General features: G+C 58.3%; 44 protein-coding genes and 6 pseudogenes. 17 read left to right on the top strand and 33 right to left on the bottom strand.

Annotated elements, in window-relative coordinates:
- Positions 1-476 precede the first annotated feature (476 nt).
- Positions 477-1154: pseudogene (locus ACFSNN_RS03880) on the bottom strand (IS6 family transposase).
- Between the two features lie 77 nt (positions 1155-1231).
- Positions 1232-2048 (bottom strand): annotated as a pseudogene (locus ACFSNN_RS03875) (IS5 family transposase).
- An 88-nt stretch (positions 2049-2136) separates the two neighbouring features.
- Here ACFSNN_RS03875 and ACFSNN_RS03870 point away from each other — a divergent pair.
- Both ACFSNN_RS03870 and ACFSNN_RS03865 read left to right on the top strand, forming a co-directional pair.
- Positions 2137-2432 (top strand): annotated as a pseudogene (locus tag ACFSNN_RS03870) (IS6 family transposase); the annotation flags it as partial.
- 280 nt (positions 2433-2712) lie between these two features.
- Positions 2713-3195: an Lrp/AsnC family transcriptional regulator gene (locus ACFSNN_RS03865; protein WP_134466054.1), complete on the top strand. Its 483-nt coding sequence runs from the start codon at positions 2713-2715 to the stop codon at positions 3193-3195.
- Between the two features lie 357 nt (positions 3196-3552).
- Here ACFSNN_RS03865 and ACFSNN_RS03860 read toward each other — a convergent pair whose 3' ends face one another.
- The 6 genes from ACFSNN_RS03860 to ACFSNN_RS03835 form a co-directional block, all read right to left on the bottom strand.
- Positions 3553-4254 carry an ABC transporter permease gene (locus ACFSNN_RS03860; RefSeq protein WP_208949648.1) on the bottom strand — a complete coding sequence of 234 codons (702 nt, stop codon included), beginning with the start codon at positions 4252-4254 and terminating at the stop codon, positions 3553-3555.
- Between the two features lie 3 nt (positions 4255-4257).
- The gene (locus ACFSNN_RS03855; protein ID WP_134466056.1) at positions 4258-4968 is read right to left on the bottom strand and encodes an ABC transporter permease subunit; all 711 of its coding nucleotides are present in this window, start codon (positions 4966-4968) and stop codon (positions 4258-4260) included.
- Positions 4969-5060: 92 nt separating this feature from the next.
- The gene (locus tag ACFSNN_RS03850) at positions 5061-5867 is read right to left on the bottom strand and encodes a transporter substrate-binding domain-containing protein (protein WP_134466057.1); all 807 of its coding nucleotides are present in this window, start codon (positions 5865-5867) and stop codon (positions 5061-5063) included.
- A 66-nt stretch (positions 5868-5933) separates the two neighbouring features.
- A complete protein-coding gene (locus ACFSNN_RS03845) occupies positions 5934-6701 on the bottom strand; it encodes an amino acid ABC transporter ATP-binding protein (RefSeq protein WP_134466058.1) in 768 nt (255 codons plus the stop codon).
- A gap of 67 nt (positions 6702-6768) precedes the next feature.
- Entirely contained in the window at positions 6769-8163 is a 1395-nt protein-coding gene (locus ACFSNN_RS03840) for an aminotransferase (RefSeq protein WP_134466059.1), read from the bottom strand.
- Between the two features lie 64 nt (positions 8164-8227).
- Entirely contained in the window at positions 8228-9736 is a 1509-nt protein-coding gene (locus ACFSNN_RS03835) for an NAD-dependent succinate-semialdehyde dehydrogenase (RefSeq protein WP_377688924.1), read from the bottom strand.
- 285 nt (positions 9737-10021) lie between these two features.
- On the opposite strand from ACFSNN_RS03835, the gene ACFSNN_RS03830 reads away from it, so the two are divergent.
- Together ACFSNN_RS03830 and ACFSNN_RS03825 are read left to right on the top strand one after the other, a co-directional pair.
- Positions 10022-11582 (top strand): IS3 family transposase gene (locus tag ACFSNN_RS03830; protein WP_134466060.1). Its coding sequence is split into 2 segments (ribosomal slippage): positions 10022-10725 and positions 10724-11582, totalling 1563 coding nucleotides; the frame shifts between segments, so codons are not numbered across the junction.
- Between the two features lie 316 nt (positions 11583-11898).
- The gene (locus tag ACFSNN_RS03825; RefSeq protein ID WP_134466061.1) at positions 11899-12252 is read left to right on the top strand and encodes a cupin domain-containing protein; all 354 of its coding nucleotides are present in this window, start codon (positions 11899-11901) and stop codon (positions 12250-12252) included.
- Between the two features lie 139 nt (positions 12253-12391).
- Here the strand turns inward: ACFSNN_RS03825 and ACFSNN_RS03820 are convergent, their stop codons facing one another.
- Positions 12392-12769, bottom strand: coding sequence for a hypothetical protein (locus ACFSNN_RS03820; RefSeq protein ID WP_134466062.1), 378 nt, complete (start codon positions 12767-12769; stop codon positions 12392-12394).
- Positions 12770-13149: 380 nt separating this feature from the next.
- On the opposite strand from ACFSNN_RS03820, the gene ACFSNN_RS03815 reads away from it, so the two are divergent.
- From ACFSNN_RS03815 to ACFSNN_RS03795, 5 genes and pseudogenes are all read left to right on the top strand, one after another.
- The gene (locus ACFSNN_RS03815) at positions 13150-14586 is read left to right on the top strand and encodes an NAD(P)/FAD-dependent oxidoreductase (protein ID WP_134466063.1); all 1437 of its coding nucleotides are present in this window, start codon (positions 13150-13152) and stop codon (positions 14584-14586) included.
- Between the two features lie 1235 nt (positions 14587-15821).
- A complete protein-coding gene (eutB, locus tag ACFSNN_RS03810) occupies positions 15822-16814 on the top strand; it encodes a hydroxyectoine utilization dehydratase EutB (RefSeq protein ID WP_377688923.1) in 993 nt (330 codons plus the stop codon).
- Complete coding sequence (gene eutC, locus ACFSNN_RS03805; RefSeq protein WP_134466064.1) at positions 16811-17803, top strand: ectoine utilization protein EutC; 993 nt, start codon at positions 16811-16813, stop codon at positions 17801-17803. Before eutB ends, eutC begins: the two co-directional genes overlap by 4 nt.
- 378 nt (positions 17804-18181) lie before the next feature.
- Positions 18182-18620 (top strand): annotated as a pseudogene (locus ACFSNN_RS03800) (IS701 family transposase); the annotation flags it as partial.
- A gap of 205 nt (positions 18621-18825) precedes the next feature.
- Positions 18826-18974, top strand: a pseudogene (locus ACFSNN_RS03795) (ATP-binding protein); the annotation flags it as partial.
- Positions 18975-19554: 580 nt separating this feature from the next.
- Here the strand turns inward: ACFSNN_RS03795 and ACFSNN_RS03790 are convergent.
- The 9 genes from ACFSNN_RS03790 to ACFSNN_RS03750 all read right to left on the bottom strand — a co-directional run bounded on the left by ACFSNN_RS03790 (position 19555) and on the right by ACFSNN_RS03750 (position 28983).
- The gene (locus tag ACFSNN_RS03790; RefSeq protein WP_166799450.1) at positions 19555-20247 is read right to left on the bottom strand and encodes a sensor histidine kinase; all 693 of its coding nucleotides are present in this window, start codon (positions 20245-20247) and stop codon (positions 19555-19557) included.
- A 408-nt stretch (positions 20248-20655) separates the two neighbouring features.
- A complete protein-coding gene (locus ACFSNN_RS03785; RefSeq protein ID WP_134466066.1) occupies positions 20656-22449 on the bottom strand; it encodes a methyl-accepting chemotaxis protein in 1794 nt (597 codons plus the stop codon).
- 138 nt (positions 22450-22587) lie between these two features.
- On the bottom strand, positions 22588-23340 hold the full coding sequence (locus tag ACFSNN_RS03780) for a cupin domain-containing protein (RefSeq protein WP_134466067.1): 753 nt from the start codon (positions 23338-23340) through the stop codon (positions 22588-22590).
- Positions 23341-23665: 325 nt separating this feature from the next.
- Positions 23666-24847: an NAD(P)/FAD-dependent oxidoreductase gene (locus tag ACFSNN_RS03775; protein ID WP_134466068.1), complete on the bottom strand. Its 1182-nt coding sequence runs from the start codon at positions 24845-24847 to the stop codon at positions 23666-23668.
- A complete protein-coding gene (locus ACFSNN_RS03770) occupies positions 24844-26220 on the bottom strand; it encodes an FAD/NAD(P)-dependent oxidoreductase (protein WP_134466069.1) in 1377 nt (458 codons plus the stop codon). Before ACFSNN_RS03770 ends, ACFSNN_RS03775 begins: the two co-directional genes overlap by 4 nt.
- Positions 26199-26510, bottom strand: a complete 312-nt coding sequence (locus ACFSNN_RS03765) for a (2Fe-2S)-binding protein (protein ID WP_134466070.1) — start codon at positions 26508-26510, stop codon at positions 26199-26201. Before ACFSNN_RS03765 ends, ACFSNN_RS03770 begins: the two co-directional genes overlap by 22 nt.
- Positions 26507-27283, bottom strand: coding sequence for an amino acid ABC transporter ATP-binding protein (locus ACFSNN_RS03760; protein ID WP_134466071.1), 777 nt, complete (start codon positions 27281-27283; stop codon positions 26507-26509). Before ACFSNN_RS03760 ends, ACFSNN_RS03765 begins: the two co-directional genes overlap by 4 nt.
- Positions 27284-27291: 8 nt before the next feature.
- Entirely contained in the window at positions 27292-27948 is a 657-nt protein-coding gene (locus ACFSNN_RS03755) for an amino acid ABC transporter permease (RefSeq protein WP_134466072.1), read from the bottom strand.
- 228 nt (positions 27949-28176) lie between these two features.
- A complete protein-coding gene (locus ACFSNN_RS03750) occupies positions 28177-28983 on the bottom strand; it encodes an ABC transporter substrate-binding protein (RefSeq protein ID WP_134466073.1) in 807 nt (268 codons plus the stop codon).
- Between the two features lie 805 nt (positions 28984-29788).
- On the opposite strand from ACFSNN_RS03750, the gene ACFSNN_RS03745 reads away from it, so the two are divergent.
- The 6 genes from ACFSNN_RS03745 (at position 29789) to ACFSNN_RS03720 (ending at position 37428) form a co-directional block, all read left to right on the top strand.
- Positions 29789-30919 (top strand): DSD1 family PLP-dependent enzyme, encoded by a 1131-nt coding sequence (locus tag ACFSNN_RS03745; RefSeq protein WP_134466074.1) that lies wholly within the window; start codon positions 29789-29791, stop codon positions 30917-30919.
- A 108-nt stretch (positions 30920-31027) separates the two neighbouring features.
- Entirely contained in the window at positions 31028-31954 is a 927-nt protein-coding gene (locus ACFSNN_RS03740; protein WP_134466075.1) for a 2-hydroxyacid dehydrogenase, read from the top strand.
- A gap of 47 nt (positions 31955-32001) precedes the next feature.
- Positions 32002-33330, top strand: coding sequence for an NAD(P)/FAD-dependent oxidoreductase (locus ACFSNN_RS03735; RefSeq protein WP_134466076.1), 1329 nt, complete (start codon positions 32002-32004; stop codon positions 33328-33330).
- A 137-nt stretch (positions 33331-33467) separates the two neighbouring features.
- Positions 33468-34880: a threonine synthase gene (gene thrC, locus ACFSNN_RS03730; protein ID WP_134466077.1), complete on the top strand. Its 1413-nt coding sequence runs from the start codon at positions 33468-33470 to the stop codon at positions 34878-34880.
- A 19-nt stretch (positions 34881-34899) separates the two neighbouring features.
- The gene (locus ACFSNN_RS03725; protein WP_134466078.1) at positions 34900-35877 is read left to right on the top strand and encodes a homoserine kinase; all 978 of its coding nucleotides are present in this window, start codon (positions 34900-34902) and stop codon (positions 35875-35877) included.
- A gap of 78 nt (positions 35878-35955) precedes the next feature.
- Complete coding sequence (locus ACFSNN_RS03720) at positions 35956-37428, top strand: NAD-dependent succinate-semialdehyde dehydrogenase (protein ID WP_134466079.1); 1473 nt, start codon at positions 35956-35958, stop codon at positions 37426-37428.
- An 857-nt stretch (positions 37429-38285) separates the two neighbouring features.
- Here the strand turns inward: ACFSNN_RS03720 and ACFSNN_RS03715 are convergent.
- The 6 genes and pseudogenes from ACFSNN_RS03715 to ACFSNN_RS03690 all read right to left on the bottom strand — a co-directional run bounded on the left by ACFSNN_RS03715 (position 38286) and on the right by ACFSNN_RS03690 (position 45035).
- Positions 38286-38954, bottom strand: coding sequence for a haloacid dehalogenase type II (locus ACFSNN_RS03715; protein ID WP_134466080.1), 669 nt, complete (start codon positions 38952-38954; stop codon positions 38286-38288).
- A gap of 133 nt (positions 38955-39087) precedes the next feature.
- Entirely contained in the window at positions 39088-40272 is a 1185-nt protein-coding gene (locus ACFSNN_RS03710) for a M20 aminoacylase family protein (protein ID WP_377688922.1), read from the bottom strand.
- A gap of 68 nt (positions 40273-40340) precedes the next feature.
- Positions 40341-41798 (bottom strand): aldehyde dehydrogenase family protein, encoded by a 1458-nt coding sequence (locus ACFSNN_RS03705; protein ID WP_134466081.1) that lies wholly within the window; start codon positions 41796-41798, stop codon positions 40341-40343.
- Positions 41795-43073: pseudogene (locus ACFSNN_RS03700) on the bottom strand (NAD(P)/FAD-dependent oxidoreductase). Before ACFSNN_RS03700 ends, ACFSNN_RS03705 begins: the two are co-directional and overlap by 4 nt.
- Before the next feature lie 412 nt (positions 43074-43485).
- Positions 43486-44388 carry a GNAT family N-acetyltransferase gene (locus ACFSNN_RS03695; RefSeq protein ID WP_134466082.1) on the bottom strand — a complete coding sequence of 301 codons (903 nt, stop codon included), beginning with the start codon at positions 44386-44388 and terminating at the stop codon, positions 43486-43488.
- A gap of 242 nt (positions 44389-44630) precedes the next feature.
- On the bottom strand, positions 44631-45035 hold the full coding sequence (locus tag ACFSNN_RS03690) for a RidA family protein (RefSeq protein WP_134466083.1): 405 nt from the start codon (positions 45033-45035) through the stop codon (positions 44631-44633).
- A gap of 198 nt (positions 45036-45233) precedes the next feature.
- On the opposite strand from ACFSNN_RS03690, the gene ACFSNN_RS03685 reads away from it, so the two are divergent.
- Positions 45234-46154, top strand: coding sequence for a LysR substrate-binding domain-containing protein (locus tag ACFSNN_RS03685; RefSeq protein WP_134466084.1), 921 nt, complete (start codon positions 45234-45236; stop codon positions 46152-46154).
- A 925-nt stretch (positions 46155-47079) separates the two neighbouring features.
- On the opposite strand, the gene ACFSNN_RS03680 is transcribed toward ACFSNN_RS03685, so the two are convergent.
- The gene (locus ACFSNN_RS03680; RefSeq protein ID WP_166799451.1) at positions 47080-47955 is read right to left on the bottom strand and encodes an alpha/beta fold hydrolase; all 876 of its coding nucleotides are present in this window, start codon (positions 47953-47955) and stop codon (positions 47080-47082) included.
- A gap of 26 nt (positions 47956-47981) precedes the next feature.
- Positions 47982-48434 (bottom strand): amino acid synthesis family protein, encoded by a 453-nt coding sequence (locus tag ACFSNN_RS03675; RefSeq protein ID WP_134466086.1) that lies wholly within the window; start codon positions 48432-48434, stop codon positions 47982-47984.
- 26 nt (positions 48435-48460) lie between these two features.
- Between ACFSNN_RS03675 and ACFSNN_RS03670 the strand changes: the two genes are divergently transcribed.
- Complete coding sequence (locus ACFSNN_RS03670; protein WP_134466087.1) at positions 48461-48694, top strand: hypothetical protein; 234 nt, start codon at positions 48461-48463, stop codon at positions 48692-48694.
- A 359-nt stretch (positions 48695-49053) separates the two neighbouring features.
- Here ACFSNN_RS03670 and ACFSNN_RS03665 read toward each other — a convergent pair whose 3' ends face one another.
- The 7 genes from ACFSNN_RS03665 to ACFSNN_RS03635 all read right to left on the bottom strand — a co-directional run.
- Positions 49054-50379: an NAD(P)/FAD-dependent oxidoreductase gene (locus ACFSNN_RS03665; protein ID WP_134466088.1), complete on the bottom strand. Its 1326-nt coding sequence runs from the start codon at positions 50377-50379 to the stop codon at positions 49054-49056.
- Positions 50380-50381: 2 nt separating this feature from the next.
- Positions 50382-51116, bottom strand: a complete 735-nt coding sequence (locus ACFSNN_RS03660) for a cupin domain-containing protein (RefSeq protein ID WP_134466089.1) — start codon at positions 51114-51116, stop codon at positions 50382-50384.
- Between the two features lie 800 nt (positions 51117-51916).
- Positions 51917-52600: a sensor histidine kinase gene (locus ACFSNN_RS03655; RefSeq protein WP_134466090.1), complete on the bottom strand. Its 684-nt coding sequence runs from the start codon at positions 52598-52600 to the stop codon at positions 51917-51919.
- Between the two features lie 97 nt (positions 52601-52697).
- Positions 52698-54491 carry a methyl-accepting chemotaxis protein gene (locus tag ACFSNN_RS03650; RefSeq protein ID WP_134466091.1) on the bottom strand — a complete coding sequence of 598 codons (1794 nt, stop codon included), beginning with the start codon at positions 54489-54491 and terminating at the stop codon, positions 52698-52700.
- Between the two features lie 121 nt (positions 54492-54612).
- Entirely contained in the window at positions 54613-55398 is a 786-nt protein-coding gene (locus ACFSNN_RS03645) for a cupin domain-containing protein (protein ID WP_134466092.1), read from the bottom strand.
- Positions 55388-56386: a M14 family metallopeptidase gene (locus ACFSNN_RS03640; RefSeq protein WP_208949651.1), complete on the bottom strand. Its 999-nt coding sequence runs from the start codon at positions 56384-56386 to the stop codon at positions 55388-55390. The genes ACFSNN_RS03645 and ACFSNN_RS03640 overlap by 11 nt, the downstream gene beginning before the upstream one ends.
- A gap of 2 nt (positions 56387-56388) precedes the next feature.
- Positions 56389-57671 (bottom strand): NAD-dependent succinate-semialdehyde dehydrogenase (locus ACFSNN_RS03635; protein WP_377779163.1); only part of this gene is annotated, 1283 nt, incomplete at its 5' end.

Here is a 57671-nt window from a genome sequence, read left to right as displayed (position 1 = left end):
GGACTCCCTCACCATCCCTTGCCATGTCCTGCGCTACACTTCTCCAAATGGAAAGCTATCGAGCCGCTCATGCCCCGTCTCAGGAATTAACAACTGCGTTTAAAGCTTGATCGACCCGCTTCGCTCCTCGGTGACGAGGCTCTCGACGCGAACGACCACGCTGGGTTCGAACCCACCCGACACGACCGCCTCACCCCAATCCCCGTGCAGTAGAATGACCGGCCATTCGTCAGCCGTACCTACACCGTGAATCGCGTTTGACTACCGGTAGGGAATGTGGCGGTCAAGGATTCGCTAGCTTCGTTCGTTAAACTTGACGAAACTGAGGCCCGGCGTGAGCAGAGATACGTTATAACTGCAGAGCCGCCTTGGGTAAGCGCGAACTGCGGCGCTAACTCTGACTGAGCAATCTAGTCCTCAGGGCCAGCTTATCAAGGTCAGCGGGTCGGCCAAGGCCATTGGGCGTGTTCGATGAATTAACGCCAGGCAACGAGCCGGGCAGCGAGCTGTTTGCGATGGAGCGCGGCGCGCAACAAATGCCGCTTGAGCGCGAAATGTTGCAGAAACCGACCGAAGCACGATAGAAATTTCTACGCGCGTTTCGGGTCGCGAAGCCGCGCATCCGGCGCTCCCGTTCGCGCGTCGTTTAATGGCTGTTCTCGGCCCGGTTGTTCAGTCGGGCTGCCGCTTTGACGAACACGTGCTTCACGCTCGCAAGTTCCGGGATCTCGGCTTTGGCCGCCGGGTGTCTGCGCAACTCATCAGTGACGATCTTGCGTGGAACCGGACTCGAACGCGGCACGCCCTTGAAAACGCGTTTGGTTGCGGTTTTGTCGCGCCGCTTTTCCAGTAGGACGTCAAGCTCGGTGCCTTGCTCGTAAACCGCCCTCCAGTGCAGATACGGTTCTGCACGAGAACGTGACGAACATTTCGTCGAGATGCCATGTATTACCCGGCTTACGTCGCGCCGCTTTGACGCGATGAGCAAAGCCCTTACCAAACTTGTCATACCAACATCGGATGGTCTCGTATGTGACGATCACGCCGCGCTCGAGCAGCAGCACTTCGATGTCGTGCAGGCTCAACTGGAAGCGGAAATACCATCGAACCGCACAGCTGATGACCCCAGCCGGAAAGCGGTGACGGTGATAGATGCCATGGGAGGGCTGCGGAAGTACGCCCGGCGGAGTAAAAACAGGATTCGCAGACCCGTTTTCTATAAAAGGTCAGTTCAAAAAGGCCGCTCAGCTCGACTGAAGATGTTCCACCAGACGAGTGAGCAGGCTAGTTTGAGGAATGCTTCGTGAATGTCAGATCGGCGTTCGAAGCGAATGCGAAGACGACGGAAACCATGGAGCCACGAATGAGTCCGTTCGACGACCCAGCGGAATTTGCCGAGGCCGCTGCCGTGTTCGGTGTGGCGCCTGGCGATGACCGGTCTGATGCCACACTCGCGAAGTGGCGGCGATGCGAGTCGGAATCGTAGCCACGGTCGGCGTAGATGACTTTGGGCTTGCGAAGCGGTCGGCCGCGAGTGCCGCGAATCGATGTGATAGCGTCGACCAGCGGCAGCAGTTGCGTGACATCGTTGCGGTTCGCGCCGGTCAGAATCGCGCTGACAGGAACGCCTTTCGCGTCTACAAGGATGTGGTGTTAGGACCCTAGTCGTGAGCGATCGGTGGGGTTTGGCCCAGTTTTTGGCCTGCTCCAACGGCTCGCACGGACGATGAGTCGACAGCCGCATATGAGAAATCGAGTTGGCCAGATACGTGCAGCTTGTCGAGCAGCAGCCCGTGCAGCTTGTCCCAAACCCCGGCCTGCTGCCAGTCGTGCAACCGACGCCAGCAAGTCGCTCCAGAGCCGAAGCCCAACCGGGTCGGCAGATGGGTCCATCGCATCCCTGTCTTCAGCACGAGCAGGATGCCATTGAGTGCTGCGCGGTGCGCGACCGGCGGACGCCCAGGGTATCGATTGCGTCGCGGCTTGGGCGGTGGAAGTAGCGGTTCGATCAGTGCCCACGGTTCGTCATCGATGATAGGTGCTGCCATTCCTTGATCCGTTGTTCAGGCCTCCAAGGATAACCGTTTAGTGGGAAAGTAAGCAGCCGTCACGGGCTCTTTTTGAACTGGCCTTTAAAGGAGCACCGTTACCGACCAGCTGCGCAGTTATTTCGCGGCGAAGTCTGATATTCCCGAGCTGGCTCAGGTTAAGCATGTCTTCGTCAAGGCGGCCGCGGGCGTGAACGCCACATGTGCGGCTTCCGCGATCCAAATCGCACGCCGGCGTTTCCCTCATGCTTCGGCGCGATCCGGCAGTACTTCGTGCTACCCCGACATCAGATGAGCGCGGCATGTCATAGCGCCGCAGTCAAAGAACGCTTCGCCACATGGCATGGTTGGGCTGTCACCGCCACACTCGCGAAAGTTGCCTGATCAGGATAACTACCTTGTAGTCAAACAGGCAGTCCACGCCGGTTTTGAATTGCGCTTCATCTCAACCCCGACAGCTTCCTTGGCGCAGATCCTTCGCCACGTAATTTTATCGGTCCCGTGTGCTAGATTGAGCGCTTACCATTAACCGAGCAGCCTATAATGTTGATTGAACCTCGCAAGCCAAGACGCTTTATAGGTTCAATCCCTTTTGAAACCCCGATTCAAGACGCGCGACATCCGGCGATCCTAACCAATCCGCAGTTTCCAATTGATACAAGACATGTCCATTGACCGTATAGACGCCAATATCCTTACTCTGCTTCAGCGGAATAACCGCCTGACGTCCGAAGAAATAGGAGAGACCGCCGGGCTGTCGTCGACCGCTGTGCAGCGTCGTTTGAAGAAACTACGCGCAGACGGGGTGATCGAAGCCGATGTGTCGATCGTGGAGCCTAAGGCCGTTGGGCGTCCGATATCAATGATCGTGATGGTAACCCTCGAGCGCGAGCGAGCGGATATCGTCGATCGTTTTAAGCATTCTATCCGGCAGACGCCAGAAGTCATGAATGGCTTCTACGTGACCGGCGATTCCGATTTTCTACTAATCGTCACTGCCAAGAACATGGAGGACTACGAGAAATTTACGCGTAAATTCTTCTACGAAAATCCCGACATCAAAGGATTCAAAACGATGGTGATTATGGATCGGGTAAAAGTAGGGTTCTCCGTGCCTATCGACATTTCCGACTTGAGCGGCGAATAAGCGCTAAGGGCTTCAAAATTACATCCCGTGCACTATCCAATCCGCGCTTAACCGGCGCGTTGACCTGGTATTTCCCACTCCGCCATTTTTTTAACGAAGTGTTGAACTCAAGAGGAAATGAGGATTCCGTCTGCCAAATTGCTTTATTCTGATCGAAAGATCTTTCGAGATTGCAGCGGAAAGCGGAGCTTTAGTGAGTAGTCGCATGACTTGCCGCGACTATCCCAACAACGACGATGTGCCACAATCATGATGCGATTGATGCTTCTTGGTTGGAGCCGCTCTCCATAAGTATTGCGCCAATCAACGTCCGCTTGGTGTTTGTCTGGCACGAGCATGAATGATGGTCACCTGCCTTTATATCGCCGGGCTGTGCGATGCCGATTTTCCATCCAAAAGCCACCGTTCGATGTACCGAACCACGAATAGCGCGAAGAAATTTATCACCAGATAAAACGCCGAAGCGATTGCGAATATCTCGATAATCGCGAAAGTCTCGCTCATCAATCGCTTTGCCTGCCCCGTGATTTCCAGCACCGTGATAGTAGACGCTAAACTTGACTCCTTGATTACGATGGCAACCTCATTGCCGTATGCAGGTAGCGCCTGACGCACAGCAAGCGGAAACCTGACGCGCCGTAGAGTGGTAGCGGGAGACATGCCACATGCGAGTGCAGCCTCGAGAGTTCCCTGTGGCACCGCGAGGAATGCGCCTCGAAAAATCTCCGACGTATACGCGATGGTATTCAGGAGTACGGTCATCATTGCGCAATGCAGGCTATCACCAAACAGCCACCACAAGGACGGCGTGTCCTGAATAAACGACAACTGCCCGAAACCGTAATAGATAATGAAAATCTGAACGAGCATGGGAGTTCCGCGAAAGAACCCGCTGTACGCGTCGCCGAGCGCAGTGAAAGCGCGCTGCGACCCGGTCCGCAAGAGTCCCAGCGCGACCCCAAGTGGAAACCCTGCAACAATTCCCACGACGCCAATCAGCAACGTAACTTTCGCTCCCTGCAATAGCAGGGACAAGGACATATCAATCAGTTGACCCATCACCTACCTCCTAAATCCGCGATTCAAGCTCCGCTCAAGCACGTTGAACACTCGTTGACTAGACCATGTAATGAAAAGAAAAACGAAACCGGCGATCATGTAAAAAAGAAGTGGACTGTGCGTAATGCCCGCTGCGATCGCGGACACCCGCATGAGTTCTTGCAGACCCACGACGGATACCAGAGAAGTGTCCTTGATTGTCATCTGCCAGACGTTATTGAGACCACCTAAGGCGTAGCGGAACATGAGAGGAGCGATAACGCGTCGATAGGTCGTCAGACGCGTAAAACCAAGCGCTCGGGCAGCTTCGATAACTCCGGGCACAATTGCCTGCAGTGCACCACGTAGCACCTCAATCGAATAAGCAGCCGAAATCGCTCCAATTGAGATCGTTCCCATTATGAAGCTATACGCTGAACGTAATCCATCGCGAAACCCAAAGAATTCACCAACGCGATCAACCATCTCGACCGAGCCGAAGAACAGCAGATAAATGACCAGTAGGCCGGGAACGCTACGAATCACACCGGTGAAAGCGTCGACGCCTTGAGACAGGAACGGGATCCTGCGCCACCGCGTGATTGCAAGAGGTACCGCCACGAGGATACCGAGCAGCATGCCCAGTAGCCCCAGAAGGATAGTGACAACACTTCCCTTGAAAATCGATGTTAGCCAGCCCTGCTGATACAGTAACTGTAGTGTTTCGATAAGCATCGCGGTGGCCTGCTCTAAACTTGTAATGATTGCGTGCGGGCAGGGACGACACGCCATCTCCCATCGCCCGCAAGTCTAGTTAGCTTCGAACGTCAGGGCGTACAGGGAATGGTATAGTCTTCCTGGAACCACTTCTCGCTGATCTTCCTCATAGTCCCGTTTTTGATCAGCCTGCACAGAGCGGTATCCACATTGTTCCTCAGTTCCGCATTTCCCTTTCGGATTCCGACACCCATGCCGATACCTAGAATCTCAGGATCCTCTTTTTGGCGCACCGCAACGGGTACTTGAGTAATTGAGTTACCGCCTGGAGCCTTCATCACATCGGCCCACGTGGGCGAATCACTAAACGCAGTATAGAGTCGACCACTTTGCAGGTCGCTGACCATCTGATTGACCGAGTCATACGATTTGATGTCAGCGTTCCCGAAGTGCCTCTGAACATATTTCGCATAGGTCGTGCCGTTTACAACACCAACCAATTTTCCGTCGAGCGCTTTGCTGATCGCGTCGAGGGACGTCGCCCGGAGCAGAGGAGAGCCTTTCTTGACCGCAAAATACTTGGTTACGCCAGCGTAAGGAATCGAATAGTCAATCTGCTTCCTGCGAGTCTCTGTGATACCGAGACCCGAGATGATCACATCGAATTGGCCGGCCGAAAGGGAGGGTATTAGCGTGTTGAAAGACTGCACGACGAATTTGCACTGCACTTTAAGTTCGGCACAGATGGCGTTAGCTACATCGGCGTCATAACCCGTGACTTTGCCACTGGCATCCGCCATACTAAAAGGTGGCGCGTCGCCTTCGGTCCCAACGGACAAGGTGGCCGCTTGAGCAGGAGCGTAAGTCGAGAACAATACTGCGGCGCTCATCGCGAGCGAGAGAAAAGACCGTTTCATACAGTTTTCTCCAAACAAGTGAAAGACGGTTCAAAAGCAGGCCACCGGACTGATCTGATTCAGCCGCTAGTGTTGAGACAAAAACGATCGCACCCGATCGGATCGAGCCGAAGTGAAGATAACTTCCGGCGTGTCGTCCTCTTCAATTTTCCCTCGGTGCAAGAAAACGGTGCGGGATGATACCTCGCGGGCAAAGCGCATTTCATGAGTGACGAGGAGAATCGTGTTGCCTTCGTCTGCAAGATTCCGGATAACTTTGAGAACCTCGCCTACCAGCTCAGGATCCAGCGCAGAGGTCGGCTCGTCAAAAAGGACCACACCGGGCTTCATCGCTAATGCTCGGGCGATGGCAACGCGCTGCTGTTGTACACCGGAAAGTTGGGAAGGGTAAGCGTTGCGTTTCTCCGCCATTCCCACTTTCGCCAGCATCTCCATGGCAGCTTCTTCAGCCTCGAAGCGCTTCATACCTTTTACGAACCTCAGCGCTTCGGTCACGTTCTGAACGACCGTTCGATGCGGCCAAAGGTTGAAGTTCTGGAACACCATACCGACCTGTTTTCGAAACTCCGGTATTGCCGCCGAATTGACACAGTTAAACACGCCTCGCCCGTCCGGATCCACCTTCACAGTTTGTCCGTACAGACTGATCAATCCTGAGGTCGGCTTCTCGAGAAAGTTGATGCAACGAAGCAGCGTACTCTTGCCCGATCCGGACGATCCGATCAAAGAAATGACTTCGCCTTGGCTCACTTGCAGATTGATACCGTCCAACACCAGATCCGCGGCAAAGCGCTTCTTCAGATCTTGAATCTCGAGGATAGGAGAGGCTGTCATGTATAAATTCAGGTTGAGGACTTGAGGTATAGGGCCGGGCAAACCGCGAAGATGTTCAGCCGACTGTTCAAAGCTCGCCAGATTCGCCCAATTCGCGGGTGACCTGATCGACAGCTTTGCCCGCGATATCCACCATCTCATCGATCTCCGATCTGGTCATCGTAAGCGGGGGCGCAAAGCCGAGAATGTCGCCATGAGGCATAGCTCTCGCGATCAGTCCGCGATCTCGCGCAGCTTGTGAAATGCGTGCTCCGACCTTCAGCGTAGGATCAAAGCGCAGCTTCTTTTCGGGATCCGCGACGAACTCAACAGCGGCCATCATGCCGACGCCACGCACTTCGCCCACGAAAGGAAGATTCCCAAAACGCTCCTTGATGCGAGCTTGCATGTAGCCGCCGTCAGATTCCGCTTTCGCGGGGAGGGCTTCGGCTTCGACAATGTCGAGAACCGCATTGGCAGCAGCAACGCCGATCGGATGCCCCGAATAGGTATAGCCGTGCGAGAAGCTACCAACGCTCGGCGTGGCATCTTCCATAACCGCATACACCTTCTCGCTGACGAGGCTCGCCGACAGCGGAGCATAGGCTGCGGTCAGTCCCTTCGCTACCGTGACGAGATCCGGTTCAATACCATAGAGCGTCGAGCCAAACATCTTTCCGGTGCGTCCGAAACCGGTGATGACTTCATCAACAATCAGCAGAACGTCGTATTTGTTAAGGACGACCTGGATGGCAGGCCAATAACCTTGGGGTGCCGGGATAATGCCTCCCGTACCAAGAACGGGCTCGCCGATGAAGGCGCCTACCGTTTCCGGTCCCTCACGTACAATCATTGCTTCGAGTTCAACGGCCCGACGCGCCACAAAGGCCGACTCGCTTTCTCCCTGTTCTGCGCCCCAGTAATAATGCGGAACGCCTGTGTGCAGGATCCGTGACATCGGCAAATCCATGTAGTCATGGTAGAAGCTTAGCCCGGTCATCGATCCCGAAACAACGGAGCAACCGTGATAGCCACGTTCGCGGGAGATAATCTTTTTCTTTTGTGGCAGACCGCGGAGATTGTTGTAATACCAGACCAGCTTTGCCTGGGTCTCGTTGGCGTCCGATCCGGACAGGCCGTAGAACACCTTCGACATTTTTCCCGGAGCCATCTTCACCAGACGGTCCGAAAGCTTCGCGAGCTGGTCGGTGGTGTGCGAAGCGTAGCTATGGTAGTAGGCGAGCTTATATGCCTGGCGCGCAATGGCCTCGGCTACTTCAGTCCGTCCATACCCGACATTCACGCAGTAGAGCCCCGCAAAGCCGTCGACGTACTCGCGGCCTGTTGCGTCCTTGATCCGCACACCCTTGCCCGTCTCTACGATAACCGGATCGCTTGCGCCCTTGGCGTAGTCCTTGAGGTAGGTAAACGGATGCAGCACTGAGCGTCGATCCATTTCAGCGATCTGATCGATGTTTTCCATGATATTCCTTTAGTCACAAATCTATGAGAACTCTATCGAGTGGCTTCGTAGGGGTGAGATCCCCTCATGCCGAGTGCAAGGCCCCGACGCAGACGTACTTCAACTCGAGAAATTCGTCTATCCCGTAGGTCGAGCCTTCACGACCGAGCCCAGACTCCTTCCAGCCACCAAACGGGACTGGCGGTCCGGTGAATGAGGGCGTGTTTACCGCGACCATCCCGTACTCCAGAGCCGAAGAACAACGAATTGCACGGTTCAGGTCGGCAGTAAAAACGTATGCCGCCAAACCCATATCTGATGCATTGGCGCGACGCATGACCTCTTCTTCTTCGTCAAACGGCAGAATGGCGGCAACCGGGCCAAACGTCTCTTGCGTCGCGATCAGCATGTCGTCGGAAACGTCGCACAAAACGGTAGGGGTCACGAACTTGCCCCGGATTTCCGCACTGCCCCCGGCTAGAACACGGGCACCTCGCTGAACCGCGTCGTCAATGTGTGACCGGCACTTGTCCGCGACAGCCTGCTTGGTCATCGGTCCGATATTGGTTTCAGGAGACAGTCCGTGCCCAACCTTTAGCGCGCTGACCCGCTTGGCGAAGCGATCACAGAATGCGTCGTAGACAGTGCGTTGTATATAGATGCGATTCGCCGCCAAGCAATCCTGCCCCGAAGTAGCGAACTTCGCCGACATACAACCATCGATAGCAGCGTCAAGATCGACATCATCAAATACGATAAGCGGGGCGTGTCCGCCTAACTCCATCGAAAGCTTCTTGACCGTTGCACTCGACTGCGCATAAAGTATTTTTCCTATCGCGGTCGACCCGGTAAAGCTCACTGCACGGACCCGACTGTCGGCTGCGATGATCCTAGCGAATTTTTCCCCATCGCCATGAAGAACCTGAAAGACGCCATCGGGAATGCCCGCTGCTTTTGCTAATGCGTATAGCGCGTACGCAGATAACGGCGTCTCGGGTGCCGGCTTGACGATCACCGGGCATCCAGCCGCCAATGCCGCCGCGGCCTTGCGGGCGATCATCGCCATTGGAAAGTTCCAGGGCGTAATGGCGACAGTAATGCCGACCGGCTGCTTCGAAACCCAGCCGACACTCATCGGCTTATGAGGCGTCGGCGATTGGCCGCATATCCGAATGGCTTCGTCGGCAAACCAATCGATAAACGACACACCGTACTGAATTTCAGCTTCTGCTTCGCTCAACGGCTTGCCCTGCTCTGCGCTTACGATCCGTGCCAATGAAAAGCTCTCACGCCGGATGGCTGCCCCCCACGCACGGAGTACAGTTCGACGCTCCTCGGCCAACGTGTCACGCCATGTTTTGAACGCCCGATCAGCTTCATCGATGGCAGCGCGCATCACCTCTTGCCCACGAACCTTCACGCGTGCAAGACACTTGTTCGTGGCAGGGTCACGAACGAGTTCGGGCTCGCCTGCAATCATGTTCAACGGCGGATCGGGCTCTGCCGGCAGCAACTCAATTCCTAGTGCTGCGTTCGCAAATAATCGGTGCACCTCAGGGGAATCAAGCGCTGCGCGCGCCAAGTTTTCGACCATGGTTCACCTCGCTTTCGTTTTCATTGAAAAAATTCTATCTATGCAAAATGTACGAAAACAAACAACGATTGCCACTTTGGAGCAGTGTTACTGCGAATCTAGCCATACTTGAGCCGTTTTTCACAGATTCCCACTGACGCAGAAGGGGAAGGCCGGTATGCTCCCTGCCAACTAGATCAGGAGGAAGTCTTTCGAAAGACGGTATGTCCTGCTTACGTCCTCCCGCGTCACAATGGTTGTCGCCTCGATAGAATTGGAATCTGGGGGCGATAAAGAGAGAACGAGTTGGCGCGTTACGGACAGACATTCAAGGACAGAGCGGTGGCGCGGTTGCTGCCGCCGGAAAGCGCATCAGTGGACGAGGTTGCGCGAGAGATCGGTGTGGGCGCACAGACGCTGGAGCGCTGGCGCAGTGATGCGCTGTCCATGCCCGCTCGCGAGCGGGCATGGACAGCGTCCGCCCGCTTCGAGGCGGTGTTGAACACGGCAGCGATGGACGAAACTGCGCGCAATGCGTGGTGCCGTGGGCATGGCGTATATCCGCAGGAGCTAGCCCAGTGGCGGCAAGCGGCCACGCAGGCGCTGGCCGAGCCCGAAGAGGCCCGTGCGAGTCCTCAGCAAACGAAGCAGGATCAGCGCCGCATCAAGGAACTAGAACGCGAATTACGGCGCAAGGAGAAGGCGCTGGCCGAGGCAGCCAGCGTTGCTGGAACTTTCAAAAAAAGTCTAGGCGATCTTCAACAAGGGCGAGGACGAATGATCGGCCTCGAGGATCGCCAGCAACTGGCCCGCGAAATCGATTCGGCGAGACTGGCTGGCGCACGGTTGCGCCTGGCCTGCGAGGTCGCGGGAATTGATGTGCGCACCTTGCAGCGTTGGAGGGCCCGCCAGGCGCTCGTCAAGAGCGACGCCAGGCCCGGCGCGATACGCCCGCTGTCTGCGCATGCCCTGAGCCCAGAGGAGCCGGCAAACGTACTGCGCGTAGCCCGAGGCGCGCTTTGCTGACATGCCACCGGCGCGGATCGTGCCGATGCTGGCCGACGAAGGCGTGTACATCGCCAGCGAATCGACCTTTGCACGCGTGCTGCGCGAGCATGGGCAGATGACGCGCCGTGGCCGCGCCAGAACTCCTTCGAGCGCCCGGCCGCCGACCACGCACGTCGCAACAGCGCCGCGCCAGGTGTGGTGCTGGGACATGACGTTTCTGCCGGCAACGGTAACAGGTCGATGGTTTCATCTGTACCTTATCCTGGACATTTACAGCCGCAAGATTGTCGGCTGGGAGGTGCACGACAGCGACGCTGCCGAACACGCCGCTCATCTCGTGCGTCGTACGGCGCTCTCTGAAGGCATTGCCGCTCTTGAGACCCGGCCGGTGCTGCACGGCGATAACGGTGCGACGCTCAAGGCCACCACCGTGCTGGCAATGCTCCCCTGGCTGGGTGTCAAGCCGTCGTACTCCCGCCCCCGTGTCAGCGACGACAGCGCCTACGCCGAGGCGCTCTTCCGAACCGCGAAGTACCGGCCGGAGTTTCCGGCCACAGGCTTCGAGGACCTGAACGCTGCTCGCACGTGGGCTACCGGTTTCGTCCAGTGGTACAACTTCGAGCATCGTCATAGCGGCATCCGCTACATGACGCCTGCGCAGCGTCATGCCGCCGACGATCGTGCGCTTCTCGCGGCACGTCACGCACTGTACGCGAAGGCGCGCGCATGCAATCCGGCTCGCTGGTCGCGTCACACGAGCGACTGGACACCGGTTGATGCCGTGACGCTTAACCCCGAACGTGACTCCGTCGTCGAGATGGCGTCGACTGGCGCGAATAAACAGCCTTTGGCTGCATGAGTGAGGCGACGACTACCTTGACGCGCGCCGACGTGTCGCGATCAATGTCTCGCGTGGCTATCACGAGTTGCTGCTCCCTTCGGGCGCGATGCGATGTTTTGCGGCATTTGTAGTTCCGTCGCCCACCTCGGCCAACAGAGGCACTTGGCAGGAACTACGCGATAAATCTAATCGCAAGCAGCATTGGTGCAAGAGTAACCTTCACAATGCAGTATTTGGACGCTAAATGACTATTTTTCGCAGTCGACTCGAAATTTGACCCCCGTAAACTGCTGAGGTTGTTACCCGCCATCTTCAACCTACTACGGAAGCTTTCATGTCATCACTTGTTCACTTCAATTTCGGTAATCTCGGTACTCCACGTGTCGGAGCGCCCCTAGCTGAGCGTGTCATCGAGGGCTCGCAAGTATTCACGACATGGGACATTGATCAGACTGCAACGGGCGATGTGCGCACTGGGGTTTGGGAAGTGACTCCGGGTGCCTATCGCGCTATCAAAGGGACGACGTGGGAACTCTGCGTCATCCTCTCCGGCGTATCTGAAATCACCGAAGATGGGCAGCCACCTGTTTTGGTTAAGGCGGGTGACACGTTCGTCATGAAGCCCGGCTTTGAAGGGACGTGGCGAGTCATAGACCCTACCCGAAAGATCTGGGTAACCAAAGACTGAGCGCTACCGCTCAACGCTTCTGGCGCCACGATAACGACCGTCCTTCGACATTCCATCTCTCGATGATGCGAGATCAAAAGCGAAGAGTTCCATCGCCGGCGAAGGATAGCTATGTGCGCTGCGCGCGACAGAACCTTTGTCACGCAAAGACGAGGCCACGATGGCTGTTGTCTGCAATGCAGATCCTGCTCGCGGTTATCAATGGGCCAAACTCTTCACCGAACGCCTCCCGGAGTTCCGTTCCGGCTGTGGCCAAATGGAGCGGCGTGCCAGCATCCGGTACCTCGTCACTGGGCATCCCGACGATCTCGGCTACGTCGCAACACCTCGAAGTGGTGTGCTCCATTGGCGCCGACGCGGACCGGTCCGATCGGAAGCGAATCCCGCCGATCGCCTCGTTCGGATGTTCGAGCTTGACATCGTTCAAGGTCTGGTTGAGTACGTGACCGAAGCTACTCTGCTCGTCAGTCGCAATCTGTTCGACTATGCCGAGCAGCAGAAGGCACGAGTGTGGCATGCGCTACGCCTATCCCCGGCTCTAAGCGACGTGTTGGCGTTCTTTGCTTTGGAGTGCTCTGGATCACCATTTGGATCGTCTGCGATTTTTCGATGTCGATTGCGCCGCGAGAAGCCACACGGGGCGCCGCTCCCACGCCTTCGAATAACGCCTCACATTGTCGGCATCACCATCCGGTCACCGCTCTAGAGACCGTCATCGATAACATATCGACATACTAGGAAGTAGCCTATGCAATGAATTATCGACCGCGCTCGCGCGTATTGATCACCGCAACTGCCCGCCAGATGACATCCACTGCGTGGTCGCCGGTTCTAGGAATCCACGCAAGCTAATCATTTTTTTGCGACCGCGGTTTGCACGGACACTGCTTCATCGCGATGCGGATAGTTGCGAAACTCCCCGAGCTGTTCGAGCTTCAAATCGACTGGCATTTTTCTGAAATCGGAAACCTAGGCTCTATGACGCCCAAACCATCACTAGCAATAAGGCAGCCGCTCGAAAGAATTCACGCGAATGACCCACTCCCGGATGAAGCCGACGTAGTGATCATCGGAGCAGGCATCGTGGGCGCCAGCGCTGCGTGGGAACTCGCGTCACGTGGTGTCCGGGTTGTCTTGCTGGAAAAGGGCATTGTCGGCGCAGAACAATCCAGCCGAAATTGGGGTTGGTGTCGACAGCAAGGTCGTGATCCTCGCGAACTGGAACTGGCGCATTTCAGCCTCGAAATATGGCCGGATCTCTCCGACCAGCTAAAAAGAGATATTGGATTCAGGCAATGTGGAGTAACGTTTTTGACGGACAGCGAGACCGAGGCTGCGACATGGATTGAATGGACAAACGAAGCCCGCCATAGGGGCATCGTTAGCAGGATTCTCAGCGCCGAAGAGGCGCAACGTGTTTCACCCGGCGCGTCGTCAGTCAAATGGATAGCAGGCCTCACCACGGACTCCGATGGCCGCGCGGAGCCGTCTCGGGTTGCACCGTACATGGCTCAGGCCGCGCGCGAACTGGGCGCGACCGTGGTGGAATCGTGCGCGGTAAGAGAGCTCGAGAAAGCCGGCGGGCGCGTTAGCGGCGTTCATACGGAAAAAGGGTTCGTTGCTTGTTCATCCGTGGTCGTAGCAGCTGGAGCATGGACCGCTCTATTTCTACAAAAGCTAGGTGTTCCATTTCCCCAGGCCTATGTGAACGCATCTGTCGCAAAGACGCACGCAATAGATATATTCGTCGATAACTGCGTTTCGACTCCGGGCGTCTCGCTATGTAGCAGAGCGGATTCTGGGCTTACGGTGGCAAAGAGTGGCCAAGGCACGGTTGACATTACGCCTTCGATGCTTCGCAACGCTGTACGGTTCTTTCCAATGTATCTCCTGCGGAGGAAGGGAGTGAAGTTGCGCCTCACATCGGAGTTCTGGATGCAATGGAAACTCGAACGCGCATACATGTCCAAAGGCGTATCCCCATTTGAATCCCAGCGCATCCTAAATCCGGAACCGGATCTTGTTTTGCTCAGCAGCGCACTCAACGAAGTTAAGAACGCCTTCCCGGTGATGGCGGATTCGACTCTCGAAGATGCATGGGGCGGCGTAATTGATTCGATGCCAGATGCAATTCCTGTAATTTCTAACGTTGACTCCGTGCCCGGCCTTGTCGTCGCCTCTGGATTTAGTGGTCACGGCTTTGGTGTTGGTCCGGGGGCAGGTCGAGCTGTTGCGGCGTTGGTACTCGGCTCTGCCGCTCCGATAGATCTGAGTCCGTTCCGATACAGCCGAATAACCGATGGCTCGCGATTGAAGCCGCATCCAATATTCTAGAATCGTCCCTGTTGCGGACGAGAGTTGTTTGCGCAAGTCCAAAAAAATCAGCGTCGAGATGGATCTCGCTGCAGACGGGTCATTTTCACATCGGCGCTAACAAGTTGCAGCATCTCGCTGGCTACGCGATACAGTATTTGGCGATATCGCGCTCGACATTTTCGGCCCCGCCGAGGGACCGGGCCGCGCTCAGACATCTCAGTGATCGCCCGACTGCGCCGTGTGCGGCAAGGGCCACACGGTGCCGGGGGAACGGCCAACATGGCGGAGAACTGTGCGGATGCCGGTCAGTGCACATGCGGCGGATCCGGTGGCGCTCGCGGCAGGATGCCAGCACAGCGCCTTCAATTCGGTGGCGTCCACCGCGATTCAAACTGGTGCTACCGATCCGCTGGCGCACCACACTACCACACACCTTCACATTCCCTGTTGTCCATCGACACCCGCACTTCAGCTGTCTTTGCGGAGGGGGCCGCCCACATCGTCAGGTTCCGGCGTGCGCCACACTTGTGCCGGTCATCGCAAACCAACCCGACGATCATTCAATGCCAATGGTCGTCAGCGCCTGCCGAATGGTTTTTGGCACAACCATTTTTTGGTCACCGATTGCGGACTGGCCGCCTCCGGCCTGTTCAGGCGCGTATAGCCGCGATCGTACATAGCGACCCACAAGGGGCGCTCAGTCTTCCATTGGGAGGGGAGGTTCGAGCTGAATGGGTGTATCGTCGAATACGGGCATCGAGACAATCATGGTGCCTGCACTGAACCATCACCATCACAGCCCCCTTTGGCGTTCGACGAAAAGCAACGTACGCTCTTCGGCACGCTGAGCGCGTCAGTGCTCACGGCGGCACCGTGGATATCAAATCGGTAGTTGCCTCATATTGAGTTGAACGTCGGTCGTTGAAGGATTCGACGTGTATGCGCCGACCACCGACGCTTCTCGTCCAATCGCCTATACATGCTCTGTTGGCATTTTGTCTTCCCCGGCCCCTAGTATAGAAAAACATCGAGAAAGTTCAGTTATACGCCGGAAATACGCGGTTCGCGCGGAAACGTTGCGTAAATCAGTACCAGCGCAAAGATACAATCATCTTCTGTCGCGAACTGAGACGTGGTTCGCACCGTTTTGGCCCAACACGAAGAGAGAAGCGCTGGCCGCACGAGCACCAAAACTAGCCCATCCGCCCGATACACGCAGGGGACTATTGCAAGATGCAGCAAAAGAATCCACGGTGAATATGATCGATCTCAAAGACATACAAAAGGCTCGCAACCGCCTCGTCGGACACATTGAGACGACCGTTCTGCGTTCCTCAATCCGACTTTCAGAGTTTTGCGGTGTTTCCGTTGGATTAAAGCTCGAGCATCATCAGAAGACGGGTAGCTTCAAGCTGCGCGGCGCCACTAACGCAATGATGGTGCTGTCGGTCGACGAACGAAGGCGTGGAATAGTCACCGCCTCAACAGGGAATCATGGCCGCGCACTTGCTTTCGCAGCCCGAAGGCTGGGTGCCCGTGCAATCGTCTGTGTGTCCCAACTGGTTCCAGAAAATAAGGTGCTAGAAATTCGCAGTCTCGGCGCGGATGTCCGCATCGTCGGTAGCTCCCAGGACGACGCGCAGCGAGAGGCCGAGCGGTTAGTGGACGAAAATGGGCTTGTCATGCTACCGCCATTTGATCACCCGGACATCGTCGCCGGCCAAGGCACGATTGGCATTGAAATTGTAGAGTCAATGCCAGATGTCGCGACCGTTCTTGTACCTTTGTCGGGTGGTGGATTGGCTGCAGGGGTGGCGGCAGCGGTCAAGGGGCTGCAGCCAGCGACGCGAGTGATAGGTGTCAGCATGGACCGGGGCGCGGCAATGAAAGTCAGTCTGGATCGCGCGCGCCCTGTACAGGTCGAAGAATTCAGCAGCCTCGCCGATTCGCTCGGGGGCGGCATCGGACTTGATAACAAAATCACTTTCCGGATGTGCGAAGCCCTTCTGGACGACGTAATACTGGTGACCGAGCAGGAAATCGCCGCGGGCATTCGTCACGCCTACGCGTACGAGCGTGAAATTGTAGAAGGCGCCGGCGCTGTCGGTATAGCCGCGCTTCTGGCACGTAAAGTGACCTCGAAGGGCCCGATTACAATCATCCTCTCAGGACGAAACATCGATTTGGGTTTGCATAAAAACGTGCTGAATGGCTGGAACAGTCTGCAGGGAGAAGGGAATCCATGACCGCTATGAGGGTATTGACCGAGCAAGATCTGAGACAAGTCGTTGGTCTGGATCTATGTGTGATCCAATGTGTCGAAGATGCTTTTCTTGCGCTTGCCACGAAGGCGGTCGTTATGCCGCCCATCCTTCGACTGGATGTTGTCGAAAGCCGGGGAGAAGTCGACGTCAAGACCGCGTATGTGCCCGGTCTGGACAGTTTCGCCATAAAGATTAGTCCCGGCTTCTTCGATAATCCAAAGATCGGACTACGCAGCACCAATGGGATGATGGTGCTCCTTTCAAGTAAAACAGGCTTGGTCGAAGCACTGCTTCTCGACAATGGCTACCTCACCGATATCCGTACAGCTGCGGCGGGCGCCGTCGCGGCTAAGCATCTTGCTCGCGAGGACGCGTCCGTTGCCGCGGTTCTGGGATCAGGCATGCAGTCGAAGCTGCAGATGAAGGCTTTGATGCTCGTAAGGCCAATAACGGAAGCGAGGATCTGGGCGCGTGACATCAGGCGGGCACAAGTCGTCGCGGCCGAGCTGTCCGATGAGCTGGGGATTCCCGTAAGAGCGTATCCACACGCTCAAGCGGCGGTCCGAGGTGCCGATGTGATCATTACGACCACTCCTGCAAGCCAACCGATCTTCCTTGCCGAGTGGCTCGAATCAGGGCAGCACATAACGGCGATGGGATCGGACGCGGAACACAAGAACGAACTGGAGGCGCTGGCTGTCGCGTGTGCCGATGTCTACGTTGCGGATAGCCTGGCACAAACGCGTCGCCTCGGAGAATTGCACCATGCGATCAAAGCGGGGCATTTCTCGCCCTCCAGCGAGTTTCCAGAGATCGGCGAGATAATTGCCGGCGCAAAACCCGGGCGACAACAAGACTCGCAGATAACCATCGTCGACCTCACAGGAACCGGTGTGCAGGACACCGCAATCGCGACACTCGCGATCTCTGCTGCCAAGGCCGCGCGAATCGGGGCGACGTTCGAAAGTTGAGGCAAGCGCCAAACCTGCGCACGTGGTCGGCAATCACGTAAGTGTGAATCGCTGACCGCGAACGCGCGTTGGCAAAAGTCAGCAGGCGGTGCGCCTTCACCGCGACATTTTAAATTACTTGTAGGTAGCACGAAAGGTGCGCATCTAAATTCAGGCACATGCTTATCTCCGGGAGGCCGGTGATCGTAGGTCTCGCTAACGGCAGTTCCGGCACGTTCGTCGCTGTAACCGCGGAGCCTGCCGCGGGGAGAAAGCACGCGGGAATAGATCCTGCCTTCGTGATGGAACACTCGAGGCGAACGAGATCGTGGAGTTACCGCTGATGTCGGCAGCGGCGAGGATGTTGAAGAGGGAGCCACGCTGATACTGTTTGATGTCCTTTGCTCCCGTTTTGCCGCCGTGCGGGTTTGTCCCGCACGGCGCAACGATAAGCGAAGTACCGTTCGTGACGAAAAATGGCTGCTCATTGGATGGGCAGATGGCGATACGACGCCGCTCAAATACTTTCTCACGACTGCCCCCGAGGAGGCGACTCTTGAACAGCTTGTGTTCGCGACCACGATGCGCTGACGCATCGTGCGCGACTACCAGGATCTGAAGCAGGAGTTCGGACTGGGTCATTACGAAGGGCATGGCTGGCGAGGCTTTCACCACCACGCCACACTGAGTATCGCTGCGTATGGGTTTCTGATGGCTCGGCGACTCGGAATGCAATCAGATGGATGCGATAAAAAACTTCGTTGCACGCGCGCTGCCTTCCCTTCCCCCGGATTACATCCCTCGGGGCAGTCCAGCGCGCTCGACGTCACGTTCCTGATTCCATAACTACGCTGCGCAGCCTGCTTGGCCTAAGGCTCATGCAACGATCACTCTCTTCTTGTACGGCAATAAAGAGCGTACCTAAATATATGACACAGTGAGAGTTCGATGAGGAATCAGTAGTCAACCCCTCTTCGATGTGCTTTCCATAAGGCAGAGGGGTTCATACGGACGAACTCCGCATAAAGTTGTTCAGCGCATTACAGCTGCCGCTCGAACACCGGCATGCATGGCTACAAGATCCGAGGCGCGCTGACGCCATTCTCGATCGCCTTGTGCATCAGGCTCACGAGCTTCCGCTAAGGGCGACTCGATGCGCAGAAAGAATAAGCCCGATGACGGCGTAGCCTGATCCGGACACCCACGCTACAATCCATGCACCTCGCAGCCCTGCCCTCCAGCTTGTTCGATTTTACCGAAACAAGCGTTTTCCTTCCCCGAAATCCGCAGCCTGCGCTCACCGTACACTGGCTCGGGGCGCGAACTCCATCTCCCAGCGCAAGCCTTCAGCTGCTATCGCCTGACTCGAAGGCGACAGCAGCGAGCCGACCACCTTTGAAGCCTGCCCACTACGGGCCACGTCCGGTGCGTTCATTTGCGTGCTCCTACGAAGAAACCGGATGACGAACTGTTTTACTCCTCCTGCTCTACCTTTGCTGCCCTCATAGTATCTACTTGCTTGCGGAAGACGAAGCACGCCACCGGGATACTTTCGGGCGGTACAGGACGAAGCGGACGCGCAGCCAGACACGAGGCGTCCAGCGAGTCGTGATATATACGAATACTCTAGAAACAGCGGGCTCTGAGCCTTGCTTTGATACGCCAGGAAACGGCCCCGTGGCTACCGAGGGTCAAGGCCTGACGGCGCAGTCATGGGACCTGTGAGCCTAGATACAGGACCGCCATGGTCGTAGTCGCACCGTCGGATTGCTCTAACCATCTGCAGTGCGACCATCCTCCTGAACGCGCAACCGGACCACAGAACCATTTCCCGGCTGGCTCTCGATTTTGAGGTGCGCGTCCATCATTCTCGCCCGCTCGGCCATTCCTAACAAACCGTACGAGCCGAGGCGACGCACCAACATATCGAACCCTTTCCCGTTGTCCCGCACAACCAGTTCTATTTTAGAACCTGATGTGGTCAGCCTGATTTCTACGTGCGACGCACACGCGTGGCGCGAGATATTAGTCAAGGATTCCTGTACGATACGAAAAATACCTGCTGTATGCATTTCAGATAGACACGGTTCGGGACCAACCGCACTAAGACGACATGAAATCTCTGTGCGAAGGCGGAAGTCGTCCGCCAGCCACTCAAGTGCAGGCACGATCCCAAAGTCCAACGCGGCGGGCCGTATCTGATTTACTACACTGCGCACAACGCCTATGATCGTCTCGACGAGCCGTCTCATCTCATCTGCCTTTTGCACTGCAATCGAATCAGGCGACAGTTTTTGCCTCAAAAGCGATACTTCAATTCTCAGAGCGGTGAGCAGTTGGCCCAGCTCGTCGTGCATTTCCATTGCGATGCGCTTTCGTTCACTTTCTCGAACGGCTTCGAGGTGAACGAACAATGCATCAGGTTCAGATAACGCTGGTGATCCTCGGTTGATGTGTTCGCTCATTCGACCGACCTCCATTGTGAGCAGCTTGCCGATGATGGCGCGGACCAGTTCTTGTCGCGCTGCGCTCTTTAAATCACCTGCCCAGACGGCCTCCGGCTCTCTACACGCACTCCCAATTGTCGTCCAAACCGCACCTGTCCAATACAAGCTTCTCGCCTACAAACGATTGACCTGTTGCGGCTTCGCCCGCCCTGGGCGGCCCGATAGCAACCCGTTCTACGTCGATGGAAATGACGCCGCCGTCATGCGTTTCCACGCCAACGTTGCGAAACCTGCGCAGTGGTTTCGCGTCCGTCGCTATCGACAAGGTCGCAAGATTTCAGACCCGTGCCATACCGGTTCCGCAATGTATTGCAAGCGTGACAGAATGCGTGAAAATTCTGTAATTGGCCGTCGGGCGCGGTGCTATTACTCAACCTTGAAGCGCCCAATGGTAAATGCCAACGAGCTTGCCTGTGCTTGCAAGGACGTCGCCGCCGCTGCTGACTGCTCAACGAGCGCCGCGTTCTGCTGCACCATTCCATCGAGTTGCATGATCGCAAGATTGACCTCCTGAATTCCGTGTGTCTGCTCGAGCGCTGCACGAGCAATGCCCGAGATGACCGATTGCACATCTGCAGCATTGGCGACAATCTCGCTCATCGTCTCGCCCGCTTGACGCACCTGGAATGATCCCGCAGCAACGCGTGAGACCGTCGCCTCCACAAGTTGCTTCACTTCGCGCGCAGCCTGCGCGCAGCGCTGCGCTAGGCTACGGACCTCATGTGCGACGACGGCGAAGCCGCGACCCTGCTCCCCCGCACGCGCGGCTTCGACAGCAGCATTGAGCGCGAGAATGTTAGTCTGGAACGCTATGCCGTCGATCACGCTAATGATTGCGCCGATCCTGCCCGACGCTTCCTCGATCTCTGCCATTGTGCCGACCGCATCCGAGACGACCTCACCACCGCGCGAAGCGATTTGCGTCGCGATGCCCGATCGCTCGTCGGCCTCGCGGGCCGCCGCGGCTGACTGCTCGACTGTCCCCGAAATCTGGCCCATCGATGCGGCCGTCTGCTGCAGGCTCGCCGCCGCAGACTCAGTGCGGGATGAGAGGTCTTGACTCGCCGCGGCAATTTCATTCGCGGCGGCACGCACCAATTCGCTTGCACCACGGATATCGAGCATCACGCTTTGAAGTTTGGCGACGAACTGATTGAACGAACGCGCGATGCTGGCCACTTCGTCCCTGCCCCCGTCCGGCAGGCGTTGTGTCAGGTCGCCCGTGCCTGAGCCGATAGCTGTCATGGCTTGACAGACGTGTCCGAGCCGGCGGAACGCAGTCGTGGTAATGGCGGCTCCGATAATGGATGCAATACCGACGATAACAACGAGTGAGACCAGTGACGCACCCAATAGTGAGCGCATACCAGCAGTCGCCTCAGACTCGTCGAGGGCGACCACAATTTTCCAATCGGTACCCGGCACGTCCTGTGCCCTTACCAACTTCGTTTTTCCGTCGACCGCTAGTTTCATCGGTGTGTTCCCCATCCCAGCCGATGTGGTGGTGACCCCAGCGAAATCGGCCGCAATGTCAGTAACCGGTTTGAACCGCAGCTTTGGATCCGGATGCGCAATAACGCGGCCGCTGTGGTCAATCAGCATGCCAAAACTTGCCGGAGTCGGATGGATCGCTTCTACGTTCTGAACCACGCTGTCCAATGCGACATCGCCCACCAGCACAGCCTTCAACACGCCGTCACGTATCACGGGAATTGCCAACGCCACCAACAACGCCCCGCTCGTGCTGACGTAGGGGAGAGCAACCGGCTTGCCCGCTTGCACGGCGCTTTTGTACCAAGGGCGACTAGTCGGATCGTAGCTGGAGGGAATGTTCGGCCAGTCGGTGAACTTTGCCGTTCTGTCCGGGTAGCCGACTCCGACGTCAAAAAATCCACCCGCGACGGCAATCTGTTTAAGGATGGGCCCCGGGTCAGCCGACAGCACAACATCCTCCAGCGATGAAACCATTCGAGTTTTTCCAGCGATCCACTCCGCGATTGCGACGGAATGGTCATTGGCGGACGACGTCAGGTCGTGGTTAGTTGCAGCCTCCATGCTCGCCTTCGCAACCGAATAGTCGGTCGCGGTGCTGGAGACGACGGAAAAAACTACTAGCGCTACACATGCAAGAACAACGCGTGCGCGAATGGACGATAGCATTGGATGGCCTGTGGCTCTTGTGGTTGAACTTGCATCCGCTCAAGTGCACCCACGACTGGCGCGCCAAAAAGAGCGCAGATGTGAGACGCCCTGCGGGCGAAGCTACATACGGGCGTGATTCGCGGACAGTTGGCGGCGTTATGACGGACGATAAATCGCGTATACCTTCGCGACGTGCTCACGACTTTCCCAGCTGCACTGCGCGCCTTGCTCAACGACGAAAATGTCACCGCGTCCGAAGGTTACCCTTCTGCCGGACTCGTCCACGAATGTGACGCTGCCTTCCAGGAGATGCATCAGCTCGCAATGGCGATAAAACATTGCACTACGCTGATACGGTGTTGAATCCCAGGTGCCGCAGACAAATGCCCCATCTCCAGCGCTGTAGTCCGTGAAGTTGCGGCAGACAGGAGCGGGCGTGAGTAGCAAGTCCGCGGGCGGCGTGCCCGACGGCTCCAATTGCGGCGCATGCTGGATCAGGACAATCTTCGCTTCAGCATACTGACTGCCGTGATAACGCATGAATATGATCGATACCGGCCCTCGCGTCGACCAGGAAAACTCCGCCCCATGACGCAGCAACGCGCTGTCGCCTGGCCCCAGCGTCAGCGGACGCTCTGCTTGCGTCAACGTGATCTCGCCTTCCGCAACGATGATGAACTCATCTACCGGATAGGGCAGCACTACACCGCATCCCGCGTCGAGCGCTATCACGCCCACGCTCACGGGCCCCGGCGGCCAATCTAAAACGCGGCGGCTAGAAAGGAAGCGACTCTCGTCGGCCGAGCCGATCGTCGCAATCCCTTGGCTTTTATCCGAGGCGAATTTCCGCAGATCGACAAACGATCGGGACTTGCGATGCTCCGCTAATGCTTGCTGCAATTTGGACATGTTGTGTTCCAGTCGTCCAGACTTTTGCCAGATGCTGGTCGTGTCGGTTCGCACCTGGACCTTCGGTGGCAGAAATCGAATGTGGCATGATTCGGTTTTCACTTCTAACGTTCTGTTGGCGCACGCTTGTGAGCGCAGCTGCCAGACCCTGGTCGCTACTCGCCAGCTTGTATAACTGTTTATCGCGGCCCGAACAGACGAAAGTGCTGCTTTTAACTCGCACTCGATTCAGCCGTTGGGGCGGGGCATTTTTTATTCCATATGCGCGAATGAAACGATCCTCTCAAACTTTTTGAGTCCACTGTGCGAAAGGCTCCTCGAACGGCTATGTCGTGGCCGACCGTCCTATCTCTGTGTCCCGCGTAGGGGCTGCTCCGCTCGCAAACCGGCGAATGTCGAATGGCTGATTCGGTGTGCTGGTGGTTCCCGTATCGATAAGCTCGGCCATTGTGTCGCCTACGCCAGGACCGAGCGCGAACCCGTGGCCGCAGAAGCCGAACGCATAGTAGAGGCCGCCTGTCGTGCCACTCGCTCCCATTATGGGCAGGTCGTCGGGCGTATAGCCTTCGACACCGCTCCATACGCGAATGATGTTTAGCTTGCGAAGCATTGGCGCCACGCGCTGCGCCTGGCGGAATTGCAGCAACGTGTTTTGCGGTGGTACCTTCGTGCGGCGTTCGTCAAGAAAAGCCGGCTCACGCGCGCAACCGCCGATCACGATATTGCCGCGTGTGACCTGTCGGAAGTATATGATTTCCTCGCCTTTCAGCGACGTTGTGCCGAGGACGGGCTCCAGCGAGTACGGCGCGGGCTCGGTGACGCACATCTGCGGTCCACATACGGCGATCGGCACGCCTTCTTCAAACTGCTGCGAAAGCAGATTTCCCCAGGCGCCAGCTGTGATCAACAATACCGGTGCATGAAACGTCCGCCCGTCCGCGCTCGTCGCACGGAACTCGCTGCCTTCCTTCTCGACCATCACGACGTCACAGTTCTCAACGATTTGTGCGCCGAGCCGTGCAGCAGCGCGGCCGAACGCCGGCGCAGCAAGCCGCGGATTCGCGTGGCCATCCAACTGCCAGTACGAACCGGCGATTACTTCCGCTCCCAGGAAAGGGAAGCGCTTGTGCAGAGCGTCGCGCCAAGTGAGGTCGAGTTTCAGCCCGTATCGGGCGGCTTCCTTCGCATAGGCTTCGAACCGGTCCGCCTGTTCCTCGCTATAGCAAACGCGTAGGTGGCCCGACATCAGGAACTCGGCATCGTGCTGTATAAGCTCGGACAGACGCCCCCAGATTTCGCGTGAGCGATTTGCGAGCGGCAGCTGCGTCACAAAGCGTCCCTGGCGGCGCACGTTACCGAAGTTGACACCGCTCGCCTGTTGCCCGACGAGCTGGCGTTCGAGCAGGATCACCGAACGGCCGCGCTGCCTGAGAAAAAATGCGGTGGCGGTGCCCATGAAGCCGTCCCCCACGATCAAAACATCGGCCTGCACGCGATTGCCGTTCATTCGGCATCCTCCACGGTCGCAATCGACATTGGCTTGACGGGCGCCTGCCCGCGCAAGCGGCCGACCTGTTCGAGCGGTTCATACGCCGCGGCCGCAATGATCTCTGCGCCGGCGTGCCCGCAGTAGCGGCCCTGGCACCGTCCCATCCCAACCCTGCTGAACGCCTTCGCGCGGTTTGCTTCCCGAGCGCCTTCATCATGCACGACCCGGCGTAACTCACCCGCCATAATGCCCTCGCAGCGGCATACGATCGTGTCGTCGGATAGCCGCGCTGCCTGCTCTGCCGGCCACGTGAACGCCTCGACGAGACCACGCCGGAATCGATCCATTTTGCGCTGTTCGCGCCTAAGTGGCTCGAGCGTAGCGGCTGGGATCTCCTGCCCAAGGTCAATCAGCGTTGCAAATGCAGCGAGTCGCCCCGCAATCTCCGCACCATCCGCGCCGAGGACGCGCGCGCCATCGCCCGCAATGTAGACCCCCTTCTCGCTGCTGCGGCCAAGCTCGTCGATCTTCGGCAGCCATTGGCGAGTCGTGGCGTCGAAAAAGAACGTACAGCGCGCGAGGTCTGCAAGCTGCGTTTCCGAGCGCAGGTGATAGCCGGTCCCAACCGCGTCGCAATCGATTTTCTCGACCTTGCCGTTCGGCATGCGATAGCGCACGCCTTGAACGCCGTCGCTCGCGTTTCCGACGATTTCGATCGGTTCGATACCGCTCGCCATCGTCACGCCCGCCCACTTGAGCGACGCGATGAACGCACCGCCCTTACGCAGCACGTCGAAACGCGTGAGCAGCTTCGGGAGTGCCCGCAACCGCGCGCCCGCGTCCGAAGTATCGAGTACTGCCTGCACCTGAGCACCGGCGCGGACATACTGGTTCGCGACGAGATAGAGCAACGGCCCCGCACCCATGAACACAACGCGGCGCCCGATCGCGCAGGCCTGTGATTTCAGTGCGATCTGTGCTGCACCCAAGCTATAGGTGCCGGCCAACTGCCAGCCTTTCACCGGCATCAGCCGGTCGGTTGCGCCCGGGCACAGGATCAGCGAATCGTACGGCAGTACGCTTGCATGACCCTCACGGACGATGTGTAGCTTGCCCTGCGCGACGTTCCATGCGAGCGTCTGAGAGCGGTAGTCGAGCCGCCCGCGCAGCCGCTCGAAGCTCTGGTGCAGGCTCTCAGCGCGCGACGCTTCCGTCCCGTATAGTTTCGCGTAGGGCCGTGTGAACCCTTCGGGCTGACGTCGGTAAATCTGGCCGCCGTCCCCCCGCCCCTCGTCGATGACAATTGGTCTGATACCCGCGGCCAGCAGCGCTTCCGCGCAGCGCACGCCGACCGGGCCAGCGCCGACAATTACGATGCGATGTTCGGGCATTGCTCCCCCGATTGACTGGTGACGATCCTCATGCCCGACTCGACGACGGTCGTACAAGCGCGCAACCGTTCCCCGTCGTGGATCCACACCCAGCAGTCCTGGCATGCCCCCATAAGGCAGAAGCCCGCGCGGTTCTCCCCACCGAACTCCGACTGGCGTACATGCCGCAGGGAGCAGAGGATCGCGGTCAGCACCGTATCGCCGACCAACGCTTCGATCGGCTGCCCGTCCATGGTCGGCCTCACTCTCTCGCGGCCGGTTTCTCCGAGCCGATCGAAGCGTCCATTCATGCCACGGCTCCTGTCCCGCCGTTGTGCGCGTGCGGATCCTCGGCGCGGTGTGTCAGAACGTGGCGCAAAAACTCGCGGGTACGCGCTTCGCGAGGTGCGCCGAGGACCTCCTTGGCGCTGCCTTCCTCGATGATCAGGCCTGCATGAAGGAAGCACACGCGGTCGGCTACTTCGCGGGCGAAGCCCATTTCGTGCGTGACAACCAGCATCGTCATACCTTCACGCGCTAGCGTGCGCATTACGCTCAGAACCTCACCGACGAGTTCAGGGTCGAGCGCCGAAGTCGGCTCGTCGAACAGGATCGCTTTTGGCTTCATTGCGAGCGACCGCGCGATCGCGACGCGCTGCTGCTGACCGCCAGACAGTTGATGCGGATACGCGTCTATTTTCTGTCCGAGCCCAACCTTGTGCAGCAGTTCGATCGCTTCGTGCCTCGCTTGCGCGACCGGCTCGCGCTTGACATGCACCGGCCCCTCCATCACGTTTTCTACCGCAGTACGATGCGGGAACAGGTTGAAGCGCTGGAAAACCATGCCTACCTGGGTGCGGAGTTGATTGATATGACGGGCGCGCTGCTCAACGGTTTGATCCAGTAGTTTGATCTCGCCCGATTCGTACGACTCAAGCGCATTGATGCATCGAAGAAGCGTCGACTTGCCGGAGCCTGACGCCCCGATCAGACACACGACCTCGCCCTCGTTCACCTTCAACGTAATGCCCTTGAGCACCGGCACGTCGCCGAAGCTCTTGTGGACGTTCGTGATTTCGATCATTGCAAACCTCACTTCACCGTGTGTTTTCCGAAGCGCCGTTCCAGCGCCCTCGTCACACTCATCATCGGAAGACTCATAGCGAGATAGCCGATCGCCACGAGCGTGTAGACAGTCAGGTTCTGAAAGGTCGCGGCCGCAATCAGCGTCCCTTGGCGCGTCATCTCAGAGACGGTAATTGTGGAGGCAAGAGAAGAATCCTTGAGCATGGACACAAGGGTGTTGCTGTAAGGCGGCAATGCGACCTTGACCGCCTGGGGAAGAATCACCCGGGTCATGGTCTTGATGCGGCCCATACCGATCGACTGCGCAGCCTCGTACTGGCCCTGATCCACCGACTCGATACCTGATCGGATAATTTCCGCGACGTAAGTGGAATAGCCGAATGCCAGACCAACTATGCTCGCTTGCAAGGCGCTCAGTTGAATATGAATCGAAGGCAATACAAAGTAGATGTAGAACAGCAGCACGAGCATCGGCAGTCCACGAACCACGTTGATCAACGTGGTGGCCGCACGCCTGAGCGGCGCATGCCGTGACATCTTGAGCAGCGCCCAAACGAGACCCAGCGCGGTGCTGAGAATCAGGCAGCTAACGGTGATGAAGATGCTCATCCCGGCTCCTTGAAGCAGTATCGGGACAAACTCGACTATGTCGCTCCAACGCATGATTCGCCTTTCTAATAATCGTTACACTGCATGACCGGCGCCAATCTTCATCGTAGCTATCGATACCAGATGATCTTGCAAGCTACGCTCAGATATTCCAGCAAACCGGCCGTCTCCTTACCCTTCGGCCATACTCATGCACATCTCAGGCTGTGTCGCCGGTGCTGAAGGCCCAGCGGAAGACGCACGTTACGGTGCGTCCCTGCAAATAGACCCGCAGCCGATGTATCAATCCACGAACTTCCATTTCTTTAGAATCTTGTCCAGCGTTCCGTCCGCCTTGATTTTGGCCAGCCCATCGTTGATCTTCGAAAGCAACTCGGTATTGCCCTTCTTCACGCCGAATGCAATCGGCACCTTTCGCAGTGGCGTGAATCCATCCACAACACGCGTGCCCTGCAGCGTGCCGGCCGCTTCCTGTGCCTTCCAGACAGGATAATCATTGAACGCTGCTGTAATCCGGCCCAGGGCAACATCGCGGGCCATATCCGCCCCAGTGTTGTACAACTTGACGTCCTTGAAGATGCCGAGTTGGACGAGTTCGTCTGAGGTTTCCTCGCCGACGCCTGCTCCAACGACAGTGCCCTTCAAATCCTGAATCGTGCGATAGTTGTTCTTATCCGCGGCGTTGACAATAATCCCCTTTCCGAACTCTGCCACCGGTTGAGAGAAGTCAATTACCTCTGCGCGCTTTGGCGTCGGTGTCATACCCGCAACGATGAGGTCGATCTTGTCGGAGACAACCGACTGGATCAATGCCGAGAAAGGGATCACGTCGAACGACACGTCGAACCCCTCTCGCTTGCCGATCGCGCGAATGACGTCCGGCATGACCCCTTCGATCTCATGTGTTTTCATATCCAGGAACGCGTTAGGAACGCTGGACGGCGTGGTCCCGGCGGAAACCTTTAATGGCGCTGCGCATGCGTGACCGGCTCCAAACGCCATTGACACTACAACGGTAGCCGCAACGAAAATGCGCTGGAAGAAACCACCATGCATACCGGAAACAGTTTGCAACGTATGTTGATACATGACAGATCCTTAACTAAAGTTCCTCAGACAAACGCGACAAAAGCATACCGGACGCCCGATGCCTTGGTACCGCGATGGAAAGCAATTCGCAAATGCATTCACCCCCGTGTCAAACTTCAAACCAGATTCAGTTCGAGGCGGCAGAATCCACCGCTCGTGCCGAGACCCACAACATAGACTGACTGATGAGCCCGTACAGGCGGCAAACCGGATGGAACGGGCCATTGTCTGCACCGGCGCGCATATTACGAACCGTCTTCGAGACGGTGTCCACTCGCTTCAATCCCTGCTTGCTTGACCACTCAGTCAAACTTGTTCCCGAAGAAACGTCGATACGAATGTCTTCGCCCTCGCGTCCTAATGGTGCTGTTCCGAAACCCCGGCGGGACCGACGGCGCGAACTGGTCTTGCCGTGCGTTTGCTGAGTCGGCGCCTAACTTTCGGAACCCGCGGCGCACCCACTGCAACTGCCAAGTTCATGCAACGAACTATAGAAAAGAATGTTTTCGTCGTGCTTAATATCCAATAAACTGGCCGTTAAGCGTGCATTAACTCAAAAACCGGAAGACATGGGACTGTGCCGTCGCTGCGTGGGACGCAATCTCGTTCCCGAGCCCCGCGGCTGTTGAATCTCACGCCGCCTGCAGTCGCGGTAGCGTCTTAGCGCATTAACATTCAACCTGGCTTAACAGTCGATTTATCCGACGTTAAGCACAAGTTCCCAGTGAACTCCTATAGTGACTTCTCCGTATGCGCGATGTCGGCACCGAACACCGAACGCGCGAAGAATCGTTAGGAGCCACAGATGAATTTGGAGTCGTTGAACACACCCGCAGCATTGATCGATGTCGCGCGGATGAACCACAACATCGAACGTATGCAACAACGCATGAATGCGCTCGGCGTGAGTTTCCGCCCGCACGTCAAAACATCCAAATGCCAGCAGGTGGTCAGAGCGCAAATTGACGCTGGCGCGCGCGGTATCACCGTGTCCACCCTCAAGGAAGCCGAACAGTTCTTCGCAAGCGGCATCCGTGACATCGTCTACGCTGTGGGGATGGCCCCGACGAAACTCCCGCAGGCGCTGGCGCTTCGCCGACAGGGCTGCGACCTGAAGATCGTCGCCGACAGTGTCGCCTGCGCTCAGGCCATCGTCGCTTTCGGCCGGGAAAACGACGAAATATTCGAAGTGTGGATCGAGATCGACGTAGACGGCCATCGCTCAGGAATCGCACCTGACGACGACACGCTCCTCACTGTCGCAAACACTCTCGCTAACGGCGGCATGCAGCTCGGTGGTGTGCTCGCACATGCGGGTTCCAGCTACGACTACGATATACATGACGAACTGGTCCGCGTCGCTGAACAGGAACGTTCGGGCTGCGTGCGTGCCGCCGAGCACCTTCGGGCGGCGGGCCTGCAGTGTGACGTCGTAAGTATCGGATCGACGCCGACAGCTCTGGCCGCCGAGCATCTGGAAGGGGTGACGGAAGTCCGCGCAGGCGTCTACGTCATGTTCGACCTCGTCATGCATAACGTGGGCGTGAACGACACGTCCGAGATCGCATTGAGCGTATTGACTACGGTGATCGGCCACCAGACCGAGAAAGGCTGGGCGATTGTCGATGCGGGCTGGATGGCAATGAGCCGCGACCGCGGCACCCAGCGCCAGAAGCACGATTTTGGCTACGGGCTCGTCTGCCTCGAAAACGGGGAGGTGCTGGGCGAGTATCTGATGAGCGGCGCAAACCAGGAACACGGCATAGTCTCGCGGTCCGGCGCGCCGGATCACGAGATCGAGCAGCGGTTTCCAATCGGAACACGTCTGCGCATCCTACCCAACCACGCGTGTGCCACAGGGGCGCAGCATCCGGCCTATCAGGCCGTGGGTCCTGACGGCAGCGTCGAAACCTGGCCGCGCTTCTACGGCTGGTAACGAACTCAGCCCGCCGGACGCATCGCGCATATGACATGACCGGCTCGTGCATAAAGCCCTCAAGGACCGATTGTGAGTCGTCTATCGCTGAAGAAACTGGAGTACCAAATGACGTTCCTCTTTAAGTCCGAGGCTCGACGCGGCGAGGTGTGGCGCATGCGCCTGCAAAAGGAATTCCCGAACCTTGATTTCCGGATTTGGCCGGACGTGGGAGATCCGTTGAAGGTCAAATACGTCGCCTGCTGGGTACCGCCTGCTGACCTTTGCCAGGAGTTCCCGAAGCTCGAACTGGTATTTTCGGTCGGCGCAGGGGTGGATCAGATTGACCTCAGTGCGCTTCCGTCGGGCGTGAAACTATTGCGCATGACTGAACCAGGATTGGCAGCCGGCATGAGTGAGTACGGCACGCTAGCTGTGCTGGCAGCGCACCGGAACTTACCCGCTTACCTCGAACTGCAGCGTACTCGAGCCTGGAAGCAATTGCCTGCCGTTGCAGCGAATGACCGAAGCGTCGGGGTGATGGGACTAGGAGTGCTCGGCGCAGGTTTGCTGGATAGCCTCAAGCCCTTCGGCTTCAGGCTTCACGGCTGGAGCCGCTCGCCGAAGGTCATCGACGGGGTAACAACATTTGCCGGGCCGGATGAATTAGTTCAATTCCTGTCTCGCATCGACATTCTTGTTTGCCTTCTCCCGCTGACTGACGAGACGCGCGGCATCCTGAATTCGACGATCTTCAACGCGTTACCAAACAACGCGTGTTTAATCAATGTTGGCCGCGGAGGTCACTTGATCGAGAAAGACCTTCTCGACGCATTGGCCTCAAATAAGCTTTGTTGCGCCATTCTCGACGTGGCGAATACTGAACCGCTGCCCGTGGATCACCCGTTTTGGACCCACCCGAAGGTGGTTCTAACGCCGCACGTCGCCAGCGTTACGGACGCCGAGGGCGGTGCCGAATTTGTGGTGACCAATCTTCGAAGGCACTTAGCCAACGAACCGTTGACGGGCGTAGTCGATGCGTCGCGTGGTTATTGACCTTGTCCAGGCCAGTGGCAGGGCCAAGTGAACGATGGAAGTCTGAAATGCTTAGAGTTGAAGAGGTGTACGACACGCCGGAATTTGCAAGCACTGCCGACGTGATCGTGATCGGCGCCGGAATCGTGGGGACGTCTACCGCCTATGAACTGGTGCGACGCGGCGTTTCGGTCGCGCTGGTTGACAAGGGCATTGTCGGCGGCGAGCAATCGGGGCGCAACTGGGGCTGGGTGCGTCAACAGAACCGCGACATGTTCGAATTGCCGCTCGCCATGCGCAGCCTTCGGCGTTGGAGCGAATTGCGGGATGAAATCCAGATTGACCTGGGCTTTCGCCGCGACGGAATTCTTTATGCCAGCAACGACGGAAAAAAAATCGCCCAGTGGGACGCGTGGTGCAAGCAGGCCCGCGAGATCGGGTTTGTCAGTCATATGCTTAGCTCGGCCGAGATGAGCCGCCGTGCTCCGCACGGCGGTCCGCGGTACACAGGTGGCGTCTGGTCTCCCGACGACGGGTTCGCTGAGCCGTCGCGCGCGGCACCCGCTCTTGCCGAGGGAGCAAAGCGCCGCGGTGCGCTGCTGTACCAGAACTGCGCAGCGCGCGGTCTGGAACTTAGTGCAGGGCGTGTCAGTGGCGTGTGGACCGAGCGAGGCCTAATCAGGGCGAGCAAAGTGGTGTGCGCCGGTGGTGCATGGAGCTCACGCTTTTGCAAGCGTCACGGCGTGGAAATTCCAGCAGTCAATGTTGTTGGAACCGTTATGCGTACGTCCGCCGGAGTGAACGTGATCAACGGCTGCTTCAGCGGTCCGGGTTTTGCACTGCGCCGCCGCCTTGACGGTACATACACGCTAGCTGTACCGGGCTTTGGTCGTATAGACCTGGCGCCGCTTGGCCTTAAGAACGCGTTACGGTATTACCACAACTACCGAAACGACATTGGCAAGAAGCTCAAATACCGCCTTTCAAAGCCCTGGTTCGAAGGTCCCGAGGCATCGGCGACTTGGCAATTTGACGAGGTTTCGCCATTTGAACGCTGCCGCGTGCTCGACCCAAACCCCGATCTCGAATTTGTGAAGCTCGCCCTGGATAATGTGAAGCGCGCTATCCCAGAGTTTTCAGACATGCGGATTGTGCATGCCTGGGCTGGTGCTATTGACACGACACCCGACCTCATTCCCGTTATCTCCGATGTTTCAGAGCTTCCCGGCTTCTATGTCGCAACAGGGTTCAGTGGCCATGGCTTTGCATTGGGCCCCGCGGCAGGAGAGCTAGTCGCCGATATCGTGACGGGAGCCAAACCAATAATGGATATCTCGCCTTATCGCTTGAGCCGCTTTACAGACGGCACTTCCATAAAGATTCCAGAAATGATGTGAGCGCGACTGTGGCTGCGGTTTCGTCAAACACATGATCAGAGATCCTGACGTGTTGTCACGTTTGATTCGACCTGACGTCGATGATCCGCAGCCAAGGGAACTAACATTTATTCAAAGTCATGAACAGGAGCGTCATTATGAGGTATGTCTCGACCCGCGGCGGCAGTGTCGATCGGCGGTTTTCCGAAGTTTTAATGGAAGGACTGGCGCCGGACGGTGGCCTGTACGTGCCCACCGCCTACCCCAAGGTCGACGATGCAACGTTGCGGCTCTGGCGCGGCCTGTCATATGCCGAACTGGCCTTCGAAATTGTATCGCTGTATATCGACGACATCCCGGCTGACGAGTTGCGCGCCATCATCGCGAGCACCTACACGCCGGAAGTATTCGGTTCGGCGCAAATCGTTCCCCTGCGAAGACTCGATGAACAGACCGCTTTGCTCAACCTGTCCAATGGTCCCACCTTCGCCTTCAAAGACATGGCCATGCAGCTCCTGGGCAACCTGTTTGAAGCCGAACTGCGCCGCCGCGGCGCACAGCTCAATATCCTCGGCGCGACTTCGGGCGATACGGGCAGCGCAGCGGAATACGCCACACGGGGCAAGCAGAACGTCCAGGTGTTCATGTTGAGTCCGCATGGCCGCATGAGTCCGTTCCAACAAGCGCAGATGTTCAGCCTGCAGGATAAAAACATCCACAATCTCGCTATCGAGGGTAGCTTTGACACTTGCCAGGATATTGTCAAGGCTGTCTCCGCAGACTTGGCGTTCAAGCAGCAATACAACATCGGCACAGTCAATTCCATCAACTGGGCGCGTCTGCTGGCGCAGGTCGTTTATTATTTCTCGGGTTATTTCCAGGCGACGATTGACAACAGCGAGCGCGTCTCGTTTTCCGTCCCCTCAGGCAATTTCGGCAACATCTGCGCCGGCCACATTGCCCGCATGATGGGGCTGCCGATCGAAAAGCTGGTGCTGGCGACAAACGAGAACGATGTCCTTGACGAGTTCTTCAAGACCGGCCGATACCGTGTACGGGACAGCAACGAGACGATGGTGACCTCGAGCCCGTCGATGGATATCTCCAAGGCATCGAATTTCGAACGTTTCGTCTTCGACCTGCTGGGTCGGGATTCACAGCGCGTCGGGCAGCTGTTTGGCACGGAGCTTTCACAGCATAGCCAGTTCAGTCTGACAGCGGAAGAAACCGCGCGCATAGCCAGCTACGGCTTTGTATCAGGCAAGAGCACGCACGTGGACCGACTACAGACGATTTCTGATACCTGGCACCGCCATCGCATCATGATCGACCCTCACACCGCCGATGGTGTCAAGGTCGCGCGCGAACACCTGCGCGGGGGGAGTCGGACCATCGTGCTCGAAACAGCGCTGCCGCTAAAGTTCGAGCACATCATCCGTGAGGCGACCGGCCGGGGCGCGCCGCGACCGGCGTCAGTGGCCGACCTGGAACAACGTCCCAGACGCTGCGAGATAATCGCGCCGTCGGCCAATAAGGTGATGGCATACATTGCCCAGCACTGCACCCCCTGACACCGTCGAGAGAGTTGCCATGGCTGTATTTACCCCTGTCTCTGCGGAAGAAGCAGCCGCTTTCATCGCGCCGCTGAAGCTGGGAAAACTGACTTCGCTGCGCGGCATTTCGGACGGAATCGAAAACACCAACTATTTTGTTACGACGCCCGCCGGTGAATTTGTGCTCACCCTCTTCGAGCGGCTATGTGAAGAGGAATTGTCGTTCTATCTGCAACTGATGCTGCACCTGACCCGAAAGGGAATTCCCGTACCGAAGCCAAGGGCGGATGATGGCGGCCGGATAATTTTCGAACTGAACGGAAAACCCGCTTCTGTTGTGACTAAGCTGGAAGGACGGCATTGCCTGGAACCGGAGCCACACCATTGCGAGCAAGTCGGCGAAATGCTGGGGCGCATGCACGAGGCTGGCAGTGACTTCGAATTCGAGCAAGTCAATTTGCGGGGCTTTGGCTGGTGGCTTCGGGCCGCTGATCAGATTGTGCCATTTCTCGACGGCGAAAGACGCGGCGTTCTCCTCGACGAACTGCGGTTCCAGCAGGCACTAGCCAGTGACAGTTTGTACCATACGCTACCCCGAGGCCCTATACATGGCGACCTGTTTCGCGATAACGTCTTGTTCGCCAGTGCGCCTGCGCTGGACAGCCCAAAAGGCGCGGACAAGCTGTCGGGCTTCTTCGATTTTTACTTCGCGGCAAGCGATGTATTGATTTTCGACGTGGCAGTGTGTCTGAACGACTGGTGCATCGATCGTCAGACGGGGGCACTGCTGCCTGCGATGGCCACACCGTTCCTCGAAGCGTATGACCGCACCCGCCCGTTGACAGCGCTGGAGCGACGCTACTTACCCGCCGTGCTCAGAACAGCGGCCTTGCGGTTCTGGCTATCGCGGCTGGTGGACCTGCACTTCCCCCGCGAATCCACATTGCTCCATGCGCATGACCCGGAGCACTTCTTTCGCGTGCTGTGCCATCACCGGCGCGCGCTTTCCTTCTAATGCCCAGCGCGCGGGCGTGCCGGCATGCCGCCTTAATCTGGCCTAACCATGATCACTTCGAATGCGAAGACATCTACCATGACGAAACGTTACCAATTGCGTGATCTGATCCGCACCGACAATTTCATCGACGGTAAGTGGGTTCCCGCGGCGAGCAGCAAACGCTTTGCGGTGACCGATCCGGCGACGGGCGAAGTCATCGCTCAGCTGGCCGATAGCGGCCCCGCCGATGCCCGCGCCGCTACTGATGCCGCCGCGGGCGCCTTCCCCGTCTGGCGCGACACGTTGCCGAAGGACCGCGCCGCCGTGCTGCACCGCTGGCATAGACTTATCGTCGAACACGCTGACACGCTCGGGCGTCTCATCTCGCTGGAGCAGGGAAAGCCTTTGGCGGAAGGGCGTGGCGAGGTTATGTACGGCGCATCATACGTCGCGTGGTTCGCAAACGAAGCGACGCACATCTACGGGGACATCATCCCGCAACAGCAACGTGGCAAGCGCATGACCGCCGTGAAGGAACCGGTCGGCATCGTCGCGGCAATCACGCCGTGGAATTTCCCGCTTGCGATGATCGCACGCAAGATCGCGCCGGCGCTTGCTGCGGGCTGCACCGTCGTAGGTAAGCCAGCTGAGGACACGCCGCTCACCGCGTTCGCGCTGGTCCTCCTCGCGCATGAAGCCGGCGTTCCGGCGGGCGTGCTAAATCTCATCAGCGCATCGAGAGACAACGCGGCCGAGTCGGTCAAGGACTGGCTGGACGACGGCCGAGTGCGCAAGATCACGTTCACCGGTTCGACACCGGTAGGCAAGTATCTCGCGCGCGAATCTGCGGGGACGTTGAAAAAGCTTTCTCTCGAACTCGGCGGCAATGCGCCTTTTATCGTGTTCGACGACGCAGATCTCAACGCCGCTGTTGCAGGGCTCATGGCGGCGAAGTTTCGCAACGGCGGCCAGACCTGCGTGTCCCCGAATCGCGTGTACGTCCAAGCGTCGGTCTACGATAAATTCGCCGATCTGCTGACGAAACACGTCGCCGCGTTAAAGGTCGCGCCCGCAACAGATCCGGGCGCACAAATCGGCCCGATGATCAATGCGCGCGCAGTCGAGAAGATCGAGCGTCATGTGGCCGACGCGATCGAGCACGGCGCACGGGTGCTCACCGGCGGCAAGTGCCTCACCGAATGCGGACCGAACTATTACGCACCGACTGTGCTCGCCGACGCCACACCAGACATGCAATTGAGCTGCGAAGAAACCTTCGGCCCCGTGGTGCCGCTGTTCCGTTTCGACGACGAAAAGCAAGCGATCTGCGCCGCCAACGATACGCCATTCGGGCTCGCGGCATATTTTTATAGCCAGGATTTGCGACGCATCGACCGGGTGGCGCGTCAGTTGGAAGCGGGTCTGCTCGGCATCAACGAAGGCGCACTTTCAAGCGAAGCTGCGCCGTTCGGGGGTGTGAAAGAATCGGGCTACGGACGCGAAGGCTCGAAGTATGGCCTCGATGACTACCTCTCGATCAAATATCTCTGCCAGGGCAATCTCGAATGAATGCCTGTTCGATGCATGAAGCAAGCCGCTGATCAAAAGGGGGCGCAGACATGGCCGTCTGATGCCCCAACGGCTACAAGGTGCGGGTAAACGACAAATTCCGGCGTGATTCGGCCGACAAGTCACGTAAGCCTTGGCGACATATCCGCGGCTTCCCCAACTGCACTGCGACGTTTTGTTCAACGGGGAGTACGTGGCGGCATGAGACCGTGGCGTTCCGATCGGTCTCATCCACGAAAGCGAGCTGCCCCGAGGAGGCACATGAGTTCGTAGTGGCGGATGAACATCGCCCTGCGGTGATTGGGCGCCGATATCCATGTGCCGCGGACAAACTCCCCGCGGACGGAGCGATAGTCGTTGGGATTGCAGCGCACCGCCGTCGGCGTATGGAGCTGTTCAGCCACAGGCGGTCCACTTGGCGTTAACTGCGTGCGCCATCGATTGGCACGATGGCAGTTGCCCTGCGGTTGCCATGATCGCGAATGAAGATGAGTAATCGCGACTTCTGTTCCACGAAAATTCTGCGCCGTGCCCGATCACCGCGCGGCGGCCTTGCTACAGGGTGAAGCGGCGTCCTTTCCGGATCGATGGTGTCGTCCCTTCCACAACGATAATGAATTCAATTGCGATGATGAGAAGACGAAGGCCGCATTTGCGACCGGGCGGCTGAAACGCGATGGGAAACGAGCCGGAGACTGTGTTGTCGCGCCTGTTGAACCATTCCGCCACCCATTACGATAGCGAGCGTCTGGTACTCTACGGCTAATTGCTCTCGCCATTCACGGCAAGCAGACCGCCTTGGGCGAGGCCTCGAGCCAGTATGGAAGCCACCTGTGATCCGGCGTTGTGCCGACGGATCACAGGCCGAGCAGGGTGGCGAGATCGCCGATGCACTTGACTTCGTAATATTCGTAGTACGGTGTGCCCGGCTCGTGACCGCGATTGACGAACGCCTTATGTTTGATGCCGATGTCGTGCGCCGTCATCAGGTCATAGCGCAGGCTCGACGAAACATGCAGGACATCCTTCGGGTTGCAGTCCAATTCGTCAAACATGTACTCGAAGCCCCGCATGCGCGGCTTGCACGACCGAGCCTGTTCTGCGGTAAACACACGATGGAACGGCGCGCCCAACTTCTCGACATTACTCTGGATGTGCTCGTCCGGCGCGTTCGTAAGAATGACCAGCTTGTACTTCTTCGCGAGGCGCGAAAGGCCTTCCGGCACATCCGGGTGCGGCCCCCATGTCGGCTCGGCGAGGTAGAACTTCTCGGCTTCCGCTTCGCTAAACTCGACATTCACGCGCTTGCACGCCCGGCGCGCAGCGTTCACCAGCACCTCGCGAAACGGCTTCCAGGCGCCGAGTGCTTCGTCGCGCCGGTAAGCCGTAAAGCAATCCACGAATCGCTCCAGTTCGTCCCCCTGCAGGCGATTTCCGTAGAGCTCGCGAGCCAGCTCGCCTATGCGGAAATTCGTTAGCGTGCCGTAGCAGTCGAATGTGATGTATTTAGGTACGAAGTCAATCATGGTCTCAGTCCTCATGTGTTGCCAGCCCGCGTGGGCGCCACTGCAAAGAAGGGAGCGCGCCCCGGGCATACGCTATGTTGTACTAATAAATATCGTTTAAGTAACTACACGTCTGACACAAGGGGACTATCGATTACACGGCACCGAAGTAACGTTGTGCCAAAGCGACCCAATACCGGACGCCGGCCGGAATGATGTCATCGTTGAATTCGTATTTTGGGTGATGCAGAGCGGGTGCGGCCATTCCCATAGGGGCATTGCCGATCAGCACATAAGCGCCGGGCCGTTCCTCCAGCATGAAGCCGAAGTCTTCCGAAGTCATGTTCGACGGAATGTCACGGTTAAGGCGTTCGCTGCCGAACGTGTCGCGAATGACCGTTTCGCAGAGTGCTGTCTCGGCCGGCGTGTTGATTGTCGCGGGGTAGTACTGGAAAAACGTGACCTCGACTTGCGCGCCATAGGCGCTGGCTAGCCCTTCGCACATGAGCTGGATGTCGCGCTGCAACTTTTGTTGCAAAGCGGACGACAGCGTGCGGATCGTTCCGCGCAACTCGGCGCTGTCCGGAATGACATTGTCCGTACTGCCCGCATGGAACATGCAAACGGAAATGACGGCGGGGTCCACGGGATCCTTGTGCCGCGCCGCAATGGTCTGACAGTGAAGGACCATCGAACATGCCAGCGGTATCGGGTCGAGGCCCAGATGCGGCTGCGCCGCATGAGCGCCCTTGCCTGTTACCGTGATCCTGAATCGGGAGCCCGCGGCCATGATCGCGCCGGTGCGCAATCCGAAATGTCCGGCAGGCAAACCGGGCCAGTTGTGCATGCCGAATACCGCCTCCGTCGGGCATTGCCCGAACAGCCCGTCATCAATCATCTTGCGCGCGCCCGCCCCCCCCTCCTCACCGGGCTGAAACACGAAATGAACCGTGCCGGGCAACTGCGGCAATTCCTTCAAAATGCGCGCGGCGCCCAGCAACATCACTGTATGGCCGTCATGCCCGCAGGCGTGCATGATTCCATCCGTGCCTGATGCGTGTGCGAAATCATTGGCTTCCTGGATCGGCAAAGCATCCAGATCCGCGCGAAGCACGATTCCCCGGTCCGGGTTCGCGCCGGGCAGGCTCGCGACGACTCCCGTCCCTCCCAGCCCCCGCAACAGCGTATAGCCAAGCTCTTCAAGCTCATGTGCGACGACGTCTGCGGTTCGGTGTTCTTCAAATCGCAACTCGGGATGCGCGTGCAGGTCGCGTCGCAACTTCGCCCAGTGTCCGCGATGCATTGTCAACGACGTCTCGGGAATTACGGAGGTTTCCACTCTTAGCACCTTTAGAAAGCAACCAGCTTTAAATCTGCAGGGTCACCGCGGCCGGCGTAGCGGCTGCTTCAATCGTAGTACCCAAGGATCGACTTTACTTCCATGTACTCTTCCATTCCTTCGATTCCATACTCGCGCCCATTCCCAGACTGCTTGTACCCGCCAAACGGAGCCTGCGGATCCCATGCCGGATAGTTCAGATGCACCTGGCCCGACCGGATCCGTGCGGCGACCGCACGCACCAGTGCTTTGTCCGTGCCTTGAATATGCGCACCCAGCCCATACACCGTGTCGTTCGCGATAGCGATTGCTTCTTCGACCGAGTCGTACGGCAGAATGGCGAGAACCGGCCCGAAGATCTCCTCCTGAGCGATCGTCATATCGGTGCGAACGTCGGAAAAGATGGTCGGGCGCGCGTAGAAACCGCTGGTGAATCCCGCTGGCCTTCCGCGCCCGCCGGCGATCAGTTCGGCTCCTTCGTCGATGCCGGCTTCGATCATCTTCTGGACCCGCCCAAACTGCGCTCGATTGGCCAGCGGACCATGCGTCGTCGTTTCGGCGAACGGATCGCCAACGATCATCCGTTGGGTTGCCGCGAGGGCCAGCTCTTCGACACGGTGCAGAACGCTGCGCGGTACGATCAGACGCGTCGGCGCGCTGCACGACTGGCCCATATTCCGGAACGCGGCGGCAACGCCTGGGGAGACTGCACGCGGCAGATCGGCATCAGGTAACACAACGTTGGGCGACTTGCCGCCAAGCTCCTGTGCCACGCGCTTAACGCTCGGAGCAGCCGCTTGGGCGACCAGCACGCCCGCCCGCGTCGAACCGGTGATCGAAACCATATCGACCTGGGGGTGTGACGCGAGCGACGTGCCGACCTCCTCACCAGTGCCGCTCACCAGATTGAATACGCCCGCAGGAACACCTGCGTCCGCGATGACTTCTGCAAACAGTAGCGCACTTAGCGGCGAGAGTTCGCTGGGCTTCACGACCACAGTGCAGCCTGCTGCCAGCGCCGGGCCAACCTTCGCCGTGATCTGATAGATCGGCCAGTTCCACGGCGTGATAAGCGCGCAAACGCCGATCGGCTCGCGTACGACCGCGGTCGCCCCACGCTGAATCCGGAACGGGTAGCTGGCCAGATTATCGCGCGCGACCCGGATATGTTCGGCCGCGAGCGGCACATGTGCGGCGCGCGCATAGCTGATAGGCGCGCCCATTTCCGTTGCCAGCGCCATGGCGAATAGTTCGACACGCTCGAGCATCAAGGTATGGACGCGGTCAAGGAGAGTGGCGCGCTCTTGTGGCGAAGTTGCTGACCAACCTGCGAAAGCCTTGCGCGCGGCTTCTACCGCCCGGTCGACGTCGCGCGCGTTCCCCAGCGGAATCTCGCAGAGAGTGTCTTCAGTGGACGGGCAGACGACGGCGACCCGACCGGTGCCCTCGGGCATAGTCCATTCACCGTCAATAAAGAACCGATCCAGCCTTCCCGCCTGCATGAGGTGACGAACAGGTGAATTCATTGCAGCGTGTCCTTGAGTCGGTACCATGCGCCCACGAAGGGCAAGAACCATGGTTTGCCAAAGTGGCCGGGGATAGCAGGCCAGTCGGAGTCTTTCCACGGGTTGAGGTCGGCGCGTCCGTCCATGATCTCCGCCATCAGTGTACCCATCAGCGTGGCCATGTGAGTGCCGTGTCCACTATAGCCCATCGAGTAGTAAACACCGTCACGCTGGCCCGCGCGCGGCAGCCGATTGGCCGTCATGTCGAGCATGCCGCCCCAGCAATAGTCGACGCGCACATTCGCCAGTTCGGGAAACACCGTGGCCATCTGCTGTCGCAGGATCAATCCGCTCTTTTCGTCCGAGCTGGGGGTTCGACGTCGCGAAGCGCGCACGCCCGCCAAATAGCATCCGATTATCGGGAGTGACACGAAAGAAGTTGACGAAATTTTTGGTGTCGGTGGCCATCCGGCGGGTTGGCAGCAGCCGGTCGAGCAGTTCGGGCGGCAAGGGCTCGGTGACGATAATAAAAGCCCCAACCGGCACGATCCTGCGCCGGATCCAGCCGAACGGTCCCACCTGCGAGATGCCGCTCGCCAGCAGCACCTGCGGCGCGCGGATCTCTCCACGCGGCGTCCGCACCACGTAGGCACCGCGGGATTCTCTCTGTAACCCGAGAACCGGCGAGCGCTCCAGAATGTGCGCTCCGCGCGCTTGCGCAGCCTTCGCGAGACCACGAACATATCGGCCGACGTGCATCCCGGCACTCTTCTCGAAGATCAACCCGCCGTGATAACGGTCCGAGCCGATCTCGGCACGAAGCTTTGCCTTCGTCACGAGGCGGGTATCAGGGTCCACGCTCGCGGCGAGCAACGCCTGACTTCGCGCAAGCTTGTCGTAGTGCTCGGGCTTCGCCGCGAGTTTGAGCTTTCCCTTGCGGACAAAATCGCAATCGATCGACTCTTCCCTGACCAGCCGCTCAACGGTATCGACACCCGCGTCGAACGCGAGATATAGCCGGTTGGCCAATTCCGTGCCGATGCGCTGCGACAGTGAGGCGTAATCCTGCGCGAAGCCGCTGTTGCACATGCCACCATTGCGCCCCGACGCCGCATGCCCCACGGTTCCTGCTTCGCAGACGATGACGCGCGCGCATTTCTTGCCAAGTGCCAATGCAGCCGCCGTGCCCGTTATACCTCCGCCGACGACGACCACGTCGCAACTCCCACCATGAACGTCAGGCGCACTGCAAACGAATGGCTCGGAAGTATCCAGCCAGTAAGAACCGAAATGCATTACGAACTCCAAAGCTGGCGGGCCTGTCCTCTGCCAGCAGGCTTAACACCACCAGCGAAAGCAAAAATCGTCGGATCCTGACAGCTCCGCGCCGACCAGATCTTTGTCTATGGGCGCGACTGTATGCCCCCGCTTTTGTCAGAACCATGCGACGATGCCCGTTCCTATTGCAGCGACTTTGGCGTTTCGCGGCAGCGTCGGCGTGGTATGAATGCGAATCAACGGTACGCGTGTCTGCGAAAGGTCATTCCCGAGTCCTGTCCAATGATGCACCCTATGTCAGAGATTATCGACAACCTTTAGTCAGCCATGGTTACCGGCCGCTTAAGCCTGAGACAACTGCCATTTGATGGTCCGATGCGAAGGCGCATCCCAAAGTTGCTTTTGGCGGTTTCGTCGCTGGTGGCAAGACCTAGAGCATGGCCTGACTGATGAGCCCGTAGAGCCGGCAGACCGGATCGCTTCCGCCACTATGCGCACCGGCGGGGGCATTGCGAACCATCTTCGAGACCGTATTCACTCGCTTCAATCCCTGCCTGATCAGCCAGTCCGTTAAACTCGTTCCAGAAGGCACGTCGATACGAACGAATTCATCCTCCCGTCCACTCAGCCAATAGCCGATCAAAGCCCGCGCACGGGCGTCGTCGCGCGAACGCAGAGCAACCACAGGTCCAATCACGTGACCGTGGCCAAAGCGGCGGCGCACGGAGAATCCGACGATTCCGCCATCACGCTCGAGCACTGCGCTTTCCCCAAGCTTCAGCAATGCGGATAAAAGCGCATTGCGCTCTAACCCGGAAGCGCGCGATGCCAGTTCAAAGATCTCATGAAAGTCGGCGGGAGTGCCAGAGCGCAACCGCTCGCCGTCAAGCAACGTGATCGGAACAGCGTTGTTGATATTGCCTTGATACTGTTCCAACGATCCGCACACCGCAAAACCCAACTTTTCGTAGAGCGGCTGACCGGCTGGCGTGGCGTGCAGGAAAGTGATGCGCGGGCCCAACTCTTCGAGGACGGTTTCCATCAACTTGCGGCCAATTCCTCGACCCTGATGCCCGGATGACACAATCACGTGGCCGAGAGAAGCGCGGTCGGTTCCGAACTTCCAGCACAGGGCCGTACCGACGACGACGCCATTTTCTTCGGCCACGAACCCCGTCGCCCAATCCGAGGAAAATTGCCAGTCCTCCCGCCTGTATGGCCAGTCAAGCGCCATCGAAAGGGCATGTGCGGCTGGTATATCGGCGCGGGTAAACGTTCGATATCTAAGATTCGTCGTCGAAGAAGGTACTTTCACAACGCATTCCTGTTTCATTAAGCGATCCTACCAAACGTTTTTGTTCCGCCACCGGGAGCAGCAGCGACTGCGGTCCGACGCGGCAAAAACCATGCGATGCATGACCTGCTGACGGCACACACCGGGCATTTTGGAGTGCTGTGCATTGAATGCTCACATGCCATCGAATTCACGCAGCACCTCTTTAAAGATTCCGTCCGGGCTGCATGTTGTTTAAGCACCCGGAGCCGGAGGAGTGGCGACAGGGCGAGCCAGACCGCCTATGCCAGTGCGACCGCTTCAATCTCAATCTTCAAACCGAAGTGGAGCGCTGGAACCGGCACGACGGCGCGCGCGGGTTTCGCATTGCCCGCCCAGCGCGCGTAGATCTGGTTGAAACTCGCCCAATTCCCGACGTCGACTATATAGACACGGACCTGGGCCAGTTTCGTGATATGGCTGCCTGCAGAAGCAAGGGCGCAAGCCAGATTTGCTAGCGCCTGCTCTGCCTGAACTTCGAAAGGCTCGTCTGTGAGTGTTTTGCCGGTCGCGTCGATTGGGAGTTGACCCGACACAAAAATCAGCCCATTTGCGATCGAAACGTGACTGTAGTGCCCACCCGGGGTCGCCAGTCCAGCGGAATTCATCGTTCGAAGGAATTGTGCACCCTGCTCGTACTGGTCCATGAAAACCACTCACGCTAGTAGAAATATCGCCGATCATTGCCCCACCGAAGTCGGAGAGCTATCAATTTTTCAAACGCCGCAGCAGCCTTTCGGCACCATTGAGCGCGACTGCGGTTGTCAAACTCATGCGACGAACTATAGATAAAAATCTTTTTGTCGTGTTTAATATCCATTGAATTAGCCATTAAAGAGGTCTTAATGCTCCAACTGGAAGACATGCAGTTGCTCCGTGCGCTGGGCGTGTCACAATCGCTTGCTGCGGCTGCGAGACTATTGGATCTCACTCCGCCCGCAGTGACAGTACGCCTTCAGCGCATCGAAGAACGTATGGCCGTGCGTCTTGCTACGCGGGCGGCTAGAGGTATCTCCCTTACTGACGAAGGCCAGCGCCTTGTTCAGGAAGCGATCGAAATCCTCGAGCGGATCGAATCCATACCGTCTCGCATGTCCGGAGAGTCGAGTGGTGTAAGCGGCCATTTGCGCGTCGTGGCGCCGTTTGGGTTTGGCCGCGCGTATGTCGCGCCGCTGGTCCGGGACCTGCGGCGCTCTCATCCCAATCTCGCGATTTCGCTCATCCTGGTCGAAAGTCCGCTCGCGGCAGCATCGGGCGCCGACGCCGTCGTTTCCATAGGTCACGTCAAAGGGTCCTCCTGGATAGGACATTTCCTTGCCCCGAATAACCGCATCCTTTGCGCGAGTCCCGCCCTCGCGCGCAGTCTTTCAAAGCTTAAGCATCCGTCTGAACTCTCTCGGTACGAATACTTGACGTTACGAGAGAATGACGAAGACGTGACCCGTCTTCGCTTTACTCAATGCGATGCTGCTGGCAAACGTGTGAGCAAACCTGTAACGATCCGGTTGAACAGCGCGTTGTCCTCGAACGACGGCACCGTGGTCAGAGACTGGGCGCTTGACGGGCTTGGAGTTGCTGCACGATCTGAATGGGATTGCGCACGGCTAATCGCGCAGGGAAAACTGATCCGTGTGTTGCCCGCATGGCATCTGGAGCCCGCACCGGTGATGGCCCTGATGCCGACGCGTCACGGCCTAACGATCCGCCAGCGTGTGTTTCTTGACGCCGCGAAGCAGGCCTTCGACCCGATTCCATGGCGGAATTGAGTTGGTATTGAATACGGCTTAACGGTCAGTTTATCCATCCTTAAGCTCAACCAGGCGAGGAACTCCTATAGTGGCTCTTCCGCATACGCATGTGGGCACCGACGCCAATCCCGGTCCAACTTTTAACGATAGGCGCGAAAGAGCCCAGTTGACGACGCCGAGCCTCGATCCCGGGTGTGTCTACGTTGGTCCGCGACGTTACCAATGGCACAGAGACCTCCGAGCTGACGGCGGGAGTTGATCGAGAAGAGTCGAGGCGGGCAGATGAGCAGCCCCACAGCAGGATGCTGTTCATCTGAGCGTTCTGGTGAGGAGAAATCGACTGCCTGATTGGATTAACACTACTATTGACGTTGTGGACGTACTGAAGCGACTCGTCGATCACACGGGTACGCGTCGGCGCCCGGAATGAGGTCACAGGAAATAGTAAGTCTCGGCATTCGGCACAAGTTCTAAGTACTCAATTGAGGAAGGCAGTGTGAGGCTCGTGGATGAAGCGGGACGGTTTAGTGAAGCAATGTCTTCCTCGTTAAACATGACGCGCGATACAACTGGGAAAGTTGCTAGGACGTGGGTCCAAGTGATCTATCGCCCGGCGCGATACCGCCATTCGTTATCCAATTAAGCGCCTTTAGTAGCTTAGCTCGCAGGACGTCATGTCTGTGGGCCCTTCCTGTCGCTGTTGCACGATTTTGCCTCGGTTGAATTTCGTGTGGGTGGTGCCTCCTGGTTTACATAACCTAGAAGAAAGCAAGCCATGCACCGTAAGCTGTTCGAAGCCGCATTGGTGTGCGCGATCTGTGGTTCGTGAGCGGCGTCGACTTCGATTCGGCAATCAAGCGACTGACGATCTAGTATTCCGTTCCGCTGATTCGCGTACATAGTCTTTGTAGCTTCGCGAGGATCGAATCAGCGGAACGGAATACTAGTCTGCTTGCCCGACTCTCAGCTTCCGCAGGAAATCGCCGAGCGCAATGAGGAAACCTGCCGTATTGTCACCGTGAACGTCATGCCCCGCGTCACTGACCTCACGCCAGGTAATATTCCGATTGCGGCTGCTCATCTCCCGCAAGGTCGATTTCGACAGAAAGTCCGACTGCTCCCCGCGAATAAAGAGCGTCGGGCAGCTCAGGCCATCCACGACCGGCCACAGGTCGACGCCGAGCTCAGGCCGACGCACGAGTTCGATCCGCGCACGCCCTACGCCTTCAGCATCGTACTTCCAGACCACGCCCCGGTCTTCGCCCTCCTGCAACGTGTACCTGAGCCGGGAGTTCAGCGCCGCCTCGGAAATATTGGGCTGCCTGTCCCTCCAGAACTGTCGGGCAGCATCCCAGTCGTCGAAGCGCGACGGCGTCGACTCGATCTCCTGCACGATACGTTTTGCGCCTTCGCTCGAACTCGAGGAACCAGGTCCGATGTCTTCAATGACCAACGCGCGGACTTTTTCCGGATGACACGCCGTGTAAACGAGCGCATTGGCACCGCCGAGCGAGTGCCCCACCAGAATGAAGCGCTTGATACCGAGGTGTGTCACCAAGGCTTCCAGATCCGCGATGTAGGCGGAAGTGAAATAATCATGTCCCAAATCCCAGTCGCTGTCTCCCCGCCCCCGCTGGTCGAGTGCGATCAGGCGCAAATCGCTGGAGAAGAACCGCGCGGTCGACTCCCAGGTCATCGCGTAGCTTCGCAGTCCGTGAAGCAGAATCACCGGGGTTGCGTCCTTCGCTCCCCATTCGATATAGCGCAAGGTCAACGCTCCGCTGCGGAATTCGCCCCTGCCCGATTGAAACTCGCTCATGATCGGTGATCCGTTATCGAGAGCCATCAATACAGGCCGTCCTGGCCCTTGATCTCGGACGTCTTTGTGCCACCGAGCCGTGCATGCAGGCGACCGCCCGAGGCGAACGCCAACGCGATGACCACCTCGTCCGCATTCGGCGCATCGGCAAATAAGCTCGTCAGAAAAGCGTTGCTGCGCTCATATTCTCCGTCCAGGCCAACGACGCAGGCCTTACCGCAACTTTCTACCTTGTCGTCGACGAGTATCTCCTTGATACGGGGCATGAATGCATGACCGAGCGTCGGCGATGCGTTCACCACTTCGCTCAGATTGTTCGGGCTGCAGTCGGCAAAGGGATCAAGAATCGCCGCGCCGATGACGACTTTGAGCAAGAGCGCGCCATCGGGATGTCGGCCGTTCTCATCGGTCCGCGTGTCCTCCATGTGGGTGTAACTCTTGCGGACCTGGAAACCTTCGAAGTTTGGGGATGCTTTCATCGCTGGATACTGGTTAGTCGAAGTTAGTGGAACAGAAGTTCAAGATCGATCGGGTCGCCCGGCGCGTTTTACTCGTCAAGAAGGCGCTTGCCCTCCATATCGTCGGTACACAGGTCGCAGAGGAACTCAAGCCGATTGCCATCCTAATCATTGAAATACAATCAGTAGCCGACGTTCGGCCCGAAGGCGCGGCGCGGCAGGTAGGATGCCGGATTGACCAGGTCGCCCCAAATCGCGAACAGCGGGCTTTGCGGGCATGATTCGAATGAAATTCGGAGCCCTGTGGAACAGGCCGTAGCAATCGGGATGCAGCAGCGCTGAACAGATGAACGACATCGGTCTGCGCGAGTATCCGGGCCGCCTACATCACCGCAACTCGATCGGCAATCTCAGACACTGCTCATAAGTTTTCGCGATGCCGATCATGGTCGTCGCTGATCGGCCCACAGACCTCGGCGTAGATCGCCTAGCGCGTGCCGATGCTCTATTTCTGGTGCTCAAGCGAGCAGCAAACCCGTCCGTTAGTTGCTGTCTGGTTCATGGTTGACTCCCCGAGAGGGCTCGCGGGCCCCCACTGACCGGTTTGATAATTCGACTCTACAACGCGTCTGGGGCGCACCTAGAAATCAGCGACCTTGCCCCATGCGGAACCGCCGAATCGGCTGGGCTGATACGGTTTGGGGTCCACGATCGGTTCGGCACCGGTGGCAAGGTCCGCGATCAGGTGGCCCGCGCCGGGGCCGATACCGAAACCGTGTCCGGAAAAGCCCGCAGCCAAGATTAATCCCGGCGTTCCAGGCACCTCACCAATACCTGGAACGCCGTCCGGCGTGCTGTCGACGAAGCCGGCCCACGCGTGCGTGATCTTTGCCTCGCGAAGTTCGGGCAGCAATTCGACGGCGCGGCGGTGAGTCTCCTTGATCGTCGGGAGATCGGGCTTCGGATCCAGAATGCGCACCCGCTCCATGGGAGTCGGCGCATCGAGCCGCCATCGCTTCAGTGTTTCGTGGCCACCACGCATGCCTTCCAGGCCTCCTGGAAGAAGGCTGCGCCAGCGCTTGGCGAACATCGGTACGAAATGCGGGGCGAATCGCATGAACTGTGGCGTTACGTCTACGCGCGCGCGGCCGCTGATGGCAAGCGCGTAGCGTCCGTCGTTGCGACGCGTGACGGACACGCCGGCGGTAAACAGGGCGTCCGGCAACCGATGTTCTACCGGAGACACACTAAGGATGGATTGGCGGATCGAGGCCTGAGGAAAACGGATCCCGAGCTGGCGGCAGAACGAGGAGGCCCATGCGCCACCAGCGAGCACGACCGTCCGGGTCTTGATGACCCCGGCTTCCGTTACGACGCCGCTGACCCGCCCGCCCTCCAGTTCGATGCCGCGGGCCGCGCAGTGCTGGTGGACGCTACCACCGAGCTTCATGAGCGCAGATGCCACGGCGGGCGCGGCCTTACCTGGATCGGCGGTACCGTCGCTTGGCGAGAAGACGCCGCCTTTCCAGGGCCGCCCAGTCGCCTGCCCCCGCTGGGTAGCTTGCCGGCCATCTAGCATGTACGTTGTCACCCCGGCAGTCTTTGCAAAGTCCCCCCAACTCGACCAACCGGACAGCTCGGCCTCATCATTACTGAGGTACAACAACCCGCAGCGATGAAAGCCCGTATCTTCGCCAGATTCGACAGCAAATCGCTCCCAGAGATCAAGACTTTTGCTTGCTATCGGCAATTCGCGCGCGTCGCGATTCTGCTGCCGGCACCAGCCCCAATTGCGGCTCGACTGCTCGGCGCCGATCCTCCCCTTCTCGACCAGGGCGACTGAAACCCCGCGCCGGGCCAGATAGTAGGCGGCAAAGACGCCGATGATGCCGCCCCCGATCACGACCACGTCAGCCTTGACGGGCAGCATGGACGAATTTTGGATGTGGCGCAGCGGAGGGGACATGATTAACCTTCCTCGCCTGACGCCTGGACGTTTTGAACAACGTAGAATTTCGCCACCCGCTCGCTGCTTTCCCACCCGATCGGTGCGCCCCGGGGCACGAAAAGGGCGTCGCCAGCGCCTAGCGACAGCACGCTGCCGTCGGGCGCCGCGAACCGCACGTTGCCGGCCAGGAGTTGCATGAACTCATTCACTCGATGCGGGCGAATAACCCGATGGTAGGGCGTCGAATCCCACGTACCCGCGCGGTACTCTGCGCCGTCGTCGGTGAAGACATTGTCACTACGGCACTGCGGGGCCGGGCCCAGCAGGACCTCCGCCGGTAGCGATGCGGACGGCTTGAAGTCGGCATCGGCCCGTAAGGGGACAATGCCGGGCTTCGTCGGCTTCTCGCAAGCGGCCGCGCAAAACACGAAACGCGTGCGGGATTCGGCGCGGACGCGAAGGGCCGTGCCGCCGCCGATGACAGCACCCGCTCGCGGACCGAGCACCAACGGGGCCGCTCCGACCGTTTCCAGAATGAGTTCTCCTTCCACGACAACGATGGTTTCAATATGGGGAAAGCTCGGTACGTCAAGCTCGCCAATGAAGCTGATACGACCCGCGATCATCGAGTCCGGTCCTTCCCACGCGATTTCGCGATTTCGCGCAAAAGGGTCGTCCTTTCCGAATGCCGCCCTGCGGAAGGAAGTTGAAAAAGGCGCGCCTTCGGCACGGTGCAATACGAAAGCTACGGTCATTTTTGCTCCTGTGGGTTGCCCAACGGTTTATTGAAAACCCTGTGGGCAGTATTAGGAATTGTGGGTTCTCGGGGCTTCGAAATTGGCCACCCTAAGGAGGGTTCAACTGCTCGAGAAAGGGCACGGATTGCGAAGTCAAATGAATTGCGCGGGCAATTGCTGGTGTCTGGAATTATGCGACGCTAGCCTGTCCAAATGGTTAACCGTCCAAAAAGCAAGTGTTAAGCGCAGGTTAATCCCCAAAATCTCGGGCCTGCGGGTAGGCTGACAATACTAAAACCTCGCCCAAAACGACGAAACAGCGCGAAACTGCGCGGACTACCGTCCCTTTCCAACCAATGCCTTTTGCCGTGCGCAACTACGTCGCCATCAGCACTCGCCGGTCCATACCGCTCCCGTGCGAAGCCACCTCGGCTAGAAGTGGACCGTCAGCCTGGCACAAGGGGCGCAGTCTCCCGCCTCTGCCAGGAAAAATCGCGGTTGCGTGATGCACAGAAGAACCCCGATACTGCTGAGCATCGCTTGGGGTCCCAAAACTTTGACGTTCGTATCACCGGTCCGCGGGATTGGGGGAGGTCGACGCCACGGCGCGCTTAACCGTCGCGCTACCCCCCGCGCCATAAGCCGGATCTCGACTTCAGCCGCTTCGTGTTCGGAGAAGGACATCACCAACCCTACCGAAGCAGCGTGGTCGCCGATTGCAATGGCGAAAGCTCCGATACCGCTCTCATTGCCGTGCACGCAAACGGATGCAGGGGCATGGAAGTCGATGCCGGGCCGGTGCGATCGCTGTAACTATCTTATCTACGATCGTCCTCCTGAACATGCAATTTGATAACAGATCCGTTTCCCGGTCTGCTGTCAATTTTTAGATGCGCGTCCATCATCCTCGCCCGTTCAGCCATTCCCAACAGCCCATACGACCCAAGGCGACGCACTGGCATATCGAGCCCTTTCCCGTCGTCGCTCACGACCAGTTCTATCTTAGAACCTGATTTGGTTAGCCGGATTTCAACTTGCGACGCAGACGCATGGCGCAAAATATTCGTCAGGGATTCCTGAACGATACGGAAAATTCCAACTGCATGCATTTCAGACAGAGAAGGTTCCGGGCCTGCAGCAATAAGACAACATGGAATCCTTGTTCGACGACGGAAGTCGTCCGCAAGCCATTCAAGCGCAGGTACGATCCCAAAGTCAAGCGCAGCTGGTCGTATTTGATTAACCACACCACGTACGACCCCCATGATGGAGTCGACGAGCCTTTTCATCTCATCCGCTTTTTGTAGCGCAATCAAATCTTCCAAAACATTCTGCCGCAAAAGCAACACCTCAATTCGGAGAGCCGTGAGCAACTGTCCCAGTTCATCGTGCATTTCCATCGCGATGCGCTTTCGCTCACCTTCTCGAGCGGCTTCCAGATAAGCGGACATATCATCAAGTTCAGACAGCGCTAGAACTCGTCGTTTGATGTGTATGCTCATCGTCAACACCTACTCCTGGATGCCGTCGAGGCGCGACAGGCCTCGTCTAAGAAAGCGCCGTCGTGGCTTTCGCCAAGTAAACGCGCCAATGACAGTTCTATTCAGCCTTGAATTGTCCGATGCTGCGTGCCAAGGCGCTTGCTTGTGCCTGCAACGACGTTGCTGCTGCCGCTGTCTCTTCGACGAGCGCTGCGTTCTGTTGCACCATTCCATCTAGTTGCGTGACAGCATGATTAACCTCCTGAATCCCTCTGGTCTGCTCTGTCGTTGCGCGCGCAATGTCCGAGATGATCAACTGAACGCCGGCAGTATTGGCAATGATTTCACTCATCGTTTCGCCCGCTTGATTCACTTGACTCGATCCCGCAGTAACGCGCGCGACCGTCGTTTCCACGAGTTCCTTCACTTCACGAGCGGCTTGAGCACTGCGCTGCGCCAAGCTACGGACCTCGTGCGCGACGACCGCAAAGCCTCGACCTTGCTCGCCCGCACGGGCGGCCTCGACAGCAGCATTTAACGCGAGGATGTTGGTCTGGAACGCGATGCCGTCAATCACGCCGATGATCGCGCCGATCCGACCTGACGCCTCCTCGATATTTCCCATTGTGCCGACGGCGTCCGACACGATCTCACCGCCGCGCGAAGCCATTTGCGCCGCCATACCAGATCGCTCGTCGGCCAGTAGCGCCGCTGCGGCCGACCGATCTACCGTCTCCGCAATCTGCACCATCGATGCGGCCGTCTGTTGCACACTGGCCGCTGCCGACTCGGTGCGCGCCGATAGATCCTGACTAGCCGCAGCGATTTCATTTGCTGCCGTCCGCACTGATTCGCTAGCGCGGTGGATATCAGACATTACCGTCTGAAGTTTAGTGGCGAACTGGTTGAACGAACGCGCGATGTTTGCCACTTCATCCCTTCCCTCGTCGTGCAAACGCTTCGTCAAGTCACCCGTGCCCGAGGCGATCGCTCTCATTGCCTCGCATATTTTTCCAAGGCGCCGGAACGCGGTCGTGGTGATGGCCCCCCCTATAAAGGATGCGATGCCCGCCACAATTACGAGCGACACCAGCGAACCGAGTAACAGAGAACGCGTCGCAGTTGTTGCCTCAGACTCATCAAGAGCAACGACGACGTCCCAATCAGTATTTGGCACTTGCTGAGCGCGTACCAGCTTCGTTTTTCCTCCAACCAGGATTTTCGTCGGCGCATTCCCCACGCCACGCAAGGTGGTCGTACCGCCCGCAAATTCGGCTGCGACGTCAGTGACCGGCTTGAATCTCAGTTGCGCATCCGGATGTGCAATGACCCTACCGGCATGGTCAATCAGCATGCCGAAACTCCCCGGCGTCGGACGAATAGACTTCACGTTCTCCACTACGCTATCTAATGCAACATCCCCCACTAGCACGGCTTTCAGCACGCCGTCACGCACTACCGGAACAGCCAAAGCCACCAGCAACGCCCCGCTCGTACTAACGTAGGGTAAGGCAATCGGCTTGCCCGCTTGCGCAGCGCTTTTATACCAAGGGCGACTAGTAGGATCGTAGCTGGAAGGAATGTTTGGCCAGTCGGTAAACTTTGCAGTTTTGTCCGGATAGCCGACGCCGACGTCAAAGAACCCTCCGGCGACGGCAATCTGCTTGAGCATGGGTCCGGGGTCACCCGCCGACACAACACCTTGCAACGATGAAATCATTCGCGTTTTTTCGGCGATCCAGTCACCGATTGCGGCAGAATGATCGTTGGCGGATGATGTTAGGTCGCGGTCAATCGCGGTATCCATGCTCGCCTTCGCGATCCAATAATCGCTCGCAGTGCTGCAGGCGGCGGAGAAAACTACTAGCGCTACGCATGCAAGGACAACGCGGGAGCGAATGGACGATAGCATCGTATGGTCTATGGATTTTATGACTGAACTTGCATCGGCGTGGATGCGCCGATGCCGGGTACGTAAATACACCCACAGACGCTATTTATCTGCGGGCGTGATTGGCGGACGATCGACGGCCTTATGCCATACGATAAATGGCATATACCTTTGTGACATGCTCGCGACTTTCCCAGCTACACCGCGCTCCCTGTTCGACGAGGAAGATGTCGCCGCGCGAAAAGGTCGCGCCGCGTCCTGTTTCGTCCACGAACGTCACGCTACCTTCGAGCAAATGCATCAGTTCGTAATGACCGTAAGACATTGCGACCCGGTGATAAGGCGTCGAATCCCACGTGCCGCAGGTGAACTTCCCATCAAGCGACCGATGGTCCGTCTGATTCCGGCAGTGCGGAGTCGGCGTGAGCAGCAGTTCCGCGAGAGGCGCGCCCGAAGGCTCGAGTTGCGGGGCGCTGTCGATCGGCACGATGGTGCCGTCGGTACCCTGGCCACCTTGATAGCGCATGAAGATGACCGATGCTGGCGCTTGCGTCGACCACGAAAATTTAGCCCCCTGGGGGATCACGGCGCTGTCTCCAGCGTTCAGCGTCAACGCGCGCGCAGCTTGCGTAAATGATATCGATCCTTCAGAGACGATGACAAACTCGTCAGCTGCCTGATACGATACGACGCCTCTATCTTCCCCAAGCGTGATGACGCCAGCGGACACGGGCCCCGGCGTCAAGTTTAGGAAACGGCGGCTGGACTGGAAGCGATCATCGTCCGGCGAGGCCGGGGACGCGGCCCCTTGACTCGCGTCCGACGCGAATGCTTTCAAGTCGATGAAGGATCGAGGGCGGTTGGCTAACGCCGCCGGTCGCTGCATTTCGGACATATCCGCTTTGGGTAGGGCTTGCTCAATTTTCATGTTGTTTGTCCTGTTTGTGCACCAGATGATCAATGCGCTGTAAGATCCGGCCGAGCCGCACCACGGTCACACCGGGACGCAACTGCCGCAGAGAGGGCATTACGAGCACGCAGTCGTCATAGGGCGTAGTGATGGCTTCTCCATCTGACCAGCCAACCACCGTGCCGGCCTTCTCGAACACCTCAAGACCGGTGTACGGCCCTGCAAAACGAAAGTCCATGCTTCGCGCAACGACCGGTTCCGTCACACGCACGATGCGAATTTCGTCGGGAAGCGGCGAGAGCCATCCAGTCGGAATATTGCTTTCGTCGCCAACGCCTGCCAGCAGGAGGAAACGCGCGGTGCAGTCTCGAGCCACCGCAACTGCGTTTTTCTCCCAGTGCTGACCGCACTCGACGAGGAGCGCGGTCCTCGGGCTGGCTTCATCGCCGAAGCCTTCGTAATCGCGCATCCGGCGTCCCTCAGGATGGCCTTCGTCGCATATCACGGTGCCGGGGGCGCCTAGACGCGTCGCGAGCTCGATGCCTTTTCTCAATGGGCCGGCCACGATCAGTGGCGCACTTTTCTCGTGCATCGAGTGGAGATCGAGCAGCAGATCCACGGTATCGACTACCGGCCGCATCTCCCGGGCGCGATCGAGCTCCGACGAGCGGATCGCGAGATCGTCAAGCTTGACGGTGGTCCATACGCGATTAAAGTCCTGATCGACAAAACGCGCCTTGTCCGGCACCGCTGGATCCAAACGCGCATAGGCGGCCACGTTTGCAAACGACAGGGTGAGCCTGCCGCGACGCGGACGCAGCCGCGCGCGCAACAGTTCGTCGACGACGACCGCGCCGCACACCTCGTTGCCGTGCGTCAGCGCGTTAATCATCACGTGGGGGCCGGCTACGCCGGAATCAAACGTATAGACATAAGGGATGCCAGTATTGCCATGCGCATGCGCGGCGATGTCGGGAAAGTCGACTTCGATCGGGTAGATTTCCATCTTTATTCCAGGCCGCCCTGACACAGATATTTGATCGACAGATAGTCGTCGAGGCCATACTTCGAGCCTTCGCGGCCATAGCCCGATTCCTTTACTCCGCCAAACGGCGCGGCTTCGGACGCTAGCGCGCCCTCGTTGATACCGACGATCCCCGCCTCAAGCGCCCGCGAGACTCGATCGATGCGACGCACGTCGAGGCTATAGAAATACGATGCGAGGCCGAACGGCGTGTCGTTTGCCGCTTGCACCGCCTCCTGTTCCGTATCAAACGGAAAGAGCGGCACCACGGGGCCGAATGTTTCCTCATCAAAAAGTAGCATGCTGGATGTCACGTTGGCGAGCACCGTCGGTGCGTAGTAGTGCTGTCCGAGGTCCGCGAGGTGCTTGCCGCCCGTCAAAACGATCGCACCGTTTGCGACGGCATCATCGACGTGACGCGCGATTTTCTCGACTGCGCGTAGATTGATCATCGGGCCGATCTGCGAAGCCGGATCGCTAGCCGGGCCAACGCGCAGTTCAGCCACCTTTGCGCTAAGCAGGGTGGAAAAGCGCGCATACACACTGCTCTGCACGTAGACCCGGTTTGGGCTGACGCAGGTCTGCCCGCCATTGCGAAATTTGGCGGCCAGCAGGCCCGTCACCGCGGCGTCGAGATCCGCATCCTCGAATACGATAAACGGCGCATTGCCGCCCAACTCCAGCGAGGCCTTCTTCAGCGATCCCGCCGATTCGCGTGCGAGGTACTTACCGACCGGGGTGGAGCCGGTGAAAGTGATCTTGCGTACGCGCCCATCGGCGAGCCATTCTCCCACCGCCTCGACGGTCGACTCGCGCGACGCCGAAATCAGATTGAGCACGCCGTCAGGCACGCCCGCCTGATGCGCGAGCATCGCCAGCGCAATGGCGGTGAGCGGCGTATCTTCAGCAGGTTTGGCAATCACGGTGCAGCCGGCGGCGAGTGCCGGCGCAATCTTGCGCGCGATCATCGCCAGCGGGAAGTTCCACGGCGTGATTGCCGCAACGACACCGATCGGTTCCTTGATTACGCTCATGCGCTTGCCGCGCTGCTGCTGCGGAATGAGGTCGCCGTAGATCCGCGTGGCTTCGTCGGCGAACCATGCGACGTACGAAGCGCCGTAGGCAACCTCACCACGGCCTTCGGCGAGCGGCTTGCCTTGTTCGAAAGAGATTAGCGCGGCAAGCGACTCTTGCTGCTCGACGATGAGGGCATGCCAGCGGTGCAGTATGGCAGCGCGTTCCTTGGGTAGCATCGCACGCCATGCCG

Origin of the sequence: Paraburkholderia dipogonis (genome assembly GCF_042680985.1) — a bacterium.
GTDB classification, from domain to species: domain Bacteria; phylum Pseudomonadota; class Gammaproteobacteria; order Burkholderiales; family Burkholderiaceae; genus Paraburkholderia; species Paraburkholderia phytofirmans.
Note: the sequence above shows the minus strand (reverse complement) of the source record. Positions and strands in the feature narration are given on the sequence as shown.

Excerpts from the sequence above, each read along its gene's own strand:
- ACFSNN_RS03785 (WP_134466066.1), bottom strand. The coding sequence starts at position 22,449 with ATGCTATCGTCCATTCGCGCACGCGTTGTTCTTGCATGTGTAGCGCTA.
- ACFSNN_RS03650 (WP_134466091.1), bottom strand. The coding sequence starts at position 54,491 with ATGCTATCGTCCATTCGCTCCCGCGTTGTCCTTGCATGCGTAGCGCTA.
- ACFSNN_RS03755 (WP_134466072.1), bottom strand. The coding sequence starts at position 27,948 with ATGCGTTGGAGCGACATAGTCGAGTTTGTCCCGATACTGCTTCAAGGA.
- ACFSNN_RS03695 (WP_134466082.1), bottom strand. The coding sequence starts at position 44,388 with ATGAAACAGGAATGCGTTGTGAAAGTACCTTCTTCGACGACGAATCTT.
- ACFSNN_RS03865 (WP_134466054.1), top strand. The coding sequence starts at position 2,713 with ATGTCCATTGACCGTATAGACGCCAATATCCTTACTCTGCTTCAGCGG.
- ACFSNN_RS03720 (WP_134466079.1), top strand. The coding sequence starts at position 35,956 with ATGACGAAACGTTACCAATTGCGTGATCTGATCCGCACCGACAATTTC.
- ACFSNN_RS03715 (WP_134466080.1), bottom strand. The coding sequence starts at position 38,954 with ATGATTGACTTCGTACCTAAATACATCACATTCGACTGCTACGGCACG.
- ACFSNN_RS03690 (WP_134466083.1), bottom strand. The coding sequence starts at position 45,035 with ATGGACCAGTACGAGCAGGGTGCACAATTCCTTCGAACGATGAATTCC.
- ACFSNN_RS03685 (WP_134466084.1), top strand. The coding sequence starts at position 45,234 with ATGCTCCAACTGGAAGACATGCAGTTGCTCCGTGCGCTGGGCGTGTCA.
- ACFSNN_RS03770 (WP_134466069.1), bottom strand. The coding sequence starts at position 26,220 with ATGCCCGAACATCGCATCGTAATTGTCGGCGCTGGCCCGGTCGGCGTG.
- ACFSNN_RS03780 (WP_134466067.1), bottom strand. The coding sequence starts at position 23,340 with ATGTCCAAATTGCAGCAAGCATTAGCGGAGCATCGCAAGTCCCGATCG.
- thrC (WP_134466077.1), top strand. The coding sequence starts at position 33,468 with ATGAGGTATGTCTCGACCCGCGGCGGCAGTGTCGATCGGCGGTTTTCC.
- ACFSNN_RS03790 (WP_166799450.1), bottom strand. The coding sequence starts at position 20,247 with ATGAGCGAACACATCAACCGAGGATCACCAGCGTTATCTGAACCTGAT.
- ACFSNN_RS03675 (WP_134466086.1), bottom strand. The coding sequence starts at position 48,434 with ATGAAAGCATCCCCAAACTTCGAAGGTTTCCAGGTCCGCAAGAGTTAC.
- ACFSNN_RS03840 (WP_134466059.1), bottom strand. The coding sequence starts at position 8,163 with ATGGAAAACATCGATCAGATCGCTGAAATGGATCGACGCTCAGTGCTG.
- ACFSNN_RS03745 (WP_134466074.1), top strand. The coding sequence starts at position 29,789 with ATGAATTTGGAGTCGTTGAACACACCCGCAGCATTGATCGATGTCGCG.
- ACFSNN_RS03845 (WP_134466058.1), bottom strand. The coding sequence starts at position 6,701 with ATGACAGCCTCTCCTATCCTCGAGATTCAAGATCTGAAGAAGCGCTTT.
- ACFSNN_RS03815 (WP_134466063.1), top strand. The coding sequence starts at position 13,150 with ATGCGGATAGTTGCGAAACTCCCCGAGCTGTTCGAGCTTCAAATCGAC.
- ACFSNN_RS03750 (WP_134466073.1), bottom strand. The coding sequence starts at position 28,983 with ATGTATCAACATACGTTGCAAACTGTTTCCGGTATGCATGGTGGTTTC.
- ACFSNN_RS03855 (WP_134466056.1), bottom strand. The coding sequence starts at position 4,968 with ATGCTTATCGAAACACTACAGTTACTGTATCAGCAGGGCTGGCTAACA.
- eutC (WP_134466064.1), top strand. The coding sequence starts at position 16,811 with ATGACCGCTATGAGGGTATTGACCGAGCAAGATCTGAGACAAGTCGTT.
- ACFSNN_RS03825 (WP_134466061.1), top strand. The coding sequence starts at position 11,899 with ATGTCATCACTTGTTCACTTCAATTTCGGTAATCTCGGTACTCCACGT.
- ACFSNN_RS03775 (WP_134466068.1), bottom strand. The coding sequence starts at position 24,847 with ATGAACGGCAATCGCGTGCAGGCCGATGTTTTGATCGTGGGGGACGGC.
- ACFSNN_RS03820 (WP_134466062.1), bottom strand. The coding sequence starts at position 12,769 with ATGCCACACTCGTGCCTTCTGCTGCTCGGCATAGTCGAACAGATTGCG.
- ACFSNN_RS03680 (WP_166799451.1), bottom strand. The coding sequence starts at position 47,955 with ATGAGCGAGTTTCAATCGGGCAGGGGCGAATTCCGCAGCGGAGCGTTG.
- ACFSNN_RS03740 (WP_134466075.1), top strand. The coding sequence starts at position 31,028 with ATGACGTTCCTCTTTAAGTCCGAGGCTCGACGCGGCGAGGTGTGGCGC.
- ACFSNN_RS03655 (WP_134466090.1), bottom strand. The coding sequence starts at position 52,600 with ATGAGCATACACATCAAACGACGAGTTCTAGCGCTGTCTGAACTTGAT.
- ACFSNN_RS03725 (WP_134466078.1), top strand. The coding sequence starts at position 34,900 with ATGGCTGTATTTACCCCTGTCTCTGCGGAAGAAGCAGCCGCTTTCATC.
- ACFSNN_RS03765 (WP_134466070.1), bottom strand. The coding sequence starts at position 26,510 with ATGAATGGACGCTTCGATCGGCTCGGAGAAACCGGCCGCGAGAGAGTG.
- ACFSNN_RS03735 (WP_134466076.1), top strand. The coding sequence starts at position 32,002 with ATGCTTAGAGTTGAAGAGGTGTACGACACGCCGGAATTTGCAAGCACT.
- ACFSNN_RS03640 (WP_208949651.1), bottom strand. The coding sequence starts at position 56,386 with ATGGAAATCTACCCGATCGAAGTCGACTTTCCCGACATCGCCGCGCAT.
- ACFSNN_RS03660 (WP_134466089.1), bottom strand. The coding sequence starts at position 51,116 with ATGACCGTAGCTTTCGTATTGCACCGTGCCGAAGGCGCGCCTTTTTCA.
- ACFSNN_RS03760 (WP_134466071.1), bottom strand. The coding sequence starts at position 27,283 with ATGATCGAAATCACGAACGTCCACAAGAGCTTCGGCGACGTGCCGGTG.
- ACFSNN_RS03835 (WP_377688924.1), bottom strand. The coding sequence starts at position 9,736 with ATGGTCGAAAACTTGGCGCGCGCAGCGCTTGATTCCCCTGAGGTGCAC.
- ACFSNN_RS03645 (WP_134466092.1), bottom strand. The coding sequence starts at position 55,398 with ATGAAAATTGAGCAAGCCCTACCCAAAGCGGATATGTCCGAAATGCAG.
- ACFSNN_RS03850 (WP_134466057.1), bottom strand. The coding sequence starts at position 5,867 with ATGAAACGGTCTTTTCTCTCGCTCGCGATGAGCGCCGCAGTATTGTTC.
- ACFSNN_RS03665 (WP_134466088.1), bottom strand. The coding sequence starts at position 50,379 with ATGTCCCCTCCGCTGCGCCACATCCAAAATTCGTCCATGCTGCCCGTC.
- ACFSNN_RS03860 (WP_208949648.1), bottom strand. The coding sequence starts at position 4,254 with ATGGGTCAACTGATTGATATGTCCTTGTCCCTGCTATTGCAGGGAGCG.
- ACFSNN_RS03705 (WP_134466081.1), bottom strand. The coding sequence starts at position 41,798 with ATGAATTCACCTGTTCGTCACCTCATGCAGGCGGGAAGGCTGGATCGG.